This window comes from Bacillus sp. J41TS8 (genome assembly GCF_018333035.1).
Lineage (GTDB): Bacteria > Bacillota > Bacilli > Bacillales > Bacillaceae > Bacillus > Bacillus paralicheniformis.
Map to the genome: position 1 here is coordinate 287,483 of NZ_BORF01000002.1, position 57,671 is coordinate 345,153.

Annotated in this window: 50 protein-coding genes (2 of these 50 running past the window's edge); all 50 read left to right on the forward strand. The window is 47.4% G+C overall.

Annotated elements, in window-relative coordinates:
- A protein-coding gene (locus KI350_RS04925) for a DUF6115 domain-containing protein (RefSeq protein WP_065644165.1) crosses the window boundary here: on the forward strand, positions 1-355 show its 3' portion. It extends 158 nt beyond the left edge of the window; the window shows 355 of its 513 coding nt (coding positions 159-513); its start codon lies beyond the left edge, outside the window; its stop codon occupies positions 353-355.
- 151 nt (positions 356-506) lie between these two features.
- Positions 507-1,247, forward strand: coding sequence for a 30S ribosomal protein S2 (rpsB, locus tag KI350_RS04930; RefSeq protein WP_025811393.1), 741 nt, complete (start codon positions 507-509; stop codon positions 1,245-1,247).
- Positions 1,248-1,347: 100 nt separating this feature from the next.
- Entirely contained in the window at positions 1,348-2,229 is an 882-nt protein-coding gene (tsf, locus tag KI350_RS04935) for a translation elongation factor Ts (RefSeq protein ID WP_020451415.1), read from the forward strand.
- Positions 2,230-2,378: 149 nt separating this feature from the next.
- Positions 2,379-3,101 carry a UMP kinase gene (gene pyrH / locus KI350_RS04940; RefSeq protein WP_020451416.1) on the forward strand — a complete coding sequence of 241 codons (723 nt, stop codon included), beginning with the start codon at positions 2,379-2,381 and terminating at the stop codon, positions 3,099-3,101.
- Between the two features lie 16 nt (positions 3,102-3,117).
- Complete coding sequence (frr, locus tag KI350_RS04945; RefSeq protein WP_154495759.1) at positions 3,118-3,660, forward strand: ribosome recycling factor; 543 nt, start codon at positions 3,118-3,120, stop codon at positions 3,658-3,660.
- A gap of 129 nt (positions 3,661-3,789) precedes the next feature.
- Entirely contained in the window at positions 3,790-4,572 is a 783-nt protein-coding gene (locus KI350_RS04950) for an undecaprenyl pyrophosphate synthase (protein ID WP_020451418.1), read from the forward strand.
- 12 nt (positions 4,573-4,584) lie between these two features.
- Entirely contained in the window at positions 4,585-5,388 is an 804-nt protein-coding gene (locus KI350_RS04955) for a phosphatidate cytidylyltransferase (RefSeq protein WP_065644150.1), read from the forward strand.
- Between the two features lie 46 nt (positions 5,389-5,434).
- Positions 5,435-6,586 carry a 1-deoxy-D-xylulose-5-phosphate reductoisomerase gene (gene dxr, locus KI350_RS04960; protein WP_025811397.1) on the forward strand — a complete coding sequence of 384 codons (1,152 nt, stop codon included), beginning with the start codon at positions 5,435-5,437 and terminating at the stop codon, positions 6,584-6,586.
- Between the two features lie 6 nt (positions 6,587-6,592).
- Complete coding sequence (gene rseP / locus KI350_RS04965) at positions 6,593-7,858, forward strand: RIP metalloprotease RseP (RefSeq protein ID WP_096748095.1); 1,266 nt, start codon at positions 6,593-6,595, stop codon at positions 7,856-7,858.
- Positions 7,859-7,966: 108 nt separating this feature from the next.
- The gene (locus KI350_RS04970; RefSeq protein ID WP_025811401.1) at positions 7,967-9,685 is read left to right on the forward strand and encodes a proline--tRNA ligase; all 1,719 of its coding nucleotides are present in this window, start codon (positions 7,967-7,969) and stop codon (positions 9,683-9,685) included.
- A gap of 87 nt (positions 9,686-9,772) precedes the next feature.
- The gene (locus KI350_RS04975) at positions 9,773-14,089 is read left to right on the forward strand and encodes a PolC-type DNA polymerase III (RefSeq protein ID WP_020451423.1); all 4,317 of its coding nucleotides are present in this window, start codon (positions 9,773-9,775) and stop codon (positions 14,087-14,089) included.
- Positions 14,090-14,502: 413 nt separating this feature from the next.
- Positions 14,503-16,464 carry a glycoside hydrolase family 9 protein gene (locus tag KI350_RS04980; RefSeq protein ID WP_212930446.1) on the forward strand — a complete coding sequence of 654 codons (1,962 nt, stop codon included), beginning with the start codon at positions 14,503-14,505 and terminating at the stop codon, positions 16,462-16,464.
- 75 nt (positions 16,465-16,539) lie between these two features.
- Positions 16,540-18,654, forward strand: a complete 2,115-nt coding sequence (locus tag KI350_RS04985; protein ID WP_065644155.1) for a glycoside hydrolase family 48 protein — start codon at positions 16,540-16,542, stop codon at positions 18,652-18,654.
- Positions 18,655-18,785: 131 nt separating this feature from the next.
- Positions 18,786-20,468 carry a cellulase family glycosylhydrolase gene (locus KI350_RS04990; RefSeq protein ID WP_065644156.1) on the forward strand — a complete coding sequence of 561 codons (1,683 nt, stop codon included), beginning with the start codon at positions 18,786-18,788 and terminating at the stop codon, positions 20,466-20,468.
- Between the two features lie 63 nt (positions 20,469-20,531).
- Positions 20,532-21,719 (forward strand): glycoside hydrolase 5 family protein, encoded by a 1,188-nt coding sequence (locus KI350_RS04995; RefSeq protein ID WP_065644157.1) that lies wholly within the window; start codon positions 20,532-20,534, stop codon positions 21,717-21,719.
- A gap of 193 nt (positions 21,720-21,912) precedes the next feature.
- Positions 21,913-22,386: a ribosome maturation factor RimP gene (rimP, locus tag KI350_RS05000; RefSeq protein ID WP_023857195.1), complete on the forward strand. Its 474-nt coding sequence runs from the start codon at positions 21,913-21,915 to the stop codon at positions 22,384-22,386.
- 31 nt (positions 22,387-22,417) lie between these two features.
- Entirely contained in the window at positions 22,418-23,536 is a 1,119-nt protein-coding gene (gene nusA / locus KI350_RS05005) for a transcription termination factor NusA (protein ID WP_003181864.1), read from the forward strand.
- 13 nt (positions 23,537-23,549) lie between these two features.
- A complete protein-coding gene (rnpM, locus tag KI350_RS05010; protein ID WP_029327011.1) occupies positions 23,550-23,825 on the forward strand; it encodes an RNase P modulator RnpM in 276 nt (91 codons plus the stop codon).
- The gene (locus KI350_RS05015; protein ID WP_020451431.1) at positions 23,826-24,128 is read left to right on the forward strand and encodes a YlxQ family RNA-binding protein; all 303 of its coding nucleotides are present in this window, start codon (positions 23,826-23,828) and stop codon (positions 24,126-24,128) included.
- 19 nt (positions 24,129-24,147) lie between these two features.
- A complete protein-coding gene (gene infB, locus KI350_RS05020; RefSeq protein WP_065644158.1) occupies positions 24,148-26,304 on the forward strand; it encodes a translation initiation factor IF-2 in 2,157 nt (718 codons plus the stop codon).
- Positions 26,301-26,579 carry a DUF503 domain-containing protein gene (locus tag KI350_RS05025; protein WP_020451433.1) on the forward strand — a complete coding sequence of 93 codons (279 nt, stop codon included), beginning with the start codon at positions 26,301-26,303 and terminating at the stop codon, positions 26,577-26,579. Before infB ends, KI350_RS05025 begins: the two co-directional genes overlap by 4 nt.
- Positions 26,580-26,597: 18 nt before the next feature.
- Positions 26,598-26,951 (forward strand): 30S ribosome-binding factor RbfA, encoded by a 354-nt coding sequence (gene rbfA / locus KI350_RS05030; RefSeq protein WP_003181873.1) that lies wholly within the window; start codon positions 26,598-26,600, stop codon positions 26,949-26,951.
- 71 nt (positions 26,952-27,022) lie between these two features.
- Positions 27,023-27,952 carry a tRNA pseudouridine(55) synthase TruB gene (gene truB / locus KI350_RS05035; RefSeq protein WP_025811410.1) on the forward strand — a complete coding sequence of 310 codons (930 nt, stop codon included), beginning with the start codon at positions 27,023-27,025 and terminating at the stop codon, positions 27,950-27,952.
- Between the two features lie 15 nt (positions 27,953-27,967).
- Positions 27,968-28,927 carry a bifunctional riboflavin kinase/FAD synthetase gene (gene ribF / locus KI350_RS05040; protein ID WP_020451435.1) on the forward strand — a complete coding sequence of 320 codons (960 nt, stop codon included), beginning with the start codon at positions 27,968-27,970 and terminating at the stop codon, positions 28,925-28,927.
- A gap of 184 nt (positions 28,928-29,111) precedes the next feature.
- Positions 29,112-29,381: a 30S ribosomal protein S15 gene (rpsO, locus tag KI350_RS05045; protein ID WP_003181879.1), complete on the forward strand. Its 270-nt coding sequence runs from the start codon at positions 29,112-29,114 to the stop codon at positions 29,379-29,381.
- Positions 29,382-29,582: 201 nt separating this feature from the next.
- Positions 29,583-31,700 (forward strand): polyribonucleotide nucleotidyltransferase, encoded by a 2,118-nt coding sequence (gene pnp / locus KI350_RS05050; protein WP_020451436.1) that lies wholly within the window; start codon positions 29,583-29,585, stop codon positions 31,698-31,700.
- Between the two features lie 146 nt (positions 31,701-31,846).
- Positions 31,847-32,809, forward strand: a complete 963-nt coding sequence (locus KI350_RS05055; RefSeq protein ID WP_026579722.1) for a polysaccharide deacetylase family protein — start codon at positions 31,847-31,849, stop codon at positions 32,807-32,809.
- A 36-nt stretch (positions 32,810-32,845) separates the two neighbouring features.
- Positions 32,846-34,075 carry a M16 family metallopeptidase gene (locus KI350_RS05060; RefSeq protein ID WP_025811414.1) on the forward strand — a complete coding sequence of 410 codons (1,230 nt, stop codon included), beginning with the start codon at positions 32,846-32,848 and terminating at the stop codon, positions 34,073-34,075.
- Positions 34,076-34,159: 84 nt separating this feature from the next.
- Positions 34,160-34,420 (forward strand): YlmC/YmxH family sporulation protein, encoded by a 261-nt coding sequence (locus tag KI350_RS05065; protein WP_003181887.1) that lies wholly within the window; start codon positions 34,160-34,162, stop codon positions 34,418-34,420.
- 143 nt (positions 34,421-34,563) lie between these two features.
- Positions 34,564-35,463, forward strand: coding sequence for a dipicolinic acid synthetase subunit A (gene dpaA / locus KI350_RS05070; RefSeq protein ID WP_025811416.1), 900 nt, complete (start codon positions 34,564-34,566; stop codon positions 35,461-35,463).
- The gene (gene dpaB, locus KI350_RS05075; RefSeq protein WP_025811418.1) at positions 35,460-36,053 is read left to right on the forward strand and encodes a dipicolinate synthase subunit B; all 594 of its coding nucleotides are present in this window, start codon (positions 35,460-35,462) and stop codon (positions 36,051-36,053) included. The genes dpaA and dpaB overlap by 4 nt, the downstream gene beginning before the upstream one ends.
- A 126-nt stretch (positions 36,054-36,179) precedes the next feature.
- Positions 36,180-37,220 carry an aspartate-semialdehyde dehydrogenase gene (gene asd, locus KI350_RS05080; RefSeq protein ID WP_025811420.1) on the forward strand — a complete coding sequence of 347 codons (1,041 nt, stop codon included), beginning with the start codon at positions 36,180-36,182 and terminating at the stop codon, positions 37,218-37,220.
- A gap of 90 nt (positions 37,221-37,310) precedes the next feature.
- On the forward strand, positions 37,311-38,525 hold the full coding sequence (gene dapG, locus KI350_RS05085) for an aspartate kinase (protein WP_020451442.1): 1,215 nt from the start codon (positions 37,311-37,313) through the stop codon (positions 38,523-38,525).
- 30 nt (positions 38,526-38,555) lie between these two features.
- Positions 38,556-39,425, forward strand: coding sequence for a 4-hydroxy-tetrahydrodipicolinate synthase (gene dapA, locus KI350_RS05090; protein ID WP_020451443.1), 870 nt, complete (start codon positions 38,556-38,558; stop codon positions 39,423-39,425).
- Positions 39,426-39,572: 147 nt separating this feature from the next.
- On the forward strand, positions 39,573-41,237 hold the full coding sequence (gene rnjB / locus KI350_RS05095) for a ribonuclease J2 (protein WP_020451444.1): 1,665 nt from the start codon (positions 39,573-39,575) through the stop codon (positions 41,235-41,237).
- Positions 41,238-41,338: 101 nt separating this feature from the next.
- Positions 41,339-42,085, forward strand: a complete 747-nt coding sequence (locus tag KI350_RS05100; protein WP_020451445.1) for a ClpP family protease — start codon at positions 41,339-41,341, stop codon at positions 42,083-42,085.
- The gene (locus KI350_RS05105) at positions 42,082-42,297 is read left to right on the forward strand and encodes a YlzJ-like family protein (protein WP_003181904.1); all 216 of its coding nucleotides are present in this window, start codon (positions 42,082-42,084) and stop codon (positions 42,295-42,297) included. The genes KI350_RS05100 and KI350_RS05105 overlap by 4 nt, the downstream gene beginning before the upstream one ends.
- 119 nt (positions 42,298-42,416) lie before the next feature.
- Complete coding sequence (locus KI350_RS05110; protein ID WP_023857194.1) at positions 42,417-44,765, forward strand: DNA translocase FtsK; 2,349 nt, start codon at positions 42,417-42,419, stop codon at positions 44,763-44,765.
- Positions 44,766-44,897: 132 nt separating this feature from the next.
- The gene (locus tag KI350_RS05115) at positions 44,898-45,623 is read left to right on the forward strand and encodes a GntR family transcriptional regulator (RefSeq protein ID WP_020451447.1); all 726 of its coding nucleotides are present in this window, start codon (positions 44,898-44,900) and stop codon (positions 45,621-45,623) included.
- A gap of 136 nt (positions 45,624-45,759) precedes the next feature.
- Complete coding sequence (gene bcbE, locus KI350_RS05120) at positions 45,760-46,965, forward strand: bacillibactin exporter BcbE (protein WP_146875243.1); 1,206 nt, start codon at positions 45,760-45,762, stop codon at positions 46,963-46,965.
- Between the two features lie 139 nt (positions 46,966-47,104).
- Positions 47,105-48,385, forward strand: a complete 1,281-nt coding sequence (gene yfmF, locus KI350_RS05125; protein ID WP_020451449.1) for an EF-P 5-aminopentanol modification-associated protein YfmF — start codon at positions 47,105-47,107, stop codon at positions 48,383-48,385.
- Positions 48,382-49,668 carry an EF-P 5-aminopentanol modification-associated protein YfmH gene (gene yfmH, locus KI350_RS05130; protein ID WP_059230549.1) on the forward strand — a complete coding sequence of 429 codons (1,287 nt, stop codon included), beginning with the start codon at positions 48,382-48,384 and terminating at the stop codon, positions 49,666-49,668. The genes yfmF and yfmH overlap by 4 nt, the downstream gene beginning before the upstream one ends.
- Positions 49,669-49,755: 87 nt before the next feature.
- Positions 49,756-50,487: an elongation factor P 5-aminopentanone reductase gene (gene ymfI / locus KI350_RS05135; protein WP_020451451.1), complete on the forward strand. Its 732-nt coding sequence runs from the start codon at positions 49,756-49,758 to the stop codon at positions 50,485-50,487.
- A gap of 70 nt (positions 50,488-50,557) precedes the next feature.
- Positions 50,558-50,815: a DUF3243 domain-containing protein gene (locus KI350_RS05140; RefSeq protein WP_020451452.1), complete on the forward strand. Its 258-nt coding sequence runs from the start codon at positions 50,558-50,560 to the stop codon at positions 50,813-50,815.
- Between the two features lie 247 nt (positions 50,816-51,062).
- Complete coding sequence (locus KI350_RS05145) at positions 51,063-51,854, forward strand: YmfK family protein (RefSeq protein WP_003181917.1); 792 nt, start codon at positions 51,063-51,065, stop codon at positions 51,852-51,854.
- A gap of 17 nt (positions 51,855-51,871) precedes the next feature.
- Entirely contained in the window at positions 51,872-52,774 is a 903-nt protein-coding gene (locus tag KI350_RS05150) for a helix-turn-helix domain-containing protein (protein ID WP_025811432.1), read from the forward strand.
- Positions 52,775-52,840: 66 nt separating this feature from the next.
- A complete protein-coding gene (gene pgsA / locus KI350_RS05155) occupies positions 52,841-53,422 on the forward strand; it encodes a CDP-diacylglycerol--glycerol-3-phosphate 3-phosphatidyltransferase (protein ID WP_003181921.1) in 582 nt (193 codons plus the stop codon).
- 19 nt (positions 53,423-53,441) lie between these two features.
- Positions 53,442-54,692: a competence/damage-inducible protein A gene (locus KI350_RS05160; RefSeq protein WP_059230547.1), complete on the forward strand. Its 1,251-nt coding sequence runs from the start codon at positions 53,442-53,444 to the stop codon at positions 54,690-54,692.
- A 168-nt stretch (positions 54,693-54,860) separates the two neighbouring features.
- Positions 54,861-55,907, forward strand: a complete 1,047-nt coding sequence (gene recA, locus KI350_RS05165) for a recombinase RecA (protein WP_043926427.1) — start codon at positions 54,861-54,863, stop codon at positions 55,905-55,907.
- A gap of 341 nt (positions 55,908-56,248) precedes the next feature.
- Positions 56,249-57,671 carry the 5' portion of a ribonuclease Y gene (gene rny / locus KI350_RS05170; protein ID WP_020451457.1) on the forward strand. 137 nt of this gene lie beyond the right edge of the window, so 1,423 of the gene's 1,560 nt are visible here — the first part of the coding sequence; its start codon is at positions 56,249-56,251; its stop codon lies off the right edge, out of view.

The following is a 57,671-nucleotide window of genomic DNA, read 5'->3' on the forward strand; positions in this document are numbered from 1 at the left end:
GGAGCTAAAAGACGAAAATGAAAAACTCGTTCGCGAGATTCGGGCGAATGCTGAAGAAGAGCCGCAAAGAGCGCAAACACAGCCTGACATTCCTGCTCAAACCCCCGCCCTTCCGGAAGCGGACGAATCGCGCGATCTGCCGCTTCACATCGAAGCGATGATCAACGAGGTGGAGCAGGAAGAAGATGAGCTCAATCAAAAGGAACAGGAAGCATCCGTATCCTATGAAGAAGAAGCTCTCGCATTATATGAAAAGGGGCTCTCTCCGGAGGAAATCGCAAGACAGCTGAAAAGCGGGAAAACAGAAATCGAGCTTTTCTTAAAATTTCGCGGAAAGCTGAAAAACGATTCTTGATTGTCGAGAAAGCTTATGTTATATTATTTCTTGGTGTTAATTACACACGCTTAACGATTTATGCAAGCGGTGCTGTGCGCTTCTCGTGCAGTCCTGCATAAAAATGACCTAAGCGGAGGAAAAAAACCATTATATTAGGAGGAAATAACACATGTCAGTCATTTCTATGAAGCAATTGCTTGAAGCTGGTGTTCACTTCGGCCACCAAACGCGCCGCTGGAACCCAAAAATGAAGCGTTACATCTTCACGGAGCGTAACGGAATCTACATCATCGATCTTCAAAAAACAGTCAAAAAAGTTGAAGAAGCATACAACTTCACGAAAAACCTTGCAGCTGACGGAGGAAAAATCCTTTTCGTCGGTACGAAAAAGCAAGCTCAAGACTCTGTTAAAGAAGAAGCGGAACGTTCTGGAATGTACTATGTCAACCAACGTTGGCTTGGCGGTACGTTAACAAACTTTGAAACGATCCAAAAGCGTATCAAACGCCTTAAAGATATCGAAAAAATGCAGGAAAACGGCACATTTGACGTACTTCCTAAAAAAGAAGTTGTTCAATTGAAAAAAGAATTAGAGCGTCTTGAAAAATTCCTCGGCGGAATCAAAGAAATGAAAGAGCTTCCTGACGCACTGTTCATCATCGATCCTCGCAAAGAGCGCATCGCGGTTGCAGAAGCGCGCAAGCTGAACATTCCGATCATCGGAATCGTTGACACAAACTGTGATCCTGATGAAATCGATGTTGTCATCCCTGCGAACGATGACGCCATCCGCGCTGTTAAATTGCTGACTTCTAAAATGGCAGATGCCATCCTTGAAGCAAAACAAGGTGAAGAAGCAGCTGAAACAGAAGCGAAAGAAGCAGAAACAACTGAAACAACAACTGCTTAACCTGGTCAAAAGGTGATAAGGGGGTCTGCCTTTTATCACCTTTTTTTTCACCAGATCAACACTTACATATTTTGTTTGATATATAAGGAGGAAATCAAAAATGGCAATTACTGCACAAATGGTAAAAGAGCTTCGTGAAAAAACTGGCGCAGGCATGATGGACTGCAAGAAAGCGTTAACTGAAACTGACGGCAACATGGATAAAGCGATCGATCTTCTAAGAGAAAAAGGAATCGCAAAGGCTGCCAAAAAAGCTGACCGCATCGCGGCTGAAGGTTTGACTTTGATCAAAACCGACGGCAACACAGGCGTTATTCTTGAAGTGAACTCCGAAACGGACTTCGTTGCGAAAAACGAAGGCTTCAAAGAGCTTTTGAACGACCTTGCTGACCACATTCTTGCTGAAAAGCCTGAAAGCGTTGAAGCTGCTATGGCTCAAAAAATGGCTAACGGTTCAACTGTAGAAGAATACATCACAAGCGCGGTTGCTAAAATCGGAGAAAAAATCACGCTTCGCCGCTTCACTGTCCTGACAAAAGGCGATGACGCTGCATTCGGCGCATACCTGCACATGGGCGGAAAAATCGGCGTATTGACTGTCCTTAACGGCACAACTGACGAAGAAACAGCAAGAGACATCGCGATGCACGTTGCAGCTGTAAACCCTCGCTTCATTTCCCGTGACCAAGTGTCAGAAGAAGAAGCGAACCGCGAGCGCGAAATCTTGACTCAGCAGGCGCTTCAAGAAGGAAAGCCTGAAAACATCGTCGCAAAAATGGTTGAAGGCCGCCTGAACAAATACTTCGAAGAAATCTGCCTGCTTGATCAAGCATTCGTTAAAAACCCGGATGAAAAAGTGAAACAGGTCGTTGCTGCGAAAAATGCAACAGTTGAAACATTCGTCCGCTACGAAGTTGGAGAAGGTATCGAAAAACGCCAAGAAAACTTTGCTGAAGAAGTTATGAACCAAGTGAAAAAATAAGATTGAAAAGCCGCTTGCCTTAAAACACACGGCAGGATCTTTTCAAAGAAAATAGGGGACACAATTTGTGTCCCTATTTTTAAAACAGTTTACAAACCTTTTTTTCTCTTGCATAATAAATAACGGCAAGCATGCACTTGGAGGTTAATATGGAAAAACCAAAGTATAATCGTATCGTATTAAAGCTTAGCGGAGAAGCCCTTGCGGGTGAACAGGGAAACGGCATCAACCCGACAGTGATCCAGTCCATCGCCAAACAGGTGAAAGAAATCGCCGAGCTTGATGTTGAAGTGGCAGTCGTCGTCGGCGGCGGCAACCTGTGGCGCGGAAAAACGGGCAGCGATCTCGGAATGGACCGCGCAACAGCGGACTACATGGGAATGCTTGCAACGGTCATGAATTCCCTTGCGCTGCAAGACAGCCTTGAAACGCTCGGCATTCAATCAAGAGTTCAGACATCCATCGAAATGCGGCAGGTCGCTGAGCCATACATAAGAAGAAAAGCGATTCGCCATCTTGAAAAGAAGCGCGTCGTCATCTTCGCTGCCGGTACAGGCAATCCATACTTCTCAACGGATACGACAGCAGCGCTCAGAGCGGCTGAAATCGAAGCCGACGTCATCTTAATGGCTAAAAATAATGTCGACGGTGTATACAATGCCGATCCTCGAACTGACGAAACAGCCGTAAAATATGAAAAATTGTCTTATCTCGATGTGTTAAAAGACGGTTTGGCCGTCATGGATTCAACCGCCTCTTCACTTTGTATGGATAACGACATCCCGCTGATCGTCTTTTCTATTATGGAAGAAGGAAATATTAAAAAAGCCGTTTTAGGCGAACAAATCGGTACAATCGTAAGGGGGAAATAACGTGTCAACTCAAGTGATGAATGAAACAAAAGAACGGATGGAAAAAGCGATAGGCGCTTATCAGCGCGAATTGGCGACTGTACGTGCAGGACGTGCAAATCCGTCTTTACTGGACAAAGTGACAGTTGAATACTACGGAGCGCAGACGCCTTTAAACCAGATCGCGTCCATTACGGTTCCGGAAGCGCGCATGCTTCTCATCACACCGTATGACAAAACAGCGCTCGGCGATATTGAAAAAGCGATTCAAAAAGCCGACCTCGGCATAACTCCATCAAACGACGGCAACATCATCCGGATCACGATCCCTCCTCTAACTGAGGAGCGCAGAAAAGAGCTTGCCAAGCTCGTGAAAAAATATTCGGAAGATGCTAAAGTCGCGGTTCGCAACATCCGCCGCGATGCCAATGACGATCTGAAAAAACTAGAGAAAAATGGTGAAATGACTGAGGATGAATTGCGCTCTTCAACGGAAGACGTACAAAAGCTGACAGATGAATATGTGTCAAAAATTGATGAGATCACAAAAGATAAAGAGAAAGAAATCATGGAAGTTTAATGAAAAACTCTGTACAATAGATAATAGTGAAAAGACCCTCTCATGTTTACAGGGGGTTTTTTTGTTAATACTGTTGTTATCTAGAACGATATAACAGGAAAGCAACCTTTTGGGTGATGGAGGACTCTCATGCTCAATATACTCAAAAATTGGAAGAATCAGCATTCAGCTGCTTCCAACATGGAATGTTACACAAAAGAAAATATTTTAAAAGGAGAAATTCCTGAACATATCGCCATTATTATGGACGGAAACGGCCGTTGGGCAAAGAAACGGGCGATGCCCCGCATCGCGGGTCATCACGAAGGCATGAAGGTGGTCAGACAGACGACAAAGCTTGCCAATGAGCTCGGTGTCAAAGCGTTGACGCTGTATGCCTTTTCGACGGAAAATTGGAAGCGTCCTAAGTTTGAGGTTGACTTTCTGATGAAGCTGCCTGAAGAGTTCCTGGGAACGTATCTCCCGGAACTGGTCGAAGAAAATGTCCGGGTCCGCTTGACAGGCGATAGGGAAGGACTGCCGCCCCACACGATCCGCGCGGTTGAAAAAGCCATCCGTGATACGGAGAACAATGACGGACTTATTCTTAATTTTGCATTGAATTACGGGGGACGTGCAGAAATCGTCAGAGCCGCAAAGAGAATCGCCGAAGAAGCGAAAAAAGGCACATTGAATACCGAGGAAATCGACGAAAAGCTATTTTCCGATTATTTAATGACAGAAGCTTTGCAGGACCCTGATTTGCTGATTCGCACAAGCGGCGAGATCAGGCTGAGCAACTTCATGCTTTGGCAGCTTGCCTACAGCGAATTTTTATTTACCGATGTATTGTGGCCTGATTTTAAAGACGTTCACTTGCTTCAGGCTATCGGAGAATATCAGCGTCGCGGGAGAAGGTTTGGCGGAATTTAGAGGATGGTGCAGATGAAACAGAGAATATTGACGGGTGTGATCGCGGCAGCGGTTTTTCTGCCGCTCGTGATTTTCGGCAAGCTGCCGTTCACCCTGCTAGTTTATGCAATAGGTATACTCGCTCTATATGAACTTTTAAGAATGAAAGGCCTGAAGCTCATCAGCGCTCCGGGTATCATCAGCCTGCTGCTTTTGGCGGTTTTGCTGTATCCAAGCCAGTATGCGGAAGACGCGGGGCTGGGCATAACCAAAGGGGAGGTCGTCTTTTTGGCCGTCCTTTTGCTTTTGGCATACACGGTGCTCAGCAAAAACTCGTTTACTTTTGACGAAGCGGCATTCGTGGCGCTGGCAGCCGTTTATATCGGATTCGGGTTTTATTACTTTATAGAAATCAGAAACATCGGACTCAGCTATGTCTTTTTTGCAATCGGCGTCGTCTGGTCAACGGATTCCGGCGCTTATTTTATCGGAAAGGCGTTTGGAAAGCGGAAGCTCTGGCCTGAAATCAGCCCTAACAAAACGGTTGAAGGCTTTTGGGGCGGAATTTTGACAGCGGTCGTTTTTTCCGCGATTTATCAGGCTGCCACAGGTTTTCCGCACGCTTATCTGTTTGTGCTGATCATTACCGTGCTTTTATCAATCGTCGGTCAGATCGGCGATTTGGCCGAGTCTGCGTTCAAAAGGCGCTACAAAGTGAAAGACTCGGGCCGGATCCTTCCGGGACACGGCGGAATGCTGGACCGCTTTGACAGCTTTTTATTTGTCATGCCGGTTCTATACTTCCTGCTTGTTCTTTTTCAGCCGTTCGGGCTATGATAGAAAAGGGTACTGATAGCTAGAAAGAAACAGAGGTGCGGCAATTTTGAAGAACATATGTCTACTGGGGGCGACAGGCTCCATAGGAGAACAGACGCTTGATGTGATCAAAGCGCATGACGATAAGTTTCAGCTGACCGCCATGTCTTTCGGTAAAAACGCCGAAAAAGCGGCAGAAATCATTGAAACATTTAAACCGAAGTATGTATCCGTAGGGGATGAGCATACATATGAAGCATTAAAACAGCATTCTTTTTCTTACACCTTTAAAACAGGGATCGGGGAGGAATCTTTAATCGAAGCGGCCGTTAGTCCGGAAGCGGATGTCGTCGTCAATGCTCTCGTCGGCAGCGTCGGTCTTCTGCCGACTTTAAAGGCGATGGAGCATAAAAAAACAGTCGCGCTTGCAAATAAGGAAACTCTCGTGACAGCCGGTCATATAGTGAAAGAACACGCCCAAACATACGATGTCCCGCTCTTGCCAGTCGACAGCGAGCATTCTGCGATTTTCCAGGCGCTCCAGGGGGAAAATCCGAAGCATATTAAACGGCTGATCGTCACGGCTTCAGGCGGCAGCTTCAGGGACAGAACAAGACAGGAACTTGAAGGCGTCACAGTGGAAGAAGCTCTCAATCATCCAAATTGGTCGATGGGTGCAAAAATTACGATCGATTCGGCTACAATGATGAATAAAGGGCTCGAGGTCATTGAAGCGCACTGGCTGTTTGATCTGCCTTATGACCGGATCGATGTCCTCCTTCACAAAGAAAGCATCATTCATTCAATGGTGGAATTCCACGACCGAAGCGTCATCGCCCAGCTTGGCACACCTGATATGAGAGTGCCGATTCAATACGCGCTCAGCTATCCGGAACGCCTGCCGTTTGATGAAGCCAAATCACTCGAACTCTGGGAAGTCGGACAGCTGAATTTTGCCCAAGCTGATTTTGAAAGGTTCCGCTGCTTACAATTCGCTTATGAATCAGGTAAAATAGGCGGTACAATGCCGACTGTTTTAAACGCGGCCAACGAGGAAGCCGTTGCGGCATTTCTTTCAGGCAGGATTTCCTTTCTCAGGATTGAAGACATCATTGAAAAAGCTTTGGAACGCCATCAGGTGATCGCAAAGCCGAGCCTTCAAGAGATCCGTGAAGTGGACAAAGACGCCAGAAAGTTTGTCCAAACATTACTCACATAAGGTGGTATGTTCGTGAATACTGTGATCGCGTTTATTCTTATTTTTGGAACGCTCGTATTTTTCCATGAGCTTGGTCATCTCATCCTTGCTCAAAGAGCCGGAATACTGTGCCGGGAGTTTGCTATCGGCTTCGGTCCGAAAATCTTTTCGTTTAAGAAAAATGAGACCGTTTATACGATCAGGCTTCTTCCGATCGGCGGCTTTGTCAGAATGGCCGGCGAAGATCCTGAGATGATTGAAGTGAAGCCCGGTTATACGGTCGGGCTGTTGTTCGACAGTGAAAACAAAGTCGAAAAGATCATTATCAACCAAAAAGAAAAGTATCCTGACGCATTGGTCATCGAAGTGGAGCAGGCTGACCTGGAGCATCAGATGAGGATTACGGGCTATGAGCACGGCAATGAAGATCATCTCTCATCCTTTTCTGTCAGTGAAACGTCCTTTTTCATCGTAGACGGGGAAGAAGTCCAGATCGCTCCTTACAACCGCCAATTCCATTCAAAAACGGTTTGGCAGCGTATAAAGGCGATTGCGGCCGGCCCGATCATGAACTTTATTTTGGCTTATGTCATTCTCGTAATGCTCGGCCTGATGCAGGGAGTGCCGTCTGACGAGCCGGTGCTCGGCAAGTTGATAGACAACGGACGGGCGGCGGAAGCGGGACTCCAGGAAGGAGACCGCATTCAAACGATCAACGGGGAGAACATGAGATCGTGGACGGATATTGTCAACACGGTCAAGGAACACCCTGAAAAAGAACTGAAAATCGTGGTGATGCGCGACAACGTCAAGGTGACGAAATACGTAACACCTGAAGCAGTCAAGGCAGGGGACGAAACCGTCGGCAGATTCGGCGCTTACAACCCGATGAAAACAGGAATCCTGACATCAATTTCCTACGGTGCGACCGAAACGGCGACAGTAGCGCAGAGCATCGTGACCAATCTCGGAAAGCTCGTCACGGGACAATTCTCAATCGACATGCTGGCAGGTCCTGTCGGCATTTATGACATGACAGACCAAGTGGCCAAGACAGGCATTATCAATCTGCTGAAGCTGGCCGCATTTTTAAGCATTAACCTCGGGATCGTCAACCTTCTGCCAATCCCTGCGCTGGACGGCGGCAGACTGTTGTTCCTGTTTATTGAAGCGATCCGCGGAAAGCCGATCAACCGAGAAAAAGAAGCGTTTGTCGTCTTTGTCGGCGTCGCATTTTTGATGCTCTTAATGCTTGTCGTCACATGGAACGATATCCAGCGCTTATTTCTGTAAAACCAATTGCCTTTTTTAAGTGCAGCCAAGCCTTTTAAAAGGCTCTTTTTTAGGGACGCCGTTCCCGACTCAAAAAGTAACCAACTGAAACAAATGAGGTGCGAACGAATGAGACAGAGCAGGACTTTAATTCCTACGCTCCGCGAAGTACCGACTGATGCTGAAGCAAAAAGCCATCAGCTTCTTCTCAGAGCGGGGTTTATCAGACAAAACACAAGCGGTGTATACAGCTATATGCCTCTTGCCAATAAAGTCATTCATAAAATCCAGAGCATTGTCCGCCAAGAAATGGAGAAAATCAATGCCGTCGAAATGCTGATGCCTGCGCTCCAGCAGGCGGAAACTTGGCAGGAATCGGGAAGATGGTACACGTACGGTCCTGAGCTCATGAGGCTGAAAGACCGCCACGGCCGCGAATTTGCCCTTGGCGCGACACACGAAGAGGTCATCACAAGCATCGTCAGAGATGAAGTGAAATCGTACAAGCGCCTTCCGCTGACCCTTTACCAGATCCAATCGAAATTCCGCGATGAAAAGCGCCCGCGCTTCGGTCTGTTGAGAGGCCGGGAATTCATCATGAAGGATGCGTATTCCTTCCATTCTTCCGCCGAAAGCCTTGATGAAACGTACAATGATATGTACCAGGCGTATACGAATGTGTTTACGCGCTGCGGCTTGAATTTCAGACCGGTCATTGCAGATTCAGGCGCGATGGGCGGAAAGGATACCCATGAATTTATGGCATTGTCCGATGTCGGTGAAGATACAATTGCGTATTCTGATCAGTCTTCATACGCTGCCAACATCGAAATGGCTGAAGTGAAGGAAGCCGGTGCTGGCGAGAAGGCTGAAATGAAAGAGCTCCAGGAAGTCCACACACCTTCGGTCAAAACGATCGAAGAAGTTGCCGCATTTCTTGGCATATCCCCGTCAGACTGCGTGAAATCAATGCTCATGAAAGCAGACGGACGTTTTGTCCTCGTGTTGACGAGAGGGGATCATGAAGTCAACGATATTAAGGTGAAGAATCTGCTCCAAGCAGAAACGATCGAATTCGCGAGCGCCGAAGAGGTTGCTGAGATAACAGGTACTGAGCCTGGCTTTGTCGGACCGGTGGGGCTTGACAGCGAAATCGAAATCTTTGCAGACTTTGCTGTGAAGGCGATGGCAAACGCAGCAGCAGGAGCGAATAAAACAGATTACCATTATCAAAACGTGAATATCAGCCGGGATGTGCACAATGTGACATTCGCCGATCTCCGCTTGATCCAGGAAGGAGACCCTTCACCGGATGGAAACGGAACGATCCGTTTTGCAAAAGGAATCGAAGTCGGACAAGTTTTTAAACTCGGCACCCGCTATTCTGAAGCGATGGACGCAACATACCTTGACGAAAACGGACGCGCTCAGCCGATGCTGATGGGCTGCTATGGAATCGGGATTTCCCGGACACTTTCGGCCATCGTTGAGCAGCATCATGACGATAAAGGCTTGATCTGGCCGCTGGAAGTGACGCCGTATGACCTGCACATCCTCGCGCTTAACATGAAAAATGACGCGCAGGTTCAGCTTGCCGAAAAGCTGTATGAAGATTTTAAAGCGAACGGCTATGACGTATTGTTTGATGACCGTGCTGAACGGGCCGGCGTTAAATTTGCAGATTCCGATTTGATCGGTCTGCCGATCCGCATCACGGTCGGAAAAAGAGCTGATGAAGGCGTTGTCGAAGTGAAGATCCGCAAAACCGGAGAATCATTTGAAGTCGCCGCTGAAGAGCTTTTGGACTTTATCGAAAAACAAGTCAAGAGCTTATCTTCTCACTCTTAAAGATGTTAAACTAGAGTAAAGGAAGGTACCTCGGGAATCGTCCCAAGGTACCTTCAATTATGATTTTCTTTTAGGGAGGAATCTGTCTTGGAAGACCAGCTTTCTGTCAACAGAAGACAGTTTCAAATTCTTCTGCAGCAGCTGAATGTAACGGAAGATACGATGATCCGTCACCTTGAAGGCGGACAAATCATAAAGCTGACCGTTCATAAAAACAAGAAGACATGGCACTTTCACTTTAAATTGAAAAATGTCCTGCCTTATCAAATCTTCGAACGGTTTCACACCCAGCTGACCCGCACCTTTTCCCATATCGCTCAGGTCACCTGTTCCATCGAGGCGGAAAACCCTTCGATTGACGAGCAGCTTGTTCAGGATTACTGGACGCGCTGCATCCAGGAACTCGATGGTATTTCCCCGCCGATTTTGACGCTTTTGAACGACCAAAAGCCCAAGCTTACGGGGAACAAAATCCTGCTTAAAACGAAAACAGATACAGAAGCATCCGCTTTAAAAAAGAAATACAGCTCGCTCATCCAGTCAAGCTACTGCACATTCGGTTTTCCTGAGCTCCAGCTCGACACAGAAATCTTTGTGTCAGATCAAGAGATTCAGAAATTCAGAGAGCAAAAAATGGCCGAAGATCAAGAGAGAGCCCTTCAGGCTTTAATCGAAATGGAAAAGCAGGATAAGGAAGCCCAAGACGATGAAGCGCCGTCAGGCCCTCTTCAGATCGGCTACCAGATTAAAGACTCTGAAGAGATCAGAACGCTTGACAGCATCATGGATGAAGAGCGGAGAATTACGGTGCAAGGCTATGTATTCGACGCTGAAACAAGAGAGCTGAAAAGCGGCAGAACGCTTTGTATCTTTAAGATAACCGACTATACAAACAGCATTCTCGTCAAAATGTTCGCACGTGAAAAAGAGGACGCTGTTTTGATGAAGTCCCTGAAAAAAGGGATGTGGGTAAAGGCTAGAGGAAGCATACAAAACGATACATTCGTCCGCGATTTGGTGATGATCGCCAACGATGTCAATGAAATCAAAGGGAAAACCCGTGAGGATACAGCACCGGAGGACGAAAAACGTGTCGAGCTCCACCTCCATTCACCGATGAGCCAGATGGATGCCGTATCAAGTATCGGCAAGCTTGTCGAACAGGCGAAAAAATGGGGGCATCCGGCTATCGCGCTCACTGATCACGCTGTTGTCCAATCGTTTCCTGATGCATTCGCGGCGAGCAAAAAGCATGGCGTGAAAATGATCTACGGACTTGAAGCCAACCTCGTCGACGACGGCGTGCCGATTGCCTACAATCCGGTGCACCGCCTGCTTGAAGAGGAGACATATGTCGTGTTCGACGTCGAGACGACGGGGCTGTCGGCCGTCTATGATACGATCATCGAGCTGGCCGCCGTAAAAGTAAAAGGCGGGGAGATTATCGAACGCTTTGAAAGGTTTGCAAACCCGCATCGCCCTTTATCGGCTACGATCATCGAGCTGACTGGGATTACCGATGATATGCTGAAAGATGCGCCTGAAGCCGAAGAGGTCATCCGAGATTTTAAAGAATGGGTCGGAGATCACACGCTTGTCGCTCACAATGCAAGCTTTGACATCGGCTTCATCAATGTCGCCTACAAGCGTCTGCTGAATTCGGAGAAAGTGCAGAACCCGGTCATTGACACACTTGAGCTGGGCCGTTTTCTTTATCCGGAATTCAAAAACCACAGGCTGAATACGCTTTGTAAAAAGTTTGACATCGAGCTCACCCAGCACCACAGGGCGATTTATGATACCGAAGCGACGGGCTATCTCCTTGTGAAAATGCTGAAAGACGCGGCCGAAAAAAATATCATGTACCACGATCAGCTGAATGAAAATATGGGGCAGTCCAATGCCTATCAGCGTTCAAGGCCATATCACGCGACCCTTTTGGCAGTCAATGAGACAGGTTTGAAAAACCTTTTCAAACTCGTGTCGCTTTCACATATCCATTATTTTTACAGGGTGCCGAGGATCCCGAGGTCACAGCTTGAAAAGTACAGAGAAGGCCTTTTAATCGGTTCGGCATGCGACAAAGGCGAAGTATTCGAAGGCATGATGCAGAAATCGCCGGAAGAGGTCGAAGACATCGCTTCATTTTATGACTATCTTGAAGTCATGCCGCCTGAAGTTTACCGGCACCTGCTCCAGCTTGAACTCGTCAGGGATGAAAAAGCGTTAAAAGAAATCATCGCCAACATCACAAAGCTCGGCGAGAAACTGAATATTCCAGTAGTAGCAACAGGGAATGTTCATTACCTGAACCCTGAGGATAAAATTTACCGGAAGATTCTGGTTTCCTCACAAGGCGGCGCAAATCCGCTCAACAGGCACGAACTGCCGAACGTTCATTTCCGTTCGACGGATGAAATGCTTGAGGCCTTTTCATTTTTGGGTGAGGAAAAAGCGAAAGAAATCGTCGTCAAGAACACCCGTTTGATCAGCGAGCGAATCGAAGAAATCAAGCCGATCAAAGACGATCTTTACACACCGAAGATCGAAGGCGCAGATGACGAAATCCGCCGCATGAGCTATGAGAAAGCAAAAAGCATTTACGGCGACGACCTTCCGGAAATCGTCGAAAAGCGGATCGAAAAAGAGCTGAAAAGCATTATCGGCCATGGATTCGCCGTCATCTATCTGATCTCTCATAAGCTTGTAAAACGCTCCCTTGATGACGGCTATCTTGTCGGTTCAAGGGGATCGGTCGGTTCTTCCCTTGTCGCAACATTGACGGAAATTACCGAGGTCAACCCGCTGCCGCCGCATTACGTCTGTCCGGATTGCCGCCATTCCGAGTTTTTCAACGATGGATCGGTCGGTTCGGGATTTGATTTGCCTGACAAAGACTGTCCGAAGTGTGGAGCGGCCTACAGAAAAGACGGCCACGACATACCGTTCGAGACGTTTCTGGGGTTTAAAGGGGACAAGGTTCCTGATATCGACTTGAACTTCTCGGGCGAATATCAGCCGCACGCCCACAACTATACGAAAGTCCTGTTCGGAGAGGATAACGTCTACCGTGCGGGAACGATCGGCACAGTCGCCGAAAAAACGGCTTACGGGTATGTCAAAGGGTATGCTAACGACAACAATTTGCATATGCGCGGGGCGGAAATCGACCGCCTTGTCCAAGGCTGTACAGGCGTCAAGCGGACGACAGGGCAGCACCCGGGCGGAATCATCGTTGTGCCTGATTACATGGATATTTACGACTTTTCACCAATCCAGTTTCCGGCGGATGCCACCGATTCCGAATGGAAGACGACGCACTTTGACTTTCATTCCATCCACGACAACTTGCTGAAGCTGGATATTCTCGGACACGATGATCCGACGGTCATCCGTATGCTCCAGGATCTGAGCGGGATTGATCCGAAGACGATTCCGACCGATGATCCCGAAGTGATGAAAATTTTCCAAGGGACAGAATCTTTAGGGGTAACCGAAGAGCAGATCGGCTGTAAAACCGGAACGCTTGGCATCCCTGAATTTGGAACCCGCTTTGTCAGACAGATGCTCGAAGACACCAAGCCGACGACATTTTCCGAGCTCGTTCAGATTTCCGGCCTGTCACACGGTACGGACGTATGGCTCGGCAACGCGCAGGAGCTGATTCACAATAATATTTGTGAACTGAGCGAAGTGATCGGCTGTCGTGATGATATTATGGTGTACTTAATCTACCAGGGGCTTGAGCCATCCCTCGCCTTTAAGATTATGGAATTTGTCCGTAAAGGTAAGGGACTGACACCTGAATGGGAAGAAGAAATGAAGAATAATAATGTTCCGGACTGGTATATCGACTCGTGTAAAAAAATCAAATACATGTTCCCGAAAGCCCACGCTGCGGCATATGTTTTGATGGCGGTCAGAATCGCTTATTTTAAAGTCCATCATCCGCTGCTCTACTACGCAGCATACTTTACGGTGCGGGCCGATGACTTTGATATCGAAACGATGATCAAAGGGTCGACAGCGATTAAAGCCGTCATGGATGACATCAACTCTAAAGGCCTTGACGCTTCTCCGAAAGAGAAAAGTTTGCTCACGGTGCTTGAGCTGGCGCTTGAAATGTGCGAAAGGGGCTTCTCTTTCCAAAAAGTCGACTTATACAGATCGAGCGCTTCCGAATTCATCATTGACGGAAACAGCTTGATTCCGCCGTTTAATTCAATACCGGGGCTTGGAACAAACGCCGCTTTGAATATTGTCAAAGCAAGGGAAGAAGGCGAATTTCTTTCCAAAGAAGATTTGCAAAAAAGAGGCAAGGTGTCAAAAACGATCATGGAATACTTGGAGCGCCACGGCTGTCTCGAGTCGCTCCCAGATCAGAACCAGCTGTCTTTATTTTAAAGGCTGCCGACTTATTCGGCAGTCTCTTTTTTTGTTGCTAATCCAGCGCGTGCTTCAAAGATTCAGAGGCGCGAATATTGCGGCCTCAAAGTTTGTTAGATTGATTGACAATAAAAATGCATTAATGTTAATATTTTCAAAATGATATCATTCAATAAAGAAGTCCGCTTTTTTCAGTGAACAGAAGTTAGTTTCTTGATTAAACAAACAAAGTTCCTCGTTCCCCCCGCAAACACTGATCCTGCATGTTGAACCAAAATAGGCGAATCTGCAGCACATCTTCAAATTTCAAAAATTCAATCAGTCTCTTCTCCGCTTACCGAAAGACACCATTTGTCCGTCACTAAAGGAGGTGAGTGTCATGTAAACATCGGCTGTTTTGAAGGAAAACAAAATGAGGAAGAAGGAGTCCGTTGAAAGAGAAAGCTTTTTGGAAAATGAAAGCGTTTTTCTTTGTTTTACTGCTTACGTTTGCGATGTTGTTCATGCCGGTTTCCGGCAAGGCGGACATTGCATCTGCGAAAGAGAGCCAAAATTATGCGGAATTGCTGCAAAAATCAATTCTTTTCTATGAGGCGCAGCGCTCCGGAAAGCTTCCGGAAAGCAGCCGTCTGAATTGGAGAGGGGACTCTGCTCTTGAGGATGGAAAAGATGTCGGCCATGATTTGACAGGCGGATGGTATGATGCCGGAGATCACGTGAAGTTCGGCCTTCCAATGGCTTATTCTGCGGCCGTTCTGTCGTGGTCCGTCTATGAGTACCGCGATGCCTATGAAGCGGCAGGACAGCTTGATGCGATATTAGACAATATCAGATGGGCGACAGACTATTTTATTAAAGCGCATACAGATCGTTATGAGTTTTGGGGCCAAGTCGGCCATGGGGCCCAAGATCACGCCTGGTGGGGCCCGGCCGAAGTGATGCCTATGAAGCGGCCGGCCTATAAGATAGATGCAGCCTGTCCCGGGTCAGACCTTGCCGGCGGTACAGCAGCAGCCCTAGCTTCTGCATCAATCATCTTCAAGCCGACAGATGCTTCTTATTCAAATAAACTATTGGCCCATGCCAAGGAATTGTATGATTTTGCCGACCGCTACCGCGGCAAATATTCAGACTGCATTACAGACGCGCAGCAATATTATCATTCGTGGAGCGGATATAAAGATGAACTGACATGGGGAGCTGTCTGGCTCTACTTGGCAACCGGCGATCAAAAATATTTGGATAAAGCGCTTGCTTCGGTCTCAGATTGGGGCGATCCCGCAAGCTGGCCTTACCGCTGGACGCTTTCCTGGGATGACGTCACTTACGGAGCACAGCTGCTGCTCGCTCGTCTGACGAACGAATCCCGATTTACCGCATCTGTCGAACGCAATCTTGATTATTGGTCGACAGGCTACAATCATAATGGAAGCACAGAGCGTATCACTTATACACCAGGCGGGCTGGCGTGGCTTGAGCAGTGGGGATCGCTGCGCTACACTTCAAACGCCGCTTTTCTCGCTTTTGTTTATTCAGATTGGGTAAAAGATGCCGGCAAAGCAAAAAGATATCGGGATTTTGCGGTTCAGCAAATGAACTATATGCTTGGGGATAATCCGCAACAGCGCAGCTTTATCGTCGGGTACGGAACAAACCCGCCGAAGCACCCGCATCACCGCACCGCACACGGTTCATGGGCCGATCATATGAATGTGCCTGAAAACCACCGCCATACCCTTTACGGCGCGTTAGTAGGCGGACCGGGAAGAGATGACTCGTACCGGGACGAAACAAATGATTATGTGTCAAACGAAGTTGCGATCGATTACAATGCGGCTTTCACGGGCAATGCAGCGAAAATGTTTCAACTGTATGGTGCCGGACAATCACCGCTGCCTCATTTTCCCGAAAAGGAAACACCAGAAGATGAATTTTTTGCAGAGGCATCCATAAACAGCTCGGGAAACAACTACTCAGAAATCAGAGTGCAGCTTAATAACCGATCAGGATGGCCGGCAAAGAAAACCGATAAGCTGTCGTTCCGCTATTACGTGGACCTGACTGAAGCGGTGAATGCCGGATTTTCTTCGGAAGATATAAAGGTATCAACCGGATACAACGAAGGAGCGTCGGTGTCCCAGCTGAAGCCATATCACAGCGGCGAACACATTTACTATACGGAAGTCAGCTTCAGCGGGGTTATGATATACCCCGGCGGTCAATCCGCCCATAAGAAAGAAGTTCAGTTCCGCCTAGCGGCTCCGGCGGGGACGTCTTTTTGGAATCCGGAAAATGACCACTCTTACCGGGGGCTGTCACACACGCTGGCAAAAACCCGGTATATGCCGGTATATGATGAAGGCCGGCTTGTTTTTGGAAATGAGCCCGGCTAAAAAACGCCCGGATTCAATCCCCGGCAGTCCCATCATATGAAACGAAAGCTTGAAGCTTCAAAAGGAGGACGCATCATGGACAATAAAACACGCTTTATGCAATTGTATGAGCAAATTAAAAATCCGCAAAACGGCTATTTTTCGCCGGAAGGCATTCCTTATCACTCAGTTGAAACGCTCATATGTGAAGCGCCTGATTACGGCCATATGACAACATCTGAAGCATACAGTTATTGGCTGTGGCTTGAAGCGATGTACGGCCGATACACACAGGACTGGTCAAAGCTAGAAGCCGCCTGGGACAATATGGAGAAATATATCATCCCGGTCAATGAAGGCGATGGAAACGAAGAACAGCCGACGATGAACTACTATAACCCCTCAAGCCCTGCCACATATGCCGCCGAACACCGCTACCCAGATCTTTATCCTTCGGCTCTCACCGGACAATATCCGGCCGGAAACGATCCGCTTGACAGTGAACTTAGATCCACATACGGAAGCAATGAAACGTATTTAATGCACTGGCTGCTTGATGTCGATAACTGGTATGGATTCGGGAACCTGTTGAACCCATCACACACCGCCGTTTATGTGAACACTTATCAGCGCGGTGAACAGGAGTCTGTTTGGGAAACGGTTCCGCACCCCTCTCAGGATAATCAGACGTTTGGAAAACCGAATGAAGGATTTATGAGTCTGTTTACTAAAGAAAATCAGGCTCCTGCCCCGCAATGGCGCTACACTAATGCGACCGACGCCGATGCGCGCGCCGTTCAGGCGATGTACTGGGCAAGGCAATGGGGCTACAGCAATACGAAGTATTTAGAAAAAGCTAAAAAAATGGGGGACTTTCTCCGTTACGGCATGTATGACAAATACTTTCAAGAGATTGGAAGCGCTGCTGACGGCTCGCCTTCCCGCGGAACTGGAAAAAATGCCTGTCATTATTTAATGGCATGGTACACCGCTTGGGGAGGCGGATTGGGACAGTATGCCAACTGGGCGTGGCGGATCGGCGCGAGTCATGTGCACCAAGGTTATCAAAACCCTGTCGCTTCTTATGCACTGTCAACGGCTGAAGGCGGATTGGTTCCAAATTCATCCACGGCGCGCATCGATTGGGAAAAGGCGCTGAAAAGGCAGCTGGAACTTTACACATGGCTGCTTTCTTCAGAAGGAGCTGTTGCCGGCGGCGCCACGAACAGCTGGAACGGCAGCTACAGCGCATATCCGCAAAATGTCAGCACATTTTACGGAATGGCATACACAGAAGCGCCTGTATATCACGATCCGCCTTCTAACAATTGGTTCGGGATGCAAGTCTGGCCGCTGGAAAGGGTGGCGGAACTGTATTATATTTTCGCAGAGAAAGGTGACAAATCGTCTGAAAACTTCCGAATGGCAAAGCATGTGATTGAAAAATGGATCGCGTACTCGCTTGATTATGTGTTTGTGGGCGAACGGCCTGTTACTGATGAAGAAGGCTATTATTTAAATGAAGCGGGAGAACGCGTCCTTGGCGGCCAAAACCCGCAGATCGCCGTACAATCCGATCCAGGCGAGTTTTGGATTCCGGCAAACCTTGAATGGAGCGGCCAGCCTGATCCGTGGAAGGGATTTGATTCATTTACCGGAAATCCGGGACTGCATGTCACGACGAAGAATCCTTCTCAAGATGTCGGCGTTCTCGGCAGCTATATTAAAACGCTTGTCTTCTTTGCAGCCGGAACAAAAGCCGAAACCGGCGGCTTTACCGCTCTTGGAAACAAGGCCAAAAACGTGGCAAAAGAACTGCTTGATGCAGCATGGAATAAAAATGACGGAATCGGTATCGCAGCAGAGGAAGAACATGAAGATTATATCCGCTACTTTACGAAGGAAGTCTATTTTCCGAATGGCTGGAGCGGCAGAAACGGGCAGGGCAACACCATTCCTGGTTCCAACACTGTGCCGTCTGATCCGGCAAAGGGCGGTAACGGCGTCTATATCAGTCATGCCGACCTCCGTCCGAAGATTAAAAACGATCCGATGTGGCCTTATTTGGAAAATAAATATCAGACCTCGTGGAATCCGAATACAGGCAAATGGGAAAACGGTCTGCCGACTTTTGTGTATCACCGTTTCTGGTCTCAGGTCGATATGGCGACAGCTTATGCAGAGTATGACCGTTTAATCGGAAATGCATAACAATCAGTAAGAGAATGTCAGATTGATATGCGCTTGAACGTTTGGGAAAAGGCGGCGTTCAGCCGCCTTTTTAAAATTTAGGGATTTTAGCGAGTGTTTTGCACGATCATCTAAAAAAGGAGATCAAAAGTTTGAGAGAAAAATGGTTAGCCTTATGTTTAAAGTCGATTATTCTGTTCGTTTTGATCATGGGAACCGTTCTTTTATCCGCAGTTCCGAAAGCTTCGGGAACAAACGGGTCAGCAAAGCAAGGAAAGCAGAGCATCATCACCCCGGCAGACCTTTTGGAAAACATGAGCCCTGGATGGAACCTAGGCAACACACTGGATGCTGTTCCGACAGAAGGCTCTTGGAACAATCCGCCGGTTCGCGAGCATACTTTTGATGATATTCGCGACGCGGGGTTTAAAAGCGTCCGGATTCCGGTGACATGGGACTCTCACATCGGCAGCGCTCCCAGGTATCCGATCGACACCGCTTGGATGAACAGGGTGGAAGAAGTGACGGATTGGGCATTGGAAAGAGAATTTTATGTCGTGTTAAATATTCACCACGATTCTTGGCTATGGATCAGCCGCATGGGAAACAGCCAGCAGGAGACATTAGATAAGCTGGGGAAAGTCTGGAAGCAAATTGCCGAGCGTTTTAAAAACAAAAGTGAACGCCTCCTGTTTGAAATCGTCAATGAACCGACTGGAATGAACGCATATCAAATGAATCTGCTTAACCGCGAGATGCTGAACATCATTCGTTCGACCGGCGGCAACAACAGCCAGCGGTTCGTGATCGCCGGGGGGCTTGAAGATAACAAAGATGAATTGCTTCATTCATTTGAACCGCCGGATGATGACCGGATTGTCCTCACATATCACTACTATTCTCCGTGGGATTACGTATCAAACTGGTGGGGCCGGACGACTTGGGGATCGGCAGCGGAAATCTCCGAGATGGAGGAGGATATCAAACCGGTTTATGAAAAATTTGTAAGGGAAGGATACCCGGTTATCATCGGCGAATACGGTACTCTCGGCGCCAATGAAAATCATTCAAAGCGGCTCTATCATGATACGTTTGTCCGCCTTGCCCACAAATATCAAATGGTCCCGATGTGGTGGGACAACGGGAATGACCAGTTTGACCGGACTGAGAGACAGTGGCGCGATCCTGTTGTTAAAGAGATTGTCATTCAGGCGGGACGCGGCGTTCCCAATGCGATCATCAAACCGGCAGATCTTTTTATCAAAAAAGGTCAAAACCTCAGCGATCAGACGGTGGACATTCAGCTGAACGGCAATGTGCTGACTGGTATTTATCAGAAATCCGAACCATTAAAGGAAGGCAGTGATTATACAGTTGACAATGCCGGAAAAACGGTCTCTATTAAAGCATCCTGCTTGGCAAAGCTGATAAAAGGGTCTGAGCAGCCTGGGGTAAAAGCGAAGCTCACTTTTACGTTTTATAAAGGAGCCAGCCAGGTTATGGAAATCATCCTTTATGATGACCCGAAGCTTGAAAAAAGCGAATTCACCATCAGTCAATCGGCAATCAGCGGTGATCTCAAAATCCCGGCGTCACTGAACGGAACGAAGCTGGCTACGGTTAAAGGAGTCGTCGATTCTACAGGAAGGCCGGTTCTTGAAGAAGTATGGTCATGGACGCCCTACTTGAACTATGACGAGGATTTTTACGAAAAAGACGGGGATTTGTATTTGAGAGAGCGGGTTTTAAAGTATTTGAAAAGCGATTCCACCTTTACATTTGAACTGTGGCCGAAAGGCGTCGAGGCGGTCGTGAAGGTGAAAGTCACGCCTTGAACGGCCTGCTAATCTCTGAATGGCGCCGTCCATGGATCTTCTTTATGAAAGCAGGGAAAAATAATGATGACGAAAAAGGTTTTTTTGACACTGCTGATACCGTTTTTGCTTGCGCTTTCCGCCATTCAGTTTGGCAATTCCCGACCGGCACTAGCCGCGTCTCCTTTTGTTGAGACATCCGGAACATCGTTCACCTTAAATGGGAAAGACTTTTATTTTGCCGGGACGAATAACTATTATTTCCATTATAAATCTAAAAAAATGGTCGATGATGTGTTCGAAGATATGAAAGCGATGAATTTGAAAGTGATCCGCATTTGGGGATTTCTTGACGGCCAGCCGCAGGAAAATACCGTCATGCAGCCAAGGCCGGGGATATATGATGAATCAGGCTTTTCAAAGCTTGACTATGCCATTTATAAAGCGGGACAGTCAGGGATAAAACTTGTCATTCCTTTTGTGAACAACTGGGATGATTTCGGCGGAATGAATCAATATGTCAGGTGGTTTCAGGCGGATGGACATGACGCCTTTTACACTCATCCGGACATTAAAGAGGCGTATAAGAACTATGTATCCTATATGCTGAACCGAGTCAACACATATAATGGCGTCAAATATAAAGATGATCCCGCGATTATGGCGTGGGAGCTTGCCAATGAACCAAGGGTCCAGACTGACAGAAGCGGAAATACACTTGTCGAATGGGCGGATGAGATGAGCGGATTTATTAAATCCATTGATCGGCACCATCTTGTAGCAGTTGGAGATGAAGGATTTTATCATATAGAAGGGCACCCTGATTGGCATTACAACGGCGGAGAGGGTGTGGATTGGAAAAGGCTGACCGCTCTGAAGCATATTGATTACGGCACATATCACCTCTATCCGGATCATTGGGGCAAAACGGCCGAGTGGGGGAATCAGTGGATCACAGACCATATTTGCGATGGAAAAGAAATCGGCAAGCCGGTCGTTTTAGAAGAGTACGGCTATCAGGATAAGTCCAGAAGGGACGACGTCTACAGAACTTGGCTTGAACTCATAGAAAAGCAGGGCGGGGCGGGCAGCCAATTTTGGATTTTGACCGGTATTCAGGATGACGGGACCCTTTATCCGGATTATGACGGTTTCCGGATCGTTTATCCGAGCTCTGCCGCTTCTGTCATTTCAGAACATGCGAAGCGGATGAATGAAAAATCATCCGCTTCCGAAATGCGGCATACTAAACGCTGTCATGATTTGCAATAAAAATATGGTTATGGTATAGTTTTATTGGAAATGCTAACGATAGCCGAGGCGAAGAGTGGGGAAACCCGCTCTTTTGTATTGAACAGGCAATTTTGTCTCGACATGTTCATCGTTTTTTCTAAAATCCCCTGCTTTTGAAGCAGGGTTTTTACGAGGGAGCCGATGAATGGGAGCCTGCACAAGGAGGAAAAGTATGAGTAACAAAGTGATCGATACCGTCAGCGAAATGGTCCAGCCTATACTAGACAATCTTCAGCTTGAGCTCGTTGACATCGAATTTGTCAAGGAAGGTCCGAGCTGGTTTCTTCGCGTGTTTATTGATTCAGATGACGGCGTGGACATCGAGGAATGTGCCAAGGTTAGCGAAGCTCTTAGTGAAAAGCTCGACGAGGCTGATCCGATCAAGCAAAACTATTTTCTTGAAGTATCGTCACCTGGAGCTGAGAGGCCTTTAAAGAAAGAAGCCGATTTCATGAAAGCGCTCGGAAAAAACGTATATATTAAAACGTACGAACCTATTGAAGGCAATAAAGAGTTTGAAGGCGAGCTTTCCGCATTTGACGGTGAAAACGTGGAAGTCGCGGTGATGATCAAAACGCGCCGGAAAACGATCAATATTCCATATGATAAAGTAGCCAAAGCAAGGCTGGCTGTTTCGTTCAATTAATTTTTGACTGTTTAAGGGGGAAACCATAAACATGAGTAGTGAGTTGTTAGATGCCCTGACTGTTCTTGAAAAAGAAAAGGGAATCAGTAAGGACATTATTATTGAAGCAATTGAAGCTGCGCTCATTTCCGCTTATAAGCGGAACTTCAACCAGGCGCAGAACGTCAGGGTAGATTTAAATCGCGACACCGGTTCAATCCGCGTTTTCGCCCGCAAAGATGTCGTGGATGAAGTGTATGATCCGCGCCTTGAAATCTCGATTGAAGATGCCGTAAACATCAATCCGAACTACATTGTCGGGGATGTCGTGGAAATCGAAGTGACGCCGAAGGATTTCGGCCGCATCGCTGCCCAGACGGCAAAGCAGGTCGTGACTCAGCGCGTCCGCGAAGCAGAGCGCGGCGTCATCTATTCCGAATTCATCGATCGCGAAGAAGATATCATGACAGGCATCGTTCAGCGGATCGACAATAAGTTCATCTACGTTTCTTTAGGAAAAATCGAGGCGCTTCTGCCGGTTGCAGAACAGATGCCGAATGAAGTCTACAAGCCTCATGACCGGATCAAAGTGTTCATTACAAAAGTCGAAAAAACGACGAAGGGTCCGCAGATTTACGTTTCAAGAACTCATCCAGGTTTATTAAAACGGCTCTTTGAAATCGAAGTCCCGGAAATTTACGATGGAACGGTCGAGCTCAAATCCGTGGCGAGAGAAGCGGGAGACCGCTCGAAGATTTCCGTCCGTACGGATAATCCCGACATCGATCCCGTCGGCGCCTGCGTCGGACCGAAGGGTCAGCGCGTTCAGGCGATCGTCAATGAATTGAAAGGCGAGAAAATTGACATTGTTCACTGGTCAAACGATCCGGTTGAATTCGTCGCCAATGCGCTGAGCCCTTCAAAAGTGCTCGACGTCATCGTCAATGAAGAGGATAAGGCGACAACGGTTGTCGTTCCTGACTACCAGCTGTCGCTCGCCATCGGAAAAAGAGGTCAAAACGCCCGCCTGGCAGCCAAGCTGACAAGCTGGAAGATCGATATTAAAAGCGAAACAGATGCAAGAGAGCTTGGAATTTATCCAAGGGAGCTTGAAGAAGAGGAGCCGGAAGAGCTTTTCTTGGAAAGCGAAACTCCAGAATCGGATGAATAAGAGGTGACCTTTGGTGAAAAGCCGAAAGAAGATCCCGCTTAGAAAATGCGTCGTAACAGGGGAAATGAAGCCTAAAAAGGAGCTCATCCGCGTCGTCCGCTCGAAAGAAGGGGAAGTTTCCGTAGACCCGACCGGTAAGAAGAACGGCCGGGGAGCCTACCTTACACTTGATAAAGACGTCATTTTAACTGCAAAAAAGAAAAACAGCTTAGCAAATCAGCTTCAAGCACAGATTGATGATCAGATTTTTGATGAACTGCTGGAACTGGCGGAAAAGGAGAACAGATAAATGTCGGAATCAGAATGGTTTTCCTTGCTGGGTCTGGCGAATCGAGCTCGAAAGGTCGTGTCCGGAGAAGACCTGGTTGTGAAAGAAATCAGGCATTCGCGCGCAAAGCTTGTTTTGCTTGCAGACGACGCATCGGCTAACACGGAGAAAAAAGTAACCGACAAATGCAGGCACTACGATGTACCGGTGAAAAAAGTCGGAGATCGTATGCTTTTGGGCCGTTCAATCGGCAAAGAATCCCGTGTGGTTGTTGCTGTCACTGATCAAGGTTTTGCGAATACGTTGCTCCGAAAGCTCGATTAATTTTTTTGGGGGTGAACGAATGGCTAAAATGAGAGTTTATGAATATGCAAAAGCCATAAATGTTTCAAGTAAAGATATTATCGCGGCATTGAAAGATATGAATATCGAAGTCAATAACCATATGGCGATGATCGAGGAAAATGCGATTAAACAGCTTGATCAAAAATTCAAGAAGGGCGCTAAACCTGCGGGAAATAAAAAGGATGCCGGTACAGGCGGACAAAAACCGCAGCAAGAAGCCGCAAAACAGAATGCCGGAAGTAAGCCAAACAAAAATCGAGACGGAAAGAAGAATAACGTGCAGAATACTCAATTTAACAATAAAAACAAGAAGAAAAACAACAACAACAATAACAAAAAGAACAAGCGCGGTAAAAATCATCAATCTCCTCAGGAGAAACAGTTCAAGCCGAAAAAAGAACTGCCTGAAAAAATCGAATTTACCAACTCAATGTCGGTCGGGCAGCTTGCTGAAGAGCTCGGAAAAGAACCGTCAGAAATCATTAAAAAATTAATGCTTCTCGGCACTATGGCAACGATCAACCAAGATCTTGACAAAGATACCGTTGAGCTGATCGCTTCAGAATACGGCGTCGACGTCGAAGAAGTGATCGTCCTTGAAGAAACAGAGTTCGAAAAGTACGAAGAGCCGGATCAAGAAGAAGACCTTGAAATCCGTCCTCCTGTCGTAACGATCATGGGCCACGTCGACCACGGTAAAACAACGCTTCTCGACAGCATCAGAAAAACGAAGGTCGTCGAAGGCGAAGCCGGAGGCATCACACAGCACATTGGCGCTTATCAGATCGAGGAAAACGGCAAAAAAATCACCTTCCTTGACACTCCGGGCCACGCCGCATTCACAACGATGCGCGCACGCGGTGCGGAAGTTACGGATATTACGATTCTCGTCGTAGCTGCAGATGACGGGGTCATGCCGCAGACGGTCGAAGCGATCAACCATGCGAAAGCGGCTGAAGTGCCGATCATCGTCGCTGTCAACAAAATCGACAAACCGACGGCAAACCCTGACCGGGTGATGCAGGAGCTGACAGAGCACGGTCTTGTTCCTGAAGCATGGGGAGGCGAGACGATTTTCGTTCCTCTTTCAGCACTGTCAGGAGAGGGGATCGATGAGCTGATCGAAATGATCCTGCTCGTCAGCGAGGTCGAGGAGCTCAAAGCGAATCCGAACCGCAGAGCAAAAGGAACGGTCATCGAAGCCGAGCTTGATAAAGGAAAAGGTTCTGTCGCAACACTGCTCGTTCAAAACGGAACGCTTCACGTCGGAGATCCGATTGTCGTCGGGAACACATTTGGACGCGTTCGCGCGATGGTCAATGATGTCGGCAGACGCGTTAAATCGGCGGGGCCGTCAACACCTGTTGAAATCACCGGATTGAACGAAGTTCCGAACGCAGGGGATCAGTTCCTTGTGTTCAAAGACGAAAAAACAGCCCGTTCAGTCGGCGAAGCCCGCGCTACCAAACAGCTTGAAGAACAGCGCAGCGATAAAGCGAAGCTCAGCCTTGATGACTTGTTTGAACAGATTAAACAAGGCGATGTCAAAGACATTAATCTCGTTGTCAAAGCTGATGTTCAAGGCTCTGCTGAAGCTCTCGTTGCAGCACTGCAAAAAATAGAAGTCGAAGGCGTCAGAGTCAAAATCATCCACACAGGCGTAGGTGCGATTACCGAATCAGACATTATTTTAGCTTCTGCTTCAAATGCAATCGTGATCGGGTTTAATGTCAGACCTGACGGAAATGCTAAGAGTACCGCCGAAGCCGAAAATGTGGATATCCGCCTTCACCGCATCATTTATAAAGTCATCGATGAGATCGAAGCAGCCATGAAAGGCATGCTTGATCCTGAGTATGAAGAAAAAGTGATCGGCATGGTTGAAGTCCGTCAAACATTCAAAGTCTCTAAAATCGGAACGATTGCCGGAGGCTATGTAACGGAAGGTACGATCACACGTGACAGCGGAATCCGCTTAATCCGCGACGGCGTCGTCATCTATGAAGGGGAAGTCGATGTGCTGAAACGCTTTAAAGATGATGTGAAAGAAGTTTCACAAGGATATGAATGTGGTATCACCATTAAGAAATACAACGACATTCGCGAAGGCGATATGATCGAAGCGTATGTCATGCAAGAAATTGAAAGAAAGTGATCGGTTTCGTTGAATGCGAATGCATCATTTACGATGCATCATCACTCAAGGAAAAACGGGCGGTGCTGAAGCGGGTGATCACAAGAATCCGCGCAAAGTTCAACGTTTCTGTTTCAGAAATTGACTACCAGGACACTTGGCAGCGCACAAGCTTTGGTATCGCCGCCGTTTCTTCCTCTCGCGTGCAAACGGAAAAAGAGCTGCAACGGGTTTTAAGCTTTATCGACTCTTTTCCGGAAATTGAACGGACGATCACGAGAACAGAGTGGTTTTAACGTAGAGGTGGTATGGTCATGACGATGAGAGCTACCCGTGTGGGTGAGCAGATGAAAAAAGAACTTGGTGACATTATCGGCAGAAAGCTGAAAGATCCGCGGATCGGATTTTTAACAGTCACTGATGTCAGGGTCTCAGGTGATTTGCAAATTGCTAAAGTGTATATTTCCGTTTTAGGCGATGAAAAGAAACGGGAAGAAACGCTCAAGGGCCTGGCAAAAGCAAAGGGCTTTATTCGTTCCGAACTTGGAAACCGAATCAGGCTTCGCAAAACACCTGAAATCCATTTTGAGTTCGATGAATCGATCGATTACGGAAACCGTATCGAAACATTGATTCACGAGCTGAACGCAAACAAAGAAGAATCATAAGCTGAAAAAGGATAGGCGGGCGACTGCCTGTCCTTTTTAGCTCCAAATGAGAAAGGGGCGAAGAAACACGAATGTATAACGGAGTCCTTCTGTTACATAAACCGGTCGGCATGACTTCGCACGACTGCGTCATGAAGATCCGCAAACTGTTGAAAACAAAAAAGGTCGGCCATACCGGCACATTGGATCCCGAGGTGTCGGGCGTTCTCCCGATCTGCGTCGGGAGAGCAACCAAAGTCGTCGAGTATTTGACGGAAAAGTCCAAAACATATGATGCAGAGGTCACGCTTGGCTGTTCCACGGAGACAGAAGACCAGACGGGGCAAGTCACGGAAAAGAAGCCCGTTTTAGCGCCGCCTGATGAACAGGCCGTGCAGAGCGTCCTGAGATCTCTTGAAGGAACGATTGAGCAAGTCCCGCCGATGTATTCCGCTGTCAAGGTAGGCGGCAAAAAGCTGTATGAATACGCGCGGGCCGGTATCGAGGTTGAACGGCCGAAGCGGGCCATCACCATCCATCATATCGAACTGACATCCGAGATTCGCCATGAGCAGGATAAAGCCCGCTTTCGGTTTGTTGTGACATGTTCAAAAGGCACATATGTCAGGACCTTGGCGGTAACCATCGGGGAGAAGCTCGGATATCCCGCGCATATGTCCAACCTGGTCAGGACCGCATCAGGCCCTTTTACCCTTGATGAATGCTTGACCTTTGAAGACGTCGAAGGCTTGATTGCTGGTGGAACATTGTCCGAAAAGCTCGTCCCCATCGAACGTGCGCTTGATCATTTGCCGAAATGGATAATTAGTGATACATTAGCTAAGAAAGTGGAAAATGGAGCGGTGCTTGAAACGCCCGGCAGCTTTTCTCATTTGACGAGCGAAGACCGCATTGCGGTCTTTACGGAAGCAGGCCGGTGCACAGCCGTCTATTATCCGCATCCGACCAAAACCGGCCTGTTGAAGCCGGCAAAAGTACTCGTGCAAAAAAGCGAACAATAGAAAAGGTGACCGTTCTTGAAGACGATACATATTTCCCACCCACACGACTTGAAGCGTGAGGATTTTCCGACATCTGTTATGGCATTAGGCTATTTTGACGGTGTTCACCTGGGACATCAGCAAGTGATTCTTACAGCAAAAAACACCGCGGCAAGAGAAGGGGTCAAAACGGCCGTGATGACCTTTCATCCCCACCCTTCTGCCGTGCTCAAAAAAGGCCGGGAGCCAAAAGATTTAATCACGCCTTTGCAGGACAAAATCAGCATCATTGAAGATTTAGGGGTCGATTTTTTATACGTTGTCACATTTACCCCTGAATTCGCTTCTCTATCGCCTGAAGAATTTATCGATCAATATATACTCGGCTTTCACGTTACTCATGTTGTAGCCGGATTTGACTTTACCTTCGGGAAATTCGGCAAAGGCACAATGGAAAACTTCCAGGAGTATGCGAAAGGCCGTGTCAAAAGCACGTCTGTCGCAAAATACTCCAATCAGGACCAAAAGGTGAGCTCCACGAGAATCCGCACCGTCCTGGGAGCCGGAGACGTCGAGTACGCCGCTGAACTGCTCGGCAGGCCGTACCATGTGAAAGGCTTTGTGATCCACGGCGATAAAAGGGGCCGAACGATCGGATTTCCGACCGCTAATATCGGCCTTAAAGACACATACATCGTCCCGCCGACAGGTGTGTATGCCGTTAAAGCCGAAATCGGCGGCGCTGTCTACAACGGCGTCTGCAATGTCGGATACAAGCCGACGTTTTACGAAAAACGGCCGGGGCAGCCTTCAATCGAAGTCAACTTATTCGATTTTGATCGTGACATATACGGGTCCGAAATTAAGGTTGAATGGTATAAGCGGCTGAGGAGCGAAAAAAAATTCGGCAGCGTTGACGAGCTTGTCGAACAGATTTCTAGAGACAAAGAAGAAGCGATCCGCTTCTTCAGAGAGCGGAAGCCGGCCGAAATCTAGATGTATGGAAACGGCAATACGCGTCAACAATGGTGATAATAGCTAAACTTCATCATAAATGGTTGCATTAGGCCCGCATTTCTAGTATCATATTGTCTGTAGCTTTAAAACCGTTCACTTGGCAAATCGAATCACCGGCGTTTGCTAGGTAATCGGGGCTAATATTATATGGAGGTGAAACAGGATGGCAATTACTCAAGAGCGTAAAACACAACTCATCAATGAGTTCAAAACCCACGAATCTGACACGGGATCACCGGAAGTTCAGATCGCTATCCTAACAGATCAAATCAACAACTTGAACGAGCATTTACGCACTCACAAGAAAGACCATCACTCACGTCGCGGTCTTCTTAAAATGGTAGGTAAACGTCGTAATCTTCTTACGTATCTTCGTAACAAAGACGTAACTCGTTACCGTGAGTTGATCAACAAACTAGGATTACGTCGATAATCGTAAAAAGCGGGAGGATTCCCGCTTTTTTATCGTATAAGAACGAATATCCGGCAACTCTAAAACGCGTTGTTCATATAAATGATTTTAAATGACACCGATTCATTCTTTACATAGCACTTTGCCATTGATATGTTCAATTCATTTCGTTCATAATAGGAGTAACGTAAAAACTATCCGAAGAGAGGAGTTCATATAAGAATGGGACAAGAGAAACATGTCTTTTCCATAGATTGGGCCGGCCGCAAGCTGACGGTAGAAACCGGCCAGCTTGCAAAACAAGCAAACGGAGCTGTCATGGTGCGTTATGGAGACACCGCTGTGCTCAGCACCGCAACGGCTTCAAAAGAACCTAAAACCGTAGATTTCTTCCCGTTAACCGTGAATTATGAAGAAAGACTTTATGCCGTCGGAAAGATTCCGGGCGGGTTTATTAAAAGAGAGGGCAGACCGAGCGAAAAAGCGATTCTCGCCAGCCGGTTAATCGACCGGCCGATTCGTCCGCTGTTCGCAGACGGCTTCCGGAATGAAGTTCAAGTCGTCAGCATCGTCATGAGTGTTGACCAGGATTGTTCGTCGGAAATGGCGGCAATGTTCGGATCGTCTCTTGCGCTGTCCGTATCGGACATCCCGTTTGAAGGGCCGATTGCCGGAGTGACGGTAGGCCGGGTTGACAACGAATTCATTATTAATCCGACACTTGAACAGCTTGAAAAAAGCGACATTCACCTCGTCGTAGCGGGAACGAAAGATGCGATCAACATGGTTGAAGCAGGAGCAGACGAAGTTCCGGAAGAGATCATGCTTGAAGCGATCATGTTCGGTCACGAGGAGATCAAGCGGCTTATTGCGTTCCAGGAGGAAATCGTCGCCGCTGTCGGGAAAGAAAAATCAGAAATCACCCTGTATGAGATCGATTCCGATCTGAAAGAAAAAGTGCGGGGAATGGCCGAATCGAACCTCTTAAAAGCGATCCAGGTTCATGAAAAGCACGCGCGCGAGGACGCGATCAGCGAAGTGAAAAACGAGGTTTTGGCCAAGTTTGAAGAAGAGGAACACGATGAAGACACGCTGAAACAAGTGAAAGACATTTTGTCGCAGCTTGTTAAAAATGAAGTGCGCCGTCTGATCACGGAGGAAAAAGTTCGTCCTGACGGCCGGGCAGTCGATGAGATCCGCCCGCTTTCTTCAGAAGTCGGACTCCTTCCGAGAACACACGGTTCAGGCCTTTTCACACGGGGGCAGACGCAGGCGCTCAGCATTTGTACGCTCGGTGCGCTTGGCGATGTACAAATTTTGGACGGTCTCGGTGTCGAGGAATCAAAACGCTTTATGCACCATTACAACTTCCCGCAGTTCAGCGTCGGGGAAACAGGGCCGATGCGCGGACCAGGACGCCGCGAAATCGGGCACGGAGCCCTCGGGGAACGTGCGCTTGAGCCGATTGTTCCGTCTGAAAAAGACTTCCCGTACACCATCCGCCTCGTCTCTGAAGTGCTTGAATCAAACGGTTCAACTTCCCAGGCGAGCATTTGTGCAAGCACGCTTGCTATGATGGATGCAGGGGTGCCGATTAAAGCTCCGGTGGCCGGAATCGCAATGGGTCTTGTTAAATCAGGTGACAACTACACGGTCCTAACCGATATTCAAGGTATGGAAGACCATCTCGGAGATATGGACTTTAAAGTAGCGGGAACGTCCAAAGGCGTCACAGCTCTGCAAATGGATATTAAAATTGAAGGCCTATCAAGAGAGATTTTGGAAGAGGCTCTTCAGCAGGCGAAAAAAGGCAGAATGGAAATTCTTGAAAGCATGCTGAGCACATTGGCTGAATCAAGAAAAGAGCTTTCTCCTTATGCGCCGAAAATCTTGACGATGTCGATCAATCCGGATAAAATCCGCGACGTCATCGGACCAAGCGGAAAACAAATCAATAAGATCATTGAAGATACAGGTGTTAAAATCGATATTGAACAAGACGGCACAATCTTCATCTCTTCCACCGATGAAAGCATGAACCAAAAAGCGAAGAAAATTATCGAAGACCTTGTCAGAGAAGTTGAGGTCGGACAGCTTTACTTAGGTAAAGTAAAGCGGATTGAAAAATTCGGAGCTTTCGTTGAACTGTTCAGCGGAAAAGACGGTTTGGTCCATATTTCAGAGCTTGCGCTCGAACGGGTAGGAAAAGTCGAAGATGTCGTCAAAATCGGCGACGAGCTCCTTGTTAAGGTTACCGAAATCGATAAACAAGGACGCGTCAACTTATCAAGAAAAGCTGTACTGCGTGAACAGAAGGAAAAAGAAGAACAAAAATCGTAAAAAACGGTGTTTTATCTTGCTTCTGTCTTCGTCTTCAAAGCAAAAGGAAGCCTGGGTAACCCGGCTTCTTTGTTTTAAGCCGTGAAAACGGTCCGGTTCTATCTTGTCCTTTTCTCACATATTTTGTGGGGAAGGGAGGAATACAATTGAAAAGAACGATTGTTCGTGTTTCCGTTTTTTTCTTTCTTTTGCTGATGTCCTATCAGATGATGAACCGTCCGTATTCACAACATTACATAGATGCGATGAAAAAAGATGCGGTCACGGTTGCCGCTCAGAAGGACGAATTGTACCAGGAGCTTTTGCAAAAAGCGCCTGAATATGAAGTAAAGGCCCAAAATGCGAAAATTGATCAAATATGGAAAGCGATTCCCGGCTACAACGGCTTAAAAGTAAACATCGAAAAATCGTACAAAAAAATGAAACGGGCCGGAGCATTTGATGAGAAGCTGCTCGTTTATGATCAAGTGAAACCTGATGTTCATTTAGAATCCTTAAAGCCTGAGCCGATCTACCGCGGACACCCGGATAAACCGATGGTATCGTTTATTATCAATGTCGCCTGGGGTAATGAATATTTGCAGGAGATGCTTCCCGTTTTAGAAAAGCATCGTGTCAAAGCCACCTTTTTTTTGGAGGGCAGATGGGTGAAACATCACTCCGAGCTCGCAAAAGCCATCCAAAACGGCGGACATGAAATCGGAAACCATTCATACAATCATCCGGATATGAGCAAACTGACGAGAGAACGTATTTCAGAACAGCTGCGGATGACAAATGAACAAATAGAGGAAACGCTCGGCGTCAAGCCGAAATGGTTCGCCCCGCCGAGCGGCAGCTTCCGCAAAGAGGTTGTGGATCAGGCTCACAAGATGGGGATGGGAACGATCATGTGGACAGTTGATACGATCGATTGGCAGAAACCGCAGCCGGCCGTCTTACAGCAACGGGTATTAAGCAAAGTACATAACGGCGCCATGATATTAATGCATCCGACAGATCCAACTGCAAAAAGTCTTGCCGTTTTGATACAGAACCTTCATGAAAAAGGCTATCAAATCGGAACTGTTTCACAGCTGATGAATGAAAAAAGGCTTGTTGAAGAATAGGATGTGCGGCCCGTTCTTTGAATAGGAGGAACAAATTTGATTAAACGGTATACTTGTCAAAATGGGGTAAGAATCGTATTCGAAAACAATCCCACTGTCCGGTCTGTGGCCATCGGAGTTTGGATTGGAACCGGATCAAGACATGAAACACCTGAAATTAACGGTATTTCGCACTTTCTTGAGCACATGTTTTTCAAAGGGACTAAAACGCGCACTGCAAGGGACATCGCAGAGTCTTTCGACAGAATCGGCGGACAGGTCAACGCGTTTACCTCAAAGGAATATACGTGCTATTACGCCAAAGTTCTCGATGAGCATGCAAGCTATGCTCTGGAAGTGCTTTCTGACATGTTCTTTCATTCATCATTTGACGAGGAAGAATTGAAAAAAGAAAAAAACGTCGTCTATGAAGAGATTAAAATGTATGAGGACACGCCTGACGACATCGTCCACGATCTCTTGAGCAAAGCGTCATTCGGCAGCCATTCCCTCGGTTATCCGATCCTCGGCACAGAGGAGACGCTTGCTGAATTTGACGGAGATTCGCTCAGAAAATATATGGACGAATATTACACGCCTGACCGCGTCGTCATTTCGATAGCCGGAAATGTGCCGGAAGCTTTTATAAAAGAAGCTGAAAAGCACTTTGGCTCATATGAAGCCAAAGGCAAAAGAACCGGCATGACAAAACCGGATTTTCATCATGAGAAAATGACGCGCAAAAAAGAAACCGAACAGGCTCACCTCTGTCTCGGCTTTAACGGGCTGGAAGCAGGTCACCCGGAAATCTACGATTTGATCGTTCTCAATAATATTTTGGGAGGGAGCATGAGCAGCCGCCTCTTTCAGGATGTCCGGGAAGATAAAGGTCTTGCATATTCCGTGTTCAGCTACCACACTTCCTATGAAGACAGCGGCATGATGACGATCTACGCCGGAACCGGCGCAAATCAGCTTCAGCTTCTGTCAGAAACGATTCATGAAACACTGCGTGTGCTGAAAAGCGACGGAATTACACCGAAAGAGCTTGAAAACAGCAAAGAGCAAATGAAAGGCAGCCTGATGCTCAGTCTCGAAAGCACAAACAGCAAAATGAGCCGCAACGGCAAAAATGAGCTTTTGCTCGGCAAACACCGGACGCTTGATGAAATCATCGAAAAGTTGAATGCCGTCAGCCTTGAGCGTGTGAACAATCTTGCCAACCGGATTTTCACCGATGATTACTCGTCTGCATTGATCAGCCCGTCGGGTGAGCTGCCGAAATAATACCTCGTTAAAACATGCTTGTCTTTTTAGGCAGGCATGTTTTTTGTTATCGGTTCATACATCATAACAAAAGGGGGTTTTTTCATGAGGCTGAGTGAGCTTTCGGGAAAAGAAATCGTCGATGTTAAGCGGGCTGAACGGCTTGGGGTACTGGGGCAGACGGATCTTGAGATCAATGAGCAGGACGGACAGATTACCGCTCTTATTATCCCTTCTGTAAAATGGTTCGGACTTGGCAGAAAACAGGGGAATGACATCAAGGTGCCCTGGTCGCAAATTCAAAAAATCGGATCGGATATGATCATTTTGGATGTGCCGGAAAGCAGCGTGACAAAAGAAGAATAAGCAAGCCTAGAACACCCGCCCGTCCCTTGGGGCGGGCTTTTTGTTTTTCTGGATTTCAATTCACCGCTATTTCCTTTTTGTCATATGATGAAATTAGCTTATGAATTAGATCCTTGTCAAAAAAGAAGGTGAATGTTAGAGCCATGTTAACCGGATTAACGATTGCAATCATCGGCGGCGATGCAAGGCAGCTCGAGATCATCCGCAAGCTGACGGAACAGGATGCAAAGGTCTTTTTAATCGGTTTTGACCAGCTTGATCACGGGTTTACCGGAGCTACAAAACTAAAGCTGAACGAACTCGACTTTGGCACAATAGACAGCATTATTCTGCCTGTATCAGGCACATCGATGGAAGGAACGGTTGCGACTGTTTTTTCCAATGAAAAAGTGGTGTTAAAACAGGAACATTTAGAAAAAACTCCGCCTCACTGTGCGATTTATTCAGGGATTTCAAACCAGTATTTAGACGGCATGGCCAAAGGGGCAAACCGCCGTCTTGTCAAGCTCTTTGAAAGAGACGATATTGCGATTTACAACTCGATACCTACAGTCGAAGGTGCCATTATGATGGCCATACAGCATACAGACTTTACGATTCACGGCTCGAATGTGATGGTTCTCGGGCTCGGGCGGACGGGAATGAGCATCAGCCGGACGTTCTCGGCGCTCGGAGCACGCGTAAAAGTCGGAGCGCGCGACTCCGCCCACCTCGCCAGAATCTTGGAGATGGGCCTCACTCCTTTCCACACTAACGAACTTGCAGAGCATGTTGAAAATATCGACATTTGCATCAATACCATTCCAAGCCTGATTCTCGATAAACACGTCCTCTCACGAATGACACCCAGAACATTAATTCTCGATTTAGCAACCCGTCCCGGAGGCACCGATTTTGATTTTGCTGAAAAGCAAGGCATTAAAGCGCTGCTTGCTCCGGGACTCCCCGGGATCGTCGCGCCTAAAACGGCGGGACAGATTATTGCCAATGTTTTGTGCAACCTTTTGTCTGAATTAACAACCGACCGAAAGGGGCTGTCATAATGTCGATCAAAGGAAAAAGAATCGGATTTGGTCTGACGGGTTCACATTGCACGTATGATGCTGTATTTCCGCAAATCGAAGCGCTGATCAACAATGGAGCTGAAGTGAGACCGGTCGTCACACATACTGTCAAGTCGACGGACACACGCTTTGGAGAAGGAGAAGAATGGGTCAGGAGAATAGAGGAACTGACTGGATTTAAAGTCATTGATTCCATTCCGAAAGCGGAGCCTCTCGGACCGAAAACTCCGCTGGACTGCATGGTTGTTGCGCCACTGACGGGAAATTCGATGAGCAAGCTCGCAAACGCCCAGACGGACAGTCCGGTTCTCATGGCGGCCAAGGCGACGATGAGAAACTCCCGTCCCGTTGTCCTCGGCATTTCAACGAATGATGCGCTCGGCTTGAACGGCGTCAACTTGATGAGGCTGATGGCGGCAAAAAACGTTTACTTCATTCCGTTTGGCCAGGATGATCCTTATAAAAAGCCGAATTCGCTCGTCGCCAAAATGGATCTTTTAGTGCCGGCGGTCGAAGAAGCGCTCTCCCATAAACAAATGCAGCCTATCCTGGTCCACAGTGATCAATAAATCTTTTGAAAATAAAGTTGTAACAAAAAATATCAATCACCACGGCACACATCTATGTTAAAATAAAATGTAAAATGCATAGTCAACCAATCGTTTACGACGATTAAGGTGGAAGGAGTTTTACAATTGGGCAGAGGATTACATGTAGCAGTAGTTGGTGCGACAGGCGCTGTAGGACAGCAAATGTTAAAAACACTAGAAGACAGGAATTTTGAACTGGATAAACTGACTTTATTATCCTCAAAACGTTCAGCAGGTACGAAGCAGACTTTCAAAGGCGAAGAGTACACTGTAGAAGAAGCTCGTCCAGAGAGCTTTGAAGGCGTCAACATCGCGCTTTTCAGCGCTGGGGGAAGCGTTTCGCAGGCGCTTGCTCACGAGGCTGTCAAACGCGGGGCGATCGTTATTGATAATACGAGCGCGTTCCGAATGGACCAAAACACTCCGCTCGTCGTACCTGAGGTCAATGAGGCAGATTTGCACAAGCACAACGGCATTATTGCAAATCCGAACTGTTCAACAATCCAGATGGTTGTTGCGCTCGAACCGATCCGCAAGGCTTTCGGTTTAAACAAAATCATCGTGTCGACTTATCAGGCGGTGTCGGGAGCCGGAAACGAAGCGGTAAAAGAGCTCTACGGGCAAACCGAAGCCATTTTGAACGACAAACCGTTCGAGCCTGAGATCATGCCGGTGAAGAGTGATGAAAAACACTACCAAATCGCATTTAACGCTATTCCTCAAATCGATAAATTTCAGGAAAACGGCTTTACGTTTGAGGAAATGAAAATGATAAATGAAACGAAAAAAATCATGCACATGCCTGAGCTTCAAGTTTCAGCCACATGTGTCAGACTGCCGGTTGCAACAGGGCATTCAGAATCCGTCTACATCGAAACAGACCGTGATGATGTGACAGCAGAAGATATTAAAAATCTGTTAAAAGAAGCTCCAGGCGTCGTTCTGCAGGATGATCCGGCTGAACAGGTCTATCCGATGCCTGCAGATGCAGTAGGTAAAAGAGACGTGTTTGTCGGCCGGGTGAGAAAAGACCTTGACCGCCCGAACGGCTTCCATCTGTGGATCGTTTCCGACAACCTGCTGAAAGGCGCAGCATGGAATTCCGTACAAATCGCAGAAAGCCTAAAAGCTTTAAATTTAGTTTAAGATTTCTAACGGGATGTGAGAAGAGAGTGAGGCAAAAATGAAAGCCTGCTCTCTTCTGTTACGTCCGAAATCAACTTGGAGTGAAATAAAGTGAAAATCATCGTTCAAAAATTCGGCGGAACGTCTGTAAAAGATGACCGCGGCAGAAAGCTTGCCTTAAGCCATATTCAGGAAGCGGTCAATGAAGGATACAAAGCGGTTGTCGTCGTATCGGCCATGGGCCGGAAAGGCGATCCGTATGCGACTGATTCATTGCTTGATCTGCTTTACGGCGGACAGGATACGATTACCGAGCGCGAGCAGGATATGCTTTTATCATGCGGAGAAACGATTTCCTCTGTTGTGTTCGCCAGCATGCTTTTGGAAAACGGGATTAAAGCAGCTGCTTTAACCGGTGCGCAAGCGGGCTTTTTAACGGACAACAACCATACGAATGCAAAGATTCTCGAAATGAAGCCGGAGCGGCTTGTCAGCATGCTGGCCGACCATGATGCGGTTGTCGTCGCAGGCTTCCAAGGCGCGACTGCAAAAGGGGACATTACAACGATCGGCCGCGGCGGAAGCGATACATCGGCCGCTGCGCTCGGCGCGGCGCTGGACGCGGAATTTATCGATATTTATACAGATGTCGAAGGCGTCATGACCGCTGATCCGCGCATCGTTGAAAAAGCGAAGCCGCTGCCTGTGATTACCTATACGGAAATCTGTAATTTAGCCTATCAGGGGGCCAAGGTGATCCACCCGAGAGCCGTTGAAATCGCAATGCAGGCGAAAGTGCCGATCCGCGTGCGTTCAACCTATTCAAACGAGACGGGCACGCTCGTCACAAGCCATCACAACTCAAAAGCCGGAAGCGACGTTTTTGAGCGGCTTATCACTGGCATCGCCCATGTGAAAGACGTGACACAGTTTAAAGTCCCGGCAAAAGAAGGACAATATAACGTACAGACTGAAGTGTTTAAAGCGATGGCGAATGCCGGCATCAGCGTCGATTTCTTCAATATTACACCAAGTGAAATTGTCTACACGGTGGCTGGAAACATGACCGACCGCGCCTCTGGCATCCTGAAAGAATTGGGCTATGAACCGGCCGTGACAAGAAATTGCGCGAAAGTGTCAGCAGTTGGCGCGGGAATTATGGGCGTTCCGGGCGTTACCTCAAAAATCGTTACCGCTTTATCAGAAAAAGGCATTCCGATCTTGCAGTCTGCTGACAGCCATACGACGATATGGGTGCTCGTGCACGAGAAAAATATGGCGACGGCCGTGAATGCGTTGCATGAAGTGTTTGAACTGTCAAAATAAATATGATTGAATCATGATGAGGTGAAAAAAATGAATTTCGGAAATATCGCAACCGCAATGGTTACGCCCTTTGACAAAAATGAAAATATCGATTTTCAAAAACTGTCAAAGCTGATCGATTATTTAATAAACAATGGGACGGATTCCCTGGTGGTTGCCGGAACAACCGGAGAATCGCCGACGCTTTCCGAAGAAGAAAAGGTAGCGCTCATTCAATATTCCGTCAAGGAAGCGGCAGGCCGCGTCCCGATCATCGCCGGCACGGGAAGCAACAACACGAAAGCGTCGATCAAGCTGACGAAAAAAGCTGAAGAAGCCGGCGCTGACGCCGTCATGCTCGTCACTCCGTACTACAACAAGCCTTCTCAGGAAGGCATGTACCGCCATTTCAGAGCGATTGCGGAGGAAACGTCACTGCCTGTCATGCTTTATAATGTACCGGGAAGAACGGCTGCTTCGCTCGCACCGGAAACGACGATCCGCCTTGCGGAGATCCCGAATATCATTGCGATTAAAGAAGCGAGCGGCGACTTAGATGCGATTACAAAAATCGTAGCTGAAACCCCTGAGGACTTTGCCGTTTATTCAGGAGATGACAGCCTGACACTGCCGGCCTTGTCCGTAGGAGCGAGAGGAATCGTTTCCGTTGCATCACATATCATCGGACCGGAAATGCAGGAAATGATCAAACATTATACAGAGGGGAACACGGCTCAGGCTGCTTTGATCCACCAAAAGCTGCTTCCGCTGATGAAAGGGCTTTTTGCCGCACCGAATCCGTCTCCATTAAAGACGGCTCTTCAGCTGAAGGGTCTTGATGTCGGGTCCGTCCGGCTCCCTTTGATTCCGCTAAATGAAGATGAACGACTCCGTTTAAGCAGCCTGATGAACGGCCTGTAAAAAACAATACGGACGAAAACGGTCATTCTCTTTTGGAGGGGATGACCGTTTGTCATATACATAATGGTTCTTGTTTTCTAAATTTAGATTCAGGTATAATAGGGACAAGTGATGATGGACGGGTACTTAGATTAGGAGGATTACAATTTGAAAAAAAATACAGAAAATATTAGAATCATCGCCTTAGGAGGCGTCGGAGAGATCGGAAAAAACCTTTATGTCATTGAAATCGATTCTGACATATTCGTGGTTGACGCCGGTCTCATGCATCCAGAAAATGAAATGCTGGGTATCGATGTGGTCATTCCTGACATTTCATATTTAATTGAACGATCTGACCGCGTAAAGGCGATTTTTCTCACACACGGGCATGAGGAAAACATCGGCGGCGTATTTTACTGCCTGAACAAACTTTCTGTGCCTGTTTACGGAACGAAGCTGACGCTCGCCCTTTTAAAGGAAACGCTGAAGCAGTACGGTGTAAACAAAAAGCCCGATTTAAGAGAAATTCATTCAAAATCTGTTATTACATTTGAATCGACAAAGGTGTCATTCTTTAAAACAAATCACAGCATTCCGGATTCCGTCGGTGTCAGCTTTAAAACATCCCTCGGGTCCATCGTGTGCACTGGCGATTTTAAATTTGACCAGACACCTGTTTTAAACCAGACAAGCGACATCGGCGAAATTGCCAAAATCGGCAACAGCGGTGTGCTGTGCCTGCTTTCCGACAGTGCCAATGCTGAGAAACCGGGCTATACGCCTTCAGAAGCAGTCGTCGGCGGAGAGATATCCGATGTAATGTACAATGCCGAAAACCGCGTCATTATTGCCGTGTTCGCGTCTAACTTTAACCGGATTCAGCAGGTCATTGATGCCGCGCTCCAAAACGGCAGGAAGCTTGCGGTTTCAGGAAAAAATATTTCGACGATACTCCAGCTGGCGATGAAGCTCGGGTATGTCACGGCAGATGAAGATCTGTTCATCCCTGTCCAGGAAGTTAAAAAGTATCCGAAAAGAGAAGTCGCGATTTTGACAGGGGACAACCATGGAGAGCCGCTCGCCGCATTGACCAGGATCGCAAAACAAGGGCATAAGCAGCTCGACATTGAGAAAGGGGATACCGTCCTGATCGCATCCTCCCCTATTCCGGGTCAGGAGCTTGTCTACTCCAAAGCGGTCGACCTCTTAACAAGAGCGGGCGCGCAGGTCGTTTTCGCCCAAAAACGCGTCCATGTATCAGGCCATGGCTGTCAGGAAGAACTGAAGCTGATGCTCAACCTGCTGAAGCCGAAGTATTTAATCCCCGTAAACGGTGAATACAGAATGCAAAAAGCGCATTCCAAGCTTGCCGAAGAAATCGGTATGAAACGGAGCGACATTTTCCTGATTGAAAAAGGAGACGTCGTGGAATTCCGCGGACAAAACGTGAAAATCGGCGATAAAGTGCATTCAGGCAATATTTTGATCGATGGACTCGGTGTCGGCGACATCGGCAATATCGTGCTCAGAGACCGCCGTCTTCTGTCCCAGGACGGAATCTTAATCGTTGTGATTACCCTTGATAAAAAGAAAAAACATCTTGTATCAGGACCCGAAATTATCACGAGAGGTTTTGTCTATGTCAGAGAATCTGAACAGCTGATCGTTGAAGCGACGGAACTTGTCAGGGAACTCGTCAACGAAAGCACAGAAAACGCCGTCGTCGAATGGTCCGCCTTAAAACAGGCGATGCGTGACGCACTAAACCAGTTCCTATACGAAAAAACGAAACGAAAACCAATGATCATTCCAATCATCATGGAAGTATAAAACCAAGAGATTTCTCTTGGTTTTTTTCATGCCTTTTGCGTTGAATGAAAAAAACGCCATTGTCCATAATACAAAAGAAACTCGAGAAAGAGGTGAGCCAGATGGACTCAAACCGGATACAAAACGGGGACAGCCAGGGGGAGCAGCCGGCTAAGCCGGACGCAAAAGACAGTCTCGTCAACAAAATCCAGCAGCTCGGCGAAACGACACTCCCGCAAATGGGTCAGGATACCAACATTCACTGTCTGACCATTATCGGGCAAATTGAAGGTCACGTACAGCTTCCTCCCCAAAATAAAACAACAAAATATGAACACGTGATTCCCCAGATCGTTGCAGTAGAGCAGAATCCTAAAATCGAAGGGCTGCTCATCATCTTAAACACGGTCGGAGGAGACGTTGAAGCGGGTCTTGCGATTGCGGAAATGCTGGCGTCTCTGTCAAAGCCGACGGTCTCTATCGTGCTGGGCGGCGGACATTCAATCGGAGTTCCAATTGCGGTGTCCTGCGACCACAGCTATATCGCTGAAACAGCGACGATGACGATCCATCCGGTCAGACTGACAGGGCTTGTCATCGGTGTGCCGCAGACATTTGAGTATCTCGATAAAATGCAGGAAAGGGTCATCAATTTCGTGACAAGTCATTCGAACATATCGGAAGACAAATTTAAAGAACTGATGTTTTCAAAAGGCAATTTGACCCGCGATATCGGGACGAATGTCGTAGGAAACGATGCCGTGAAATACGGATTAATCGATGAAACCGGCGGAGTCGGACAGGCGATTCAAAAGCTGAATGAATTAATCGAACAAAACAAAGGCGCCCAGGAAGGGATGATCCAATGATTCTGTATACGACAATGCCGCAGGAAATCGTGTTCGCAGGGCAGGCGGAAAACTCGAACTTAAAACAGATCGATGTCAACGGCGTGCCCCTTTTAGTCGAAATGAACGGAGAGGAAGCAAGAGTCGTCCAAGTTCTCAGCACGAACCCGATGGATTTTTTAAAACAAGAAACAGCACCTGGGCAGACGCTTAAACTGACATTTTATAAATAGCTGAAGTGTCGCAAGGATAAATATGCTATAATAGGGGAATCCAGAGGAAAATCGCAGCCGAAAAAAGGCTGCTTTCTCTTTGTTTTTACATTTTTTAACACGCAGTAAGGTGATGGAACATGGCAAAAAGAAAACGAAAATCAACAAAGAAACAAAAACAAGGAAAAAAACGGATTCATCTTAAATTTGAATTGTACGGATTAATCTGTATCGCCATCTCGATTATTGCGGTTTTGCAGCTTGGCGTAGCAGGGCAAACGTTCATTTACATGTTCCGCTTTTTCGCCGGTGAATGGTTCATCCTTTGCTTTCTCGGCCTTTTTTTAACGGGTGTGTCTTTATTTTGGAAGAAGAAAACACCCAGTTTTTTAACAAGGAGAAAAGCGGGCCTTTACTGCATCATCGCAAGCATGCTGCTTCTTTCCCATGTCCAGCTGTTTCAGCATTTGACCGAAAGGGGAATCGTTCAGTCTCCGAGCGTAATCCAAAATACGTGGGAGCTGTTTCTGATGGATGTAAAAGGCGAGACAGGATCACCTGATCTTGGAGGCGGAATGATTGGAGCCGTTTTATTTGCGGCGTCATACTTTCTGTTTGCATCTGCAGGGTCTAAAATCATCGCCGTCTTCCTGATCTTGATCGGCCTTCTTTTGATTACGGACCGTTCGCTGCAGGAGACGCTGATCAAATGGATGACCCCGGTCGCGTCCTTCATTAAAAACCAGTGGCAGGCCTTTTTAGCAGACATTAAACAATTGAAAAGCAGCTCGCCCAAAAAGAAATCAGGAAAAAAACAAAAGGCGCAGAGAAAACCGAAAGTGTCTGAAGAGCCTGTACAAGAAGCGGAGCTTGATCCAGATCCGGTGATTCAGTCAGAACCGATTATTTCAAGCTTTTCCGACCGTGATGAAAAACCCGAAGTTCAAGCGTACGAAGCTCAGGCGCCTGCCCCTGCCGAGCATTCTCCTGAGCCTGAAGCCGGTGAGGACATGCAGGCTACAGGCGCGCCTGAGATCACGTTCACAGAGCTTGAAAACAAGGATTATCAGCTTCCGTCGATTCAATTGCTGGATGAGCCGAAGCACACAGGGCAGCAGGCGGATAAAAAGAATATTTACGACAATGCCAGGAAGCTGGAAAAGACGTTTCAAAGCTTTGGAGTTAAGGCGAAAGTCACCCAGGTTCATCTCGGCCCGGCCGTAACGAAATATGAAGTCTATCCTGATGTGGGCGTCAAAGTCAGCAAAATTGTCAATTTAAGTGATGACTTGGCTCTTGCGCTCGCGGCCAAAGATATCCGCATCGAAGCCCCGATTCCCGGAAAATCGGCGATTGGAATCGAAGTCCCGAATGCGGAAGTCGCGATGGTTTCCTTGAAAGAAGTGCTCGAATCGAAACTGAATGACCGGCCGGATGCAAAGCTGATGATCGGACTCGGCCGGAACATTTCCGGAGAAGCTGTATTGGCAGAGCTGAACAAAATGCCCCATCTTCTTGTTGCAGGAGCGACAGGAAGCGGAAAAAGCGTCTGTGTCAACGGGATTATTACAAGCATTTTGATGAGGGCAAAGCCCCACGAAGTGAAGATGATGATGATCGACCCGAAAATGGTCGAGCTCAACGTCTACAACGGGATTCCGCATTTGCTCGCGCCCGTCGTGACAGATCCGAAAAAAGCATCGCAGGCTTTGAAGAAAGTCGTCAACGAAATGGAGCGGCGCTACGAATTGTTTTCTCACACGGGAACGAGAAATATCGAAGGGTATAACGACTATATTAAACGGATGAATGCCGCAGAAGAAGCAAAGCAGCCGGAGCTGCCATACATCATTGTGATCGTGGACGAGCTTGCCGACCTGATGATGGTCGCTTCCTCTGATGTGGAAGACTCGATCACAAGGCTTTCGCAAATGGCAAGGGCGGCGGGAATCCATCTGATCATCGCGACGCAGCGGCCTTCGGTCGATGTCATTACAGGGGTTATTAAAGCCAATATTCCGTCAAGGATCGCTTTCAGCGTATCGTCGCAGACCGACTCCAGAACGATTCTTGATATGGGAGGCGCTGAAAAACTTCTCGGCAGAGGGGACATGCTGTTCCTGCCTGTCGGCGCCAACAAACCGCTCCGCGTCCAAGGGGCCTTCCTGTCAGATGAAGAAGTTGAAAAAGTTGTCGATCACGTCATCACCCAGCAAAAAGCCCAATACCAAGAAGAAATGATTCCAGAAGAGACGCAGGAAACGGTCAGCGAAGTGACAGACGATCTTTACGACGAAGCGGTTGCGCTTGTCGTCAGCATGCAGACGGCGTCCGTGTCCATGTTGCAAAGGAGATTCCGCATCGGCTACACAAGAGCGGCGCGGCTTATCGATGCCATGGAAGAGCGGGGAATCGTCGGCCCTTATGAAGGTTCAAAGCCTCGTGAAGTCCTCTTGTCAAAAGAGCAATACGAAGAACTCTCTTCTTAAGAAGAGAGTTCTTGTTTTACATAATTTCATTATGTAAACTGGAAAACGTCTATTTATTTATTTGACAAAACATGATATAGTTATCCTCAATTAAAGGTAATTTGAATCTGATCTGTCAGACGGAGGGAAAACATGTCGATAAAAGCTGACAATCAACGGTTATGTTTAAAAGTGATTGATCGGATAAAAGATGATATTCAAAATGGGGTCTTTTGCGAGAATGAACGGCTCCCGTCTGAGTTTGAGCTGTCAAAGATGCTTGGTGTGAGCAGAACGGCTTTGCGTGAAGCGCTTAGAATGCTGGAAGAAGAAAACGTCATCATCAGAAGGCACGGAGTCGGATGCTTTGTAAATGCCAGGCCGTTATTTCTATCTGGTATTGAGCAGCTGAACAGCGTCACAAAAATGATCGAGCAGGCAAGCATGACGCCGGGAACCATTTTTATGTCTTCACAGGTTACCGCTCCTACCGAAGAAGATATGCTCCGGTTTCAATATGCGGAAGAAACCGAGATCTTTTTGCTTGAGCGGGTGAGAACGGCAAATGGAATGCCTGTTGTCTACTGTCTTGATAAAATACCTGTGGATATCCTCCCGGAAGGCTTTTCACACGAGCAGGAATCGATGTTTGAATGGCTTGAGGACAAATCCGGCGCCGTGATCAGCTATGCTGTTGCCGATATTGTGCCGATCGGGTATCACGACACCATTTCTCAAATTCTCGAATGCGATCCTGAAACATCTTTGCTGCTGCTCAAACAGACTCATTATGACCAAAACGATAAGCCCGTTTTATATTCTTTAAACTATTTTCGGGCCGATAAATTCAGATTTCACGTCGTCAGAAAACGTTTTTGATATACGGGCGCTCGATTAGGAGCGGCTGTTTTTTTTTGCCCATTAGCACCCATACATAAATAAGCCCGCATCACGGAACAATAACAGATGGAAATACTGATGAATTGGGTGAAAAAAGTTGAGCAGAAAAAAAGACATGAAAAGCATTGTTGCGCTGTCTTCGGTCCCGCTTGTGATGACGCTCGGCAATTCGATGCTGATTCCGGTTTTGCCGGTGATCGAAAAAAAATTAAACATTTCTTCATTCCAAGTGTCGCTGATCATCACGGTTTACTCAATCGTGGCGATTTTATGCATCCCGATTACCGGCTATATGTCAGACCGGTTTGGAAGAAAAAAGATCATGCTCCCATGTCTTGTGATCGCGGGAGCTGGAGGAGCTCTGGCGGGTTTGGCTTCAACTTTTTTCAAAGATCCGTTTGCGATGATTTTAGCCGGGCGCGTTCTTCAAGGAATCGGATCAGCCGGCGCAGCGCCGATCGTCATGCCGTTTATCGGCGATCTTTTTCAAAATGATGAAGAAATCAGCGCGGGACTCGGAGATATAGAGACGGCCAATACTGCCGGTAAAGTATTAAGCCCGATATTAGGGGCTTTTTTAGCATCTTGGGTTTGGTACATGCCATTTTGGTTTATTCCGGTCGTGTCTCTCGCCAGCTTTTTTCTCGTCTTGTTCTTTGTTCCCAAACCGAAGGACAAAGATGATGAAAAGCAAACATTAAAAAACTTCGCAAAGAACGTACAGGAGATATTTAAACGGGAAGGACGATGGCTTGTTTCCATTTTTGTCATCGGCGGGATCATTATGTTTCTTTTATTCGGGGTTCTCTTCTACCTGTCGGATACTTTGGAGAAGCAGCATCACATTGACGGGATTGCAAAAGGAGCGCTTCTCAGCATTCCGCTGCTTTTCCTTTCCGTCAGCTCCTACCTTGCCGGAAAGCTGATCGGAAACGACAAAATCAGGATGAAGGCCTGCGTACTGACCGGCATGGTCCTGCTGTCTCTGTCGTTTGCCGGTTTGTGGTGGAACCACAGCTTTTACCCGCTGTTTTTATTTATGTCCATCGGCGGCATCGGCATCGGGATTGCACTCCCTTCTTTGGATGCGCTCATTACCGAGGGAATTGAAAAAGAAGAACGCGGCACGATATCTTCGTTTTACAACAGTATGCGGTTTATCGGGGTTGCGCTCGGACCGCCGGTTTTCGCCTATATGATGACAAATGCGGATTGGCTGATATTCATCGTATCGCTTTTGTGCGGTTTAGCCGCCTTAGCGCTTGTGCTGTTTAATATCGACCCGAAAGAAGACGAAAGTGAAGCGGCAAAGACGGTGTAAATCTGCACCGTCTTTTTCATAAGGTTTTTAGTTTCCTTAAATCTCCTCCAGTTGATATAATTACAACCATACAGTCCAAGCGCATATGCTGAAATGTGGTCATAATACATAATATAAACAAGGACGAAGGAGGTTCTATATGACATACCTTAACGAAATAAAAAGAAAGCACCGCGGATTGACAAGCCACATCGTCAAAACGGAAAAATTCAAAACCGTCTCGATTATTTTTAAAATGCTTGCTCCTTTAACAAAGGAAGATGTGACAGAGAGGGCGCTTTTTCCGCATGTGCTTTTGCGGGGAACGGGCACCCGCCCCAAAACTTCAGAACTCAGAATGTATCTTGATGAACTTTACGGCACTTCCGTATCATGCGATCTCTCCAAAAAAGGGGAAATGCATGTTATTACATTCAGGCTCGATATCGCAAACGAAAAATTTTTAAAGGATCAGACACCGCTTCTGGAAAAAGGGCTCGAGCTTTTGTCAGAGATCATTTTTTCGCCGGCGCTTGAAGACGGAGCTTTTCTGCCGCTGTACGTGTCTCAGGAAAAACGCACACTAAAGCAAAGAATACAGGCGGTATATAACGACAAAATGCGCTATTCAAATTTGAGGCTGATTCAGGTGATGTGCAAAGATGAGCCATACGCGCTTCACGTCAACGGAGAGCTTGATGATGTGGACGGCATCACGCCTCAAAGCCTGTATGAAGCTTATCAAAAAGCGGTCACAGAAGACCAGCTCGACATTTACGTCGTTGGGGATGTGGATGAACAGCAGGTGGATTCGTACATTTCCAAATACTTCGAAGTAAACGAGCGGGAGCTGAGACCCGTTCCCAAGCTTGAGCAAATCCGCGCAAAGGAGCCTCAGGAAGTCGTCGAGGATGCGGATGTCAAGCAAGGCAAGCTGAACATGGGATTTCGGACGGGAACGCATTTTACGGATGATGATTATCCGGCGCTTCAGCTGTTTAACGGTTTGTTTGGCGGATTTTCACATTCAAAGCTGTTTATTAATGTCAGGGAAAAGGCCAGCCTTGCGTATTATGCGGCTTCCAGAATCGAAAGCTTTAAAGGGCTGATGATGGTGATGTCGGGGATTGAAGTCGGCAATTATCAAAAAGCCGTCGACATCATCAAGGAGCAGTTCCAGGAAATGAAAAAAGGCAGCTTTACAGAAGAAGCGATCGACCAGACGAAAGCGGTCATTAAAAACCAGATTCTTGAAACGCTTGATACACCGTACGGCTTAGTCGAATTTATTTATCAGCAGGCTGCCGCCCAAACCGAATTTTCTCTTGAAGACTGGCTTGGACGAATCGACAACGTCAGAAAAGCCGAGATTATCGAAGTCGGGAAGAAAATCGATTTGGATACAACGTACTTTCTCAAAGGGACGGAGGGAGCATCTTGACGAAAACGATCGAATTTAAACAGCTGAAGGAAACATTATATTACGAAAAAATGCCTGGCGGCCTCGATGTCTATGTTCTTCCGAAAGAAGGATTTAACAAGACATATGCGGTCTTTACAACAAAATACGGATCGATTGACAATCAGTTTGTCCCGCTAGGAAAAGAAGAAATGGTCCGTGTGCCTGACGGAATCGCACACTTTTTGGAGCATAAGCTCTTCGAAAAAGAAGACGGCGATGTTTTTCAGCAATTCAGCAGGCAGGGAGCTTCGGCAAATGCGTTTACCTCCTTTACCAGAACGGCCTACCTGTTTTCGAGCACGTCCAACGTGGAAGAAAACTTGGAAACGCTCGTCGATTTTGTGCAGGACCCTTACTTTACGGAAAAAACGGTTGAGAAGGAAAAAGGCATCATCGGACAGGAAATCAACATGTATGACGACAACCCAGACTGGCGTCTGTTTTTCGGCTTGATCGAAAACATGTACCAGGAGCATCCTGTCCGGATTGATATCGCAGGCACGATCGAAAGCATCTCGCATATTACAAAAGACCTTTTGTACGAATGCTATGAGACGTTCTATCACCCGAGCAATATGCTGCTGTTTGTCGTTGGTCCGGTCGATCCCGAAGCGATCATCCGCCAGGTCCGCGAAAATCAGCAGAAAAAGCCGTATACAGACCAGCCTGAAATCGTTCGCAAAGAAGTTGAAGAGCCTGAAGCCGTATTCAAAAAAGAACAGGAAATTAAAATGAATGTTCAAAGCTCAAAATGTCTCGTCGGTTTAAAAAGCGCTCATCCGATGAATACGGGAGAAGCCCTGCTGAAGCATGAGCTGACCATCAACCTCATTCTCGAGTGCCTGTTCGGCAAAAGCTCCAGCGATTATGAAAGAATTTATGAAAAAGGATATATCGATGAGACATTCAGCTATGACTATACTGAAGAACACGGATTTGGTTTCGTCTCTGTCGGCGGCGATACGCCTGAGCCCGACAAGCTTGCCGAGGAGCTGAAACAAGTGCTGTTCAAGGCGAAAGAAACGATCACAGCCGAAAAGCTGGAGCTGGCTAGAAAGAAAAAAATCGGCAATTTCTTAAAATCGATGAATTCGCCTGAGTATATCGCCAACCAGTTTACACGGTACGCTTTTCTGGAGACGAGTCTGTTTGATATCGTCACTGTACTCGAATCGATTACGCTTGAGGACGTTCACCGCGTCATCCAGGAAGAAATCGAAGAAGACAGAATCACCGTCTGCAAAGTCGTTCCAAAATCATAAAGCAAGGTCTGAAAGTTCAGCGTGTCAGGAGATTTTCCGATGCACGCTGAACCTTTCTTCTTTTGAACGGAAAGGTGGAAACATAGTATGACAAAACTCGCTCTTATCACCGGTGCAAGCGGCGGAATCGGGCAAAGCATCAGCGAAAAGCTGGCGCAAAACGGGTATGATCTTCTCCTCCATTACCATACAAATGAGCAGGCAGCCGCAGCACTTGCAGAAAGGCTGTCACATACATACGGCATTCACGCCGAAATCATTCACGGCGACCTATCCGACCCCGGCGGCGCAAAAGCCGTTTCCGCTTCCATCGGCGGGCGGGCGCTTGACGGCATCGTCTTAAACAGCGGTCAAAGCTTTCGCGGGCTTGTGACAGACATGACTGATGAGGCTGTGCAGGACATGGTGCAGCTCCATGTCTCAAGCCCGTTTCTGTTGACGAGGAATCTGCTGCCGGCGATGATCAGGAAAAAATCCGGCGCAATTGTAGCTGTCAGCTCCATTTGGGGTGAAACAGGGGCGTCGTGCGAAGTTTTATACAGCATGACAAAAGGCGCGCAAAATGTGTTTGTCAAAGCCCTCGCAAAAGAGCTTGCGCCAAGCGGCATCAGAGTCAACGCCGTTTCTCCGGGCGCTGTGAAAACAAGGATGATGGGCTCGTTTTCAAAAGAGGAAGAAGAGATGATCGCCGATGAGATTCCGATGGGAAGGCTCGCCGAAGCCGAAGAGGTTGCGGACGCCGTGCTGTTTCTGCTCTCGGCTAAGGCATCTTATATCACGGGTCAAATTTTGTCAGTTAATGGCGGCTGGCATTGTTAAAAACATGTATAGTTTGCGGTCCCCCAGAGAATAATAAGGCTGTAACTTCAAGAGAATGGAGGGGCCTGATATGTCCGTACTGGATAATTGGGATCAGTGGAAAAACTTTTTGGGCGACCGTTTGAACTATGCCCAAGAAAGAGGAATGTCAAACGAAACCATCTCAGATCTCGCATATGAGATCGGCGATTATTTGGCCGGTGAGGTTGATTCAAAAAACCATCAAGAACGAGTGCTCGCGGACCTTTGGAGCGTGGCTTCCGAAGAAGAGCAGCGCGCCATTGCGAATGTGATGGTTAAGCTTGTTGAAAACAACGGCTCGCATTAAGGAGAGAGTGTGTTCACTCTCTCTTTTTTATAGGCGCGGCTTTGTCAGCGGCACCGCTTTTGTTGTTTGCTTTCCGCCCCGATAGGGTAAACATCATCCAGGCGCCGTTACAGCGGGTTTTTCCCGATTATGGGAAACGGACGTTTTTCTTATTTAATCACAACATTCTGCTTTCTAATTGAGACAAAATGCTTTATGATAAAGGAAGGTAAATTTTTGCCACGATGATGGGTAGGGAGGTTATCATTTGGCAAAGCTCGAATGGTACTTAGAATATGAAATACAAGTCAACCGTCCCGGACTTCTGGGAGATATATCCTCTTTATTGGGGATGCTTTCAATTAATATTGTGACCATTAACGGCGTCGATACTCAAAGAAGAGGCCTCTTGTTAAAATGCCGTCATATAGATCAGATTAAGCGACTGGAATCGATTCTGAACACGATGGATACGATTAAAGTGACGAAGCTCCGCGAGCCGAAGCTTCGCGACCGTCTCGCTGTAAGGCACGGCCGCTATATCCAGCGGGATGCAGACGATAAAAAAACGTTCCGGTTTGAACGCGACGAGCTTGGCTTGCTTGTCGATTTTATGGCTGAGCTGTTTAAAAAAGACGGGCACAAGCTGATCGGGATCAGGGGAATGCCCCGCGTCGGCAAGACGGAATCAATTGTCGCTTCAAGTGTCTGTGCAAGCAAAAGGTGGCTTTTTGTTTCTTCGACACTGCTGAAGCAAACGATCAGAAGCCAGCTGATTGCCGATGAGTACAGTCCGGAGAATGTTTTCATTTTGGACGGCATTGTGTCGACGAGAAGAGGATCTGAACGCCATTTGCAGCTCGTCAGTGAGATCATGCGGCTGCCGGCGACCAAAGTTGTCGAGCATCCGGACATTTTCGTGCAAAATACGGAATATACGATGGACGATTTTGATTACATCATCGAATTGCGTAACAGCCCCGATGAGGTGATTACATATGAACATGCTGAAGAACCGCAGATGTTTGACCATTCAGGTTTTTCCGGCTTTGATTTTTAAAATGGAAGGTGTTTGTTGTGACTGAACTAGGAAATCGGCTGAAAGAAGCCAGAGAGGAAAAAGGGATGTCATTGGACGATCTTCAGGCGGCCACAAAGATCCAAAAAAGGTATTTAACGGCCCTTGAAGAAGGAAACTATGATATCATTCCGGGAAAATTTTATGTGCGGGCTTTTATCAAGCAGTACGCCGAAGCTGTCGGCCTCGACTCGGAGCTCTTGTTTGAAGAGTTTAAAAAAGATATCCCTAATTCTTACAATGATGAGGTTTCTGAGAAGCTTTCTTCAATCAAGCCGCAGAGAGAGCTGCCCAAGTCTGCCTCAAAAGCGCTTGAACTTTTGCCTACCCTGCTTGTGGCAGCCGGCGTTATCGTTGTGATCGCGATCATTTACGTCATCGTTCAGGCTGTAAACGGCGGAGGCAACCAGCAGGCTGAAGAGCCTAAGACAGAGGAATCGCAAAGCAAGTATGACGTCTCAAAAGATTCCCCGCTGACAAAGGGAAATCAACAGAACACGGATGCGCAGAAAGACAGCGCTGAAGGCGACAAAGAAAAAAAGGATCAGCAGTTTGATGAGAACGACAAGCTGACCATGAAAGCGACCGCAAGCGAAGGCTCTTCCACAACTTATGAAGTATCAGGATCCGACAAGCTGGAGCTTGAAGTAAAGGCAAACGCAAACTCATGGGTCAGGGTGCGCGACGAGAAAGGAAGCTCCCTTAAAGAAGGAATGATGAAAAAAGGAGAAACCTTTCAAAAGAATATTACCGATCAATCGCAAATTGATTTGCGGATCGGATATGCGCCGGGCGTTGAAATTAAAATCAACGGAGAAGTTCTTTCTTACAAGCTCGATCCTAAGACTGTGATGACACAAAACATAACGATTCAAAATAAAAAGGAGGAAAAGTCATCTTAATTGCACAGATGACTTTTTCTTGCGTTCATCATCAATAGGAAAACATACATATCTGGAGGAACCTTTATGTTTAATCTACCGAATAAAATCACGCTTTCTAGAATCGCATTAATTCCTGTTTTTATGGTCATCATGCTTGTGCCGTTTCAGTGGGGGGCTGTCTCCTTCGGCAGCGAGTCGATTCCGGTCACCCATTTGATCGGCGCACTGTTGTTTATTTTTGCTTCTGTCACCGATTGGGTTGACGGCTATTATGCGAGAAAGCTGAACCTTGTCACAAACTTTGGAAAATTTCTTGACCCGCTTGCAGACAAGCTGCTCGTGTCTTCCGCTTTAATTATTCTGGTGCATTACCATCTTGCTCCGGCCTGGATGGCCATTGTCATTATCAGCCGGGAATTTGCCGTAACGGGACTGCGGCTCGTCCTTGCGGGAACAGGGGAAGTCGTCGCGGCCAACATGCTTGGAAAAGTGAAAACATGGGCTCAGATCATCGCCATCTCTGCCCTTTTGCTTCACAATCTTCCATTTGAGCTTGTATCCTTCCCGTTCGGCTCGCTTGCTTTATGGGTGGCTGTCTTTTTCACAGTCGTATCAGGATGGGATTATTTCGCTAAAAACTGGGATGCTTTAAAAACATCGAACTAAACGTGGGGAAGTGGAAACAATGAAGTTGGAAAGAAAAGCGGAAATTATCGCTGTCGGTTCTGAGCTTCTGCTCGGACAAATCGCTAATACAAATGCTCAGTTTATCAGCAGGCATTTAGCCGAAATCGGCATTAACGTCTTTTATCACATGGCGGTGGGAGACAACCCGGAACGCCTTAAACAAGTGATTCAGACAGCTCAGCAAAGGTCTGACTTCATCATTTTTTCGGGAGGCCTCGGACCGACGAAAGACGATCTGACAAAAGAAACGATCGCTGAAGTTGTCGGGCGTCCTCTTCAGCTCGACGATGAAGCCTTCGAATCGATTCAGGATTACTTCAAAAAAACGAACCGGGAGATGTCGCCGAACAACCGCAAACAGGCGCTGATCCTTGAAGGCTCAGACGTGCTGCCAAACCGCTTCGGGATGGCTCCGGGAATGCTGCTTGAGCATGAATCGCGCTTTTATATGCTTCTGCCGGGACCTCCGAAAGAGCTGGAGCCGATGTTTGAAAACGAAGCGAAGCCGCTGATTTTGGAAAAACTCGGCTCGAAGGAAAAGATCGTCTCAAGGGTACTGCGGTTCTTCGGCATCGGAGAATCCCAGCTTGAAACCGATTTGGAAGATCTCATCGATGCGCAGACTAATCCGACAATCGCCCCGCTTGCGGCCGACGGGGAAGTCACGCTCAGGCTCACGGCAAAGCATGCGGATCCGGCGGAGACAAACCGCTTGTTAAAAGAAACGGAAGACCTCATTCTGGAGCGGGTCGGAGAGTTCTTTTACGGATATGATGATACATCTCTTGCAGAAGAGCTTGCGAAAGCATGCAGGAGCAAGGGAATGACCCTGGCTGCTGCGGAAAGCTTTACAGGCGGGCTTTTTTCCAGCTGGCTGACGGAAATGAGCGGCGCTTCGGAATATTTCAAAGGCGGCGCCGTCTGCTACACAAACGAATTGAAAGTGTCAGCGGCCGGCGTTGCCGAAGACACGCTGCAGCGCTACGGTGCGGTCAGCGCGCAATGCGCAAAAGAGCTCGCCGCAGGCATCAGAGTCAAAACAGGAAGCGATATCGGCATCAGCTTTACTGGAGTAGCCGGGCCGAATACGCAAGAAGGCCATCCGGCAGGAAAGGTGTTTATCGGCATCTCCGTGAAGGACCAGGCTGAAGAAGCGTTCGAATTTCAGTTCGCCGGATCGAGGTCTGCGGTGCGAAAGCGTTCTGCCAAATACGGCTGCCATCTGTTGCTGAAAATGATGGAAAAATAAGCGGAAACCGGATTTTCGGAATATCTTTCTTATGAAAAAGGTCATTCCATTTTAGGAGATCGATTTTTTCCTCTTAAAAAAATCGAATATGCGTTCGCTTTTTTCTTGGCAAATCCGTGCAAACAAGGTATAGTAGATATAGCGGAAGTGATAAAGGAGGAAAATAGAATGAGTGATCGTCAGGCAGCCTTAGATATGGCGCTTAAACAAATAGAAAAGCAGTTTGGTAAAGGTTCGATTATGAAACTCGGCGAACAAACTGAAACGAGAATTTCAACAGTTCCGAGCGGTTCTTTAGCGCTCGACACGGCTCTTGGAGTGGGCGGATACCCGCGCGGCCGGATTATTGAAGTATACGGGCCTGAAAGCTCCGGTAAAACGACGGTGGCGCTTCATGCGATTGCCGAAGTTCAGCAGCAGGGCGGACAGGCGGCGTTCATCGACGCCGAACACGCGCTCGACCCCGTCTATGCGCAAAAGCTGGGTGTCGACATTGATGAGCTTTTGCTGTCACAGCCTGATACGGGCGAGCAGGCGCTCGAAATTGCAGAAGCTCTTGTCAGAAGCGGAGCGGTGGATATCGTTGTCATCGACTCTGTGGCAGCGCTTGTGCCGAAAGCCGAAATCGAAGGAGACATGGGGGATTCCCACGTCGGTTTGCAGGCCAGACTGATGTCTCAAGCGCTTCGTAAGCTTTCCGGAGCGATCAATAAATCAAAGACCATCGCGATCTTTATTAACCAGATTCGTGAAAAAGTCGGTGTCATGTTTGGAAATCCTGAGACGACACCAGGCGGAAGAGCGCTGAAATTCTACTCTTCTGTCCGCCTTGAAGTGCGCCGTGCAGAGCAGCTGAAACAAGGCAACGATGTCATGGGGAACAAGACGAAAATCAAAGTCGTGAAAAACAAAGTGGCCCCTCCGTTCCGGACAGCCGAAGTGGACATTATGTACGGGGAAGGGATTTCAAAAGAAGGGGAAATCATCGACCTCGGAACAGAGCTTGACATCGTTCAAAAGAGCGGTGCATGGTACTCTTATCAGGAGGAGCGTCTTGGACAAGGCCGTGAAAACGCCAAACAGTTCCTGAAAGAAAACAAGGACATCCTTTTGATGATTCAAGAGCAGATCCGGGAGCACTACGGTTTGGACACCGGAGGCGTTGCTCCTGCGCAGGAAGACGATGCCCAAGCTCAGGAAGAACTCGAATTTTAATCATGAAACATGTGAAAGGCTGCCGGCCCGATCGGCGGCCTTTTCCTTTCATCTGCGCATTCAGACGCAGCTCCTTTATCCATCTCTTTCATCCGGGCGGTTTGAAAAGGCGTTTAATCCAGAAACGTTAAGACCGTAAGCTTGACAAGTATTTCCCACACAATTACAATGAAATTGTATCACTTGTTTTTCTTAACATGATTGATAAACATTTAAACTTGACAAGGGCTGTGAAGCCGCTTCACTCCCTGTGAAGGTTCTGTATGTTGAGAAGAAGTACAATGTACATGCCGACACTTACTTTTAGCAAGACAAGTTCATAGCAAGAGGAGGTGAAAGTTATGAATCCTTTAGCAATTCTCATCTCCATTTTGCTGAGCCTATTCTGTTTAGTTGTTGGCTACTATGTTCGTAAAATCATTGCCGAAGCAAAAATTTCAGGTGCGCGAAATGCAGCCGAACAAATTCTTGGAGACGCAAAGCGGGATGCTGAAGCGTTGAAAAAAGAAGCCCTTCTTGAAGCAAAGGACGAGATTCATACGCTTCGGATAGAAGCTGAACAAGAAGTTCGTGAAAGACGAAATGAGCTTCAAAAACAAGAAAACCGTTTACTTCAAAAGGAAGAGAACCTTGACCGAAAAGATGAATCATTAGATAAACGGGAAGCGATGTTGGAGAAGAAAGATCATTCTCTGAATGAACGACAACAACATATTGAAGAGATGGAAAGCAAAGTGGATGAAATGATTCGTATGCAGCAGTCAGAGTTGGAGCGTATTTCAAGTCTGACGCGAGATGAAGCGAAGCAAATCATTCTGGAACGGGTTGAAAACGAGCTTTCCCATGACATCGCGATCATGACGAAAGAAAGTGAAAATCGAGCGAAAGAAGAGGCTGATAAAAAAGCGAAAAATATTCTTTCATTGGCTTTACAGCGCTGTGCGGCAGATCATGTGGCCGAGACAACGGTTTCAGTTGTCAACCTTCCAAATGATGAGATGAAAGGCCGCATTATCGGACGTGAAGGACGTAATATCCGTACATTGGAAACATTGACGGGGATCGATCTGATCATCGACGATACGCCGGAAGCCGTTATCCTTTCAGGATTTGATCCGATCAGGCGTGAAACAGCCAGGATCGCTCTTGATAAACTCGTTCAGGATGGCCGCATTCATCCTGCCAGAATCGAAGAAATGGTTGAGAAATCCCGCCGTGAAGTGGATGATTACATTCGCGAAATGGGTGAACAGACGACATTTGAAGTTGGAGTTCACGGTCTTCATCCCGATTTAATCAAAATCCTCGGCCGCTTGAAGTTCAGAACGAGCTACGGACAGAATGTACTGAAACATTCAATGGAAGTGGCGTTTCTGACAGGCTTGATGGCTTCAGAGCTCGGAGAAGACGTGACGCTCGCAAAAAGAGCAGGACTTCTTCATGATATCGGGAAAGCAATTGACCATGAGGTGGAAGGAAGCCACGTTGAAATCGGTGTGGAACTGGCCACCAAGTATAAAGAGCATCCAGTTGTCATCAACAGTATCGCATCTCACCACGGAGATCAGGAGCCGACTTCCATCATCGCCGTGCTCGTGGCCGCAGCCGATGCGCTGTCCGCCGCAAGACCTGGCGCAAGAAGCGAAACGCTCGAAAACTATATTCGCAGGCTTGAAAAGCTGGAAGAAATCTCTGAATCGTACGAAGGTGTTGAAAAATCATTCGCGATACAAGCGGGACGAGAGGTGCGGATCATGGTCAAAC

What these genes read in the sequence shown, in the direction of transcription:
- KI350_RS05015 (WP_020451431.1), top strand. Translation starts at nt 23,826, where the DNA reads ATGTCGGAATCAGAATGGTTTTCCTTGCTGGGTCTGGCGAATCGAGCT.
- dapA (WP_020451443.1), top strand. Translation starts at nt 38,556, where the DNA reads ATGAATTTCGGAAATATCGCAACCGCAATGGTTACGCCCTTTGACAAA.
- KI350_RS05100 (WP_020451445.1), top strand. Translation starts at nt 41,339, where the DNA reads ATGGACTCAAACCGGATACAAAACGGGGACAGCCAGGGGGAGCAGCCG.
- pnp (WP_020451436.1), top strand. Translation starts at nt 29,583, where the DNA reads ATGGGACAAGAGAAACATGTCTTTTCCATAGATTGGGCCGGCCGCAAG.
- ymfI (WP_020451451.1), top strand. Translation starts at nt 49,756, where the DNA reads ATGACAAAACTCGCTCTTATCACCGGTGCAAGCGGCGGAATCGGGCAA.
- KI350_RS04995 (WP_065644157.1), top strand. Translation starts at nt 20,532, where the DNA reads ATGATGACGAAAAAGGTTTTTTTGACACTGCTGATACCGTTTTTGCTT.
- rseP (WP_096748095.1), top strand. Translation starts at nt 6,593, where the DNA reads ATGTTCGTGAATACTGTGATCGCGTTTATTCTTATTTTTGGAACGCTC.
- recA (WP_043926427.1), top strand. Translation starts at nt 54,861, where the DNA reads ATGAGTGATCGTCAGGCAGCCTTAGATATGGCGCTTAAACAAATAGAA.
- KI350_RS04970 (WP_025811401.1), top strand. Translation starts at nt 7,967, where the DNA reads ATGAGACAGAGCAGGACTTTAATTCCTACGCTCCGCGAAGTACCGACT.
- rimP (WP_023857195.1), top strand. Translation starts at nt 21,913, where the DNA reads ATGAGTAACAAAGTGATCGATACCGTCAGCGAAATGGTCCAGCCTATA.
- rbfA (WP_003181873.1), top strand. Translation starts at nt 26,598, where the DNA reads ATGACGATGAGAGCTACCCGTGTGGGTGAGCAGATGAAAAAAGAACTT.
- tsf (WP_020451415.1), top strand. Translation starts at nt 1,348, where the DNA reads ATGGCAATTACTGCACAAATGGTAAAAGAGCTTCGTGAAAAAACTGGC.
- KI350_RS05105 (WP_003181904.1), top strand. Translation starts at nt 42,082, where the DNA reads ATGATTCTGTATACGACAATGCCGCAGGAAATCGTGTTCGCAGGGCAG.
- KI350_RS05115 (WP_020451447.1), top strand. Translation starts at nt 44,898, where the DNA reads ATGTCGATAAAAGCTGACAATCAACGGTTATGTTTAAAAGTGATTGAT.
- yfmF (WP_020451449.1), top strand. Translation starts at nt 47,105, where the DNA reads ATGACATACCTTAACGAAATAAAAAGAAAGCACCGCGGATTGACAAGC.
- nusA (WP_003181864.1), top strand. Translation starts at nt 22,418, where the DNA reads ATGAGTAGTGAGTTGTTAGATGCCCTGACTGTTCTTGAAAAAGAAAAG.
- KI350_RS05140 (WP_020451452.1), top strand. Translation starts at nt 50,558, where the DNA reads ATGTCCGTACTGGATAATTGGGATCAGTGGAAAAACTTTTTGGGCGAC.
- rpsB (WP_025811393.1), top strand. Translation starts at nt 507, where the DNA reads ATGTCAGTCATTTCTATGAAGCAATTGCTTGAAGCTGGTGTTCACTTC.
- pgsA (WP_003181921.1), top strand. Translation starts at nt 52,841, where the DNA reads ATGTTTAATCTACCGAATAAAATCACGCTTTCTAGAATCGCATTAATT.
- rpsO (WP_003181879.1), top strand. Translation starts at nt 29,112, where the DNA reads ATGGCAATTACTCAAGAGCGTAAAACACAACTCATCAATGAGTTCAAA.
- KI350_RS04955 (WP_065644150.1), top strand. Translation starts at nt 4,585, where the DNA reads ATGAAACAGAGAATATTGACGGGTGTGATCGCGGCAGCGGTTTTTCTG.
- KI350_RS05160 (WP_059230547.1), top strand. Translation starts at nt 53,442, where the DNA reads ATGAAGTTGGAAAGAAAAGCGGAAATTATCGCTGTCGGTTCTGAGCTT.
- truB (WP_025811410.1), top strand. Translation starts at nt 27,023, where the DNA reads ATGTATAACGGAGTCCTTCTGTTACATAAACCGGTCGGCATGACTTCG.
- infB (WP_065644158.1), top strand. Translation starts at nt 24,148, where the DNA reads ATGGCTAAAATGAGAGTTTATGAATATGCAAAAGCCATAAATGTTTCA.
- pyrH (WP_020451416.1), top strand. Translation starts at nt 2,379, where the DNA reads ATGGAAAAACCAAAGTATAATCGTATCGTATTAAAGCTTAGCGGAGAA.
- bcbE (WP_146875243.1), top strand. Translation starts at nt 45,760, where the DNA reads ATGAAAAGCATTGTTGCGCTGTCTTCGGTCCCGCTTGTGATGACGCTC.
- frr (WP_154495759.1), top strand. Translation starts at nt 3,118, where the DNA reads ATGAATGAAACAAAAGAACGGATGGAAAAAGCGATAGGCGCTTATCAG.
- KI350_RS04950 (WP_020451418.1), top strand. Translation starts at nt 3,790, where the DNA reads ATGCTCAATATACTCAAAAATTGGAAGAATCAGCATTCAGCTGCTTCC.
- KI350_RS05065 (WP_003181887.1), top strand. Translation starts at nt 34,160, where the DNA reads ATGAGGCTGAGTGAGCTTTCGGGAAAAGAAATCGTCGATGTTAAGCGG.
- KI350_RS05110 (WP_023857194.1), top strand. Translation starts at nt 42,417, where the DNA reads ATGGCAAAAAGAAAACGAAAATCAACAAAGAAACAAAAACAAGGAAAA.
- KI350_RS04985 (WP_065644155.1), top strand. Translation starts at nt 16,540, where the DNA reads ATGGACAATAAAACACGCTTTATGCAATTGTATGAGCAAATTAAAAAT.
- dpaA (WP_025811416.1), top strand. Translation starts at nt 34,564, where the DNA reads ATGTTAACCGGATTAACGATTGCAATCATCGGCGGCGATGCAAGGCAG.